Below are 57,671 nucleotides of genomic sequence, written 5' to 3' on the forward strand. Positions count from 1 at the left end.
ATGCACAGGCACGAGTACGAGTACGTCGTCGTGCCGATGGTCACGGACACGATGCTCGTGCGCAATTCGGACGGCACAGAGATACGCGCCGAACTCGAGGCCGGAGACTCCTATACGCGCCCGGCAGGATCGGAACACGAGGTCTCGAACCCCGGAGGCAACGCCGACGTCGTCTTCGTCGAGGTCGAACGCCTCTGAACCAAGTAGTTCATAAAGCACGTTCCCTGTGGGTGGATCCACCTCGATTTCTGCCGCGATATCGGTGTGGATCCACCCACAGGAGACATTTCAGCTCGCGTCACATCACTCGAGCGCCCTAGAGGCGACGAGAAGTCAGCTTCAGCGGGTGGGGATCTCCCAGGTGTGGACGGGCTTCCCTGTCGCCTGGTTCGCGAGGTAGGCATCCATCATCGCCGTGATGCCCTCGGCGCGTTCGGGTGAGTCCTGGCGGCTGCCGGGCGCGAGGCTCTCGAGGGCCTTCAGCTGCCAGGTCGCACCGTTGACGCGGCTTTCGGCACGGCCTTCGATGATCGACATGTATTCGTCGATGACGTCCTTGTCGATGTTCAGTCGTGAGAGTCCGCGCCTGGCCTGCGGTGCGAGCACATCGGTGACGAGGTCGGCCACGCCGATGCGTCCGATCTTCGGCCAGGTCACCCGGGCCTCGATCCCATCTTTGGCGCAGGCGTTGAAGTTCTCCTCCGCCTCGGCGAACGACATCCGCGACCACACGGGACGGTTCTCCCCGACGAGGAACTCGGCCAGACCGTAGTAGAAAGCGGCGTCGGCAACCATGTCCACCGGGGTCGGACCGGCCGGGAGCAGTCGGTTCTCGACACGGATGTGCGCGCCGCCGTCACCGGAGTTGTAGATGGGACGGTTCCAACGCCACACCGTGCCGTTGTGCAGATTGAGTTCGAAGAGCTTCGGAGCGTCGGCGGCACGGAATTCGACGAAGTCCTTGATCTCGGGCAGCAGCGGCGGGAAGTAGCGGACGTTCTCCTCGAAGAGGTCGAAGACGCTGGTGATCCACCGTTCGCCGAACCATACGCGGGGACGCACGCCCTGGTTGACGAGTTCGGGTGTGCGGGTGTCGATGGACTGCGCGAAGATCGGGATCCGGGATTCGTGCCACAGCTTGCGGCCGACGAACAGCGGTGAGTTCGCTGCCATCGCCACCTGCGCCCCGGCGATCGCCTGCGAGGCGTTCCACGCGTCGGCGAACCGGTTCGGTGCCACCTGCAGGTGCAGCTGCATCGAGGTGCAGGAGGATTCCGGAGCGATATCGGCGAACTCCGCCTTGTACCGCTCTTCACGGCCGAGTTCGATGCGGACGTATTCGCCGCGAGCGTCGATGACCGAGTTGCTCAGCGCCTCGTAGCGGTTCTCCTCGGTCATCCACTTCTCGTCGGTGAGGAATTCGGTGGTCAGGGTCGGCAGGGTGCCGATCGACACGACCTTGAGTCCGTCCTCCTCGGCGGCTTTCTGCGCTTTCTCCAAACGGTGGGCGACACCGGCTTCGAGGGTCTTCAGCCCCCGCCCGGCCACTTGGAGCACGGGATGGTTGAGTTCGAGGTTGAAGCCTCCGATCTCGGACTGGTATTCGTCATCGAGGCGATCGAGCACCTCCTTGTTGCGCAGGCTCGGCTGATTGCCCTCGCCGACGAGGTTGAGCTCGAGTTCGAGCCCGATCGTGCCCGCCGATTTGAAATCCGCATGACGAAGGTAGGTATCGAAGAGCTCGAGGTTCTCCGCGAGCTTCTCCCGATACAGTGTGCGTTCCTCTGGCGTGTACCGCTTGGAGCTGACTGCCTCACCCATAGGACTAGCAAACCACAGACGGCAGGGTTTGTGCTCAGTGATTTCCGTCCCGCATCCGGGCGCACATCTGGTGCCGCAGCTGGTCGTCCGTCGATCACACCATCCGGACACCTGCAATGCCGGCAACCGGCCTTCCGTAGACTCGCCCTATGACTTCGACCACATCATCTGCACCCCTGTCCGCTGACTTCGTCGAACAGGCGAAGCGACGTCTGCCCGACATGCTCGCCGACATCGAACGGGTCATCTCCATCGAAACCCCATCACACGACAAGGAGGCCGTGGCCGCAGGAGCACGGGACTTCGCCGCGCTCCTGGGGGACCGCCTCGGCGCCGAGGCGGAACTGCTCGAGGTCGACGGCACCGCCCACCTGCGTCTGCGCTTCGGCACCGGGCCGGCCCGTGTCGTCCTGCTCAACCACCAGGACACGGTGTGGCCGCACGGCACCCTCGAACGTATCCCGTTCTCCACCGAGGACAGCATCCTCCGCGGTCCCGGCAGCTTCGACATGCTCACCGGGGCGATCATGAGCGTGCACGCGACCGCGATGGTGGCCGACCACCTCGGCGAAGGAGGGCTGAACGGTCTGTCGATCCTCGTGACCGGTGATGAGGAGATCGGATCCGTGTCCTCGTCGGACCTCATCCGCGCCGAGGCGGCCGATGCCAAGGCCGTGTTCGTCATGGAGGCGAGCGCCGGCGGGGCACTCAAACTCGAGCGCAAAGGCACGAGCAACTACGTGCTGAAGTTCACCGGCAAGGCCTCGCACGCCGGCCTCGAACCGGAGAAGGGCATCAACGCAGGCATGGCCCTGGCCCTGACTCTGCCGTTGGTGGCGGGTCTCGCCGACGCCGAGGCCGGGACGACGGTCGTGCCGACCGTGATCAGCGCGGGGACCACGTCGAACACCGTACCGGCCGAAGCCCGGGTGGACATCGATGTGCGGGCGCGGACTGCGGCTGAGCTTGAACGAGTGGATGCGCAGATCCGTGAGTTGGCTGCGAAGCCGCAGGTGGAGGGCTCGACGACGGAGGTGCTCGGCGGGATCAACCGGCCTCCGTTCGAACCTGAGCAGTCGGCTGTGCTCTTCGAGCGGGCGACGGTCCTCGCCGGCGAACTCGGGCTGCCCGCGCCGCAGGGAGTGTCCGTGGGCGGCGCCTCGGACGGGAACTTCACCGCCGGTGACGGCATCGCCACTCTCGACGGTCTCGGCGCCGTCGGCGATGGGGCGCACGCCGAACACGAACACGCCGTCGTCGACGAGATCGCTCCGCGCACCGCGCTGCTGGCCGCTCTCATCGCCGATCAGCTGCAGGGCTGAAGCGGAGCGGCGAGCTGCTGCCTTTCGCTGCTGCCGTAGTTCCCAGACACCGACAGTGCGCCGGGGCCTTCCCTCCGTAGTTAAGTGTGCGCAGATTGCCAGTTTCGAGCCGAAAATGTGCAATCTGCGCACAGTTGACTGTCGGCAGCAGGACTTCAGTCGACCGGGTAACCCGCCGCGCGCATCTGATCCGGTGATTTCAGCGTGAACAGCCAGTCGCGCAGGTGAGGATCCGGCCGAATCGTCGTCCGCGCGATTAGTCGATCTTCGCCGACGAGGTAGTAGTGGTAGCCGTGCTCGCCGAGGTGGCCCATGAGCTCCCTCGGTTTCGCGCGGTCATCGAGGACTTCGCAGAGGATGTCCGGGTGCAGCGCGGCGAGGAAGTCCTGCCCGTGAGCGAAGACGTCGTTCTCACCGCCTTCGACGTCGATCTTCACCGTCACGCGCGGTGCCTCGCCCCGACCTGAAACGTCGGGAACACGTTCCCCGGCGTGGGACTGCGCATCGCGTCCCGACGCCTCGGCCAGCACCTCGGGCAGGAGCGCGTCGAGAGAAGTGAAGCGCACCTCGGCGTCGGAATCGAAGTGCATATCGGAGGAGTAGAACGACGGCAGCGCCGATCCCCCGTCCCCGATGGGCACCTTCATCCAGGTGTCGGGGCTGCCGACCCCGGTCGGGTGGACGGTCACGCGGCTGTTGAAGCCATTGCGTTCGACGTTGTTCTCCACACCTGCGACGACGGCGGGGATGATCTCGAAGACGTGAGCGCGCACATTTTCGTTCGCGGCGAGGACGGCCATGGTGAAGACCCCGGTGTAGGCGCCGATGTCGAGGAAGACGTCGGCATCGGCGCTGAGCGCGACCATGAGGTCGAGGGCGAACGCGTCTTCGGGTTCGGTGCGTCTGCCCCTTCCCCAGTAGAACTCCTTGGCGATTTCGCAGCGGAAGGGCTCGACAAGGATGAAGTCCGCTCCGCCCGCTCTTCCGCGGATTTCGGTGAGTTCGATGGGGGCGGGAAGGCGACCGATTTTGAGCCCTCTGATCCGGGGCGCGATCGTTCGCAGCAGAGGGTGGAGCGCAGGTTGTGCGAGGGCGGTCTTGACCGGCAGCTTGAGGCCGAACCAGGACTGTCTGCGCGCGGTGAAAGTGCGCAGGTGATCGTTCACGACGGTGGCCCCCTTGCTGACAGGAAGACTTCTGTTCACACTATCAATCGCCGGCCCGCCGCTCCAGGGTTCTTCCGGACCTGATTCGCGATACTCGCCGCCTCTTTGCGGAACACTGGCATAAGGTGGAGGCGAAGACCCATCCGCCCCGTCGCGAAGCAGGAGCCCGGCATATGAAGCTCAAGTCAGTCACCCTCCACCAAGTCTCGATCCCGCTGGTCACTCCGTTCGAGACCTCGTTCATGAGGGAGACGGAGAAGGACTGCTACCTCGTCGAGGCTGTCTTCGACACCCCGCAGGGTGAGGTCACCGGGTGGGGCGAGTCGGTGGCGATGATCTCTCCGCTCTACTCTTCCGAGTATGTGGCCGCCGGCATCGATGTCACTCGCCGCTGGCTGGCACCGCTGCTCTTCGAAGTCGAGAATCTCACCGCGGAGACCGTCGGCTGGCACCTGCGTCATGTCATCGGCCACCCGATGGCTAAGTCGGCTCTGGAGATGGCCGTCATCGAGGCTCAGCTCAAGCTCAACAAGCAGTCGTTCAAGGACTACCTCGGCGGAGTGGTCGACTCCGTGCCTTCAGGAGTGTCCGTCGGCATCCAGGATTCCGTCGAGGAGACCGTCAAGGTCATCGGCGGCTACCTTGAAGAGGGGTATGCCCGGATCAAGCTGAAGATCAAACCCGGCAAGGACATCGCCCCGGTGGCCGCGGTGCGCAAGGCTTTCGGCGACGATTTCGGCTTCCAGGTCGACGCGAACGCCGCCTACACACTCGTCGACGCCGCACACCTGCGCCGCCTCGACGACTACGGTCTCCTGCTCATCGAACAGCCCCTCGGCGAAGCCGATATCCGCCAGCACGCCGAGCTCGCCAAGCTCATGGACACCCCGATGTGCCTCGACGAGTCGATCGTCTCCGCCGAGGCTGCCGCGGACGCGATCATGCTCGGCGCCACCTCGGTGATCAACATCAAGCCCGGACGGGTCGGCGGGTTCATCGAGGCGAAGAAGATCCACGATCTCGCCGCCGCCCACGGCGTCGCCGTCTGGCACGGCGGAATGGTCGAAACCGGTCTGGGGCGGGCGGCGAATGCGGCGCTGGCCTCGCTGCCGGGCTTCACCCTGCCCGGCGATATCTCCGGTTCGAATCGGTTCTTCCACGAGGACATCACTGAGGAGATCGTCATGTACGACGGCAAGGTCGACGTGCCCACCGGCGTCGGCTTCGGCGTCTCCATCGATCCGGAGAAGCTCGAGCGCTTCCGCACGGATTCAGTGGAGATCCTGCCCGGACAGTAGGACAAGACCCGCCGAGGCGGCCCTCCCGTCACCAGTCACCGACCGGCAGGGTGGGCCGCCTCAGTCGTGGGTGTGAGTCTCCTCGGCGGCGTCCTTCGCCCGATCGAACTGGAACGTCGAGTGTTCGATCGCGATCTTGTGGTGCTCCGTCAGGCATTCCTGCAGAGCCTTGAGGATGCGCGGTGCATGCCCGTCATAGAAGCATTCGTCGGCGAGAACGACATGAGCGGTGAGCACTGGCAGGTTCGAGTCGATGCGGGTGATGTGGAGGTCGTGGACTTCCTGCACATGCTCGACTACCTCGAGATGCTCGCGGACCTTGTCGAGGTCGAGCTCCTTCGGCGCCTCTTCGAGCAGGATCGATCCAGTCTCGCGCAGGATGGCGAACGCTCTGGGAACGATTAGCGCCGCAATGATCAGGGCGGCCACGGCGTCGGCTCGGTCCCAACCGAAGAGCCAGATCGCCAGAGCTGCGAAGATCACGGCCACCGAGCCGAGCGCATCGGCGATGACCTCGAGGAACGCCGCTTTGAGGTTGAGGGAGTCTTCCTTCGATGAGCTGAGGATGACGATGGAGACGAGGTTGCCGACTAGGCCGATGGCGCCGAAGAGCAGCAGGCCCGGTCCGGGCACCTCCGGCGGGACGAAGAATCGCCGGATGCCTTCGATGAGGCTGTAGACGCCGAGCCCCAGCAGCAGGGTCGCCTGGGCACCGGCCGCGAGCACTTCCGCCCGACGGAACCCCCAGGTCTTCTGCCCACCCGTCGGCTTGCTGACCAAGCTCGCCGCGAAGAGTGCGATGCCGATGCCGATGAGATCGACGGCGTTGTGGCCGGTGTCGATGAGCAGCGCGAGACTGCCCGTGACCACCGAGCCGATGAGCTGAAACACGAAGATCGTCGCGACGATGCCGAAGACGATCCGCAGCTGCCGCCGCGAACCCGAACCATGCGCATGATCGTGAGCCATAGATACCTCCTCGACTCAACATATTAACATATGCACATTTATTTATGCATCTGCTCGACCTCAACGCAGAATCGGAGCAGATCAGACCCCGACTGCGTCCCCTGCGGGTGGATCCACCTGGAATCGTTCGGGAAATCGAGGTGGATCACCCGCAGAGCACACCAGACCCCTGCCGGTCGGCCCCATGGCGCGCTCCACGAAAGAAGCGGCCGCCGAGGATGTCCTCGGCGGCCGCTGCCTGCGTGAGCTGGGCGCCCTTCGCCTGGGGCGGCGGTCAGCCCTGAGCGCCCTTGCCGTCGTCGTCCTGTTCGTCGCCGGGCTCATCGCTGTCGGAGATGTCTGCCGCATCTGCTCCGGCCGCGCCTGCACCGCTCTCGTCGAGGCGGCGCTTCGCCTCATCGATGTAGGCCTGCACGTCGAAGCCGGTGGCCTTCTTCACCTCGTCTCCGATCCGGTCGAGGTCGACGCCGCTGTCATCGAGGAAGGCCTTCGGGTCGAATCCCGTGCCTGTCGATCGCTGTCCGGCCGACGCATCGTCCGCGACGACCCCGTCGACGATCTCGTCCGAGGAGCGGCCCGCCCCTGACGAACCACCGGAAGCGGGCCCCCCGGAACCGCCGGCCCCGCCAGAAGCACCGGGCCCCCCGGAACCGCCGGTCCCGCCAGAAGCACCGGTCCCGCCAGAACCGCCGGGCTCGCCCGAACCATCATCACTCGAGCCAGCTCCGCCGGAGCGCTTCGCCTTGGCCACGAGGTCTGTGAGGTCGACACCGGTCGTTCCGCGCACGACCTCGAGGACCTGTGAGAGGTTGTTCGACACGGAGTTCGCGAGCTTCGACTCGCCGTCGGTGGACACAATGGAGAGATCCTTGATGTTCGCATACGGCGCCACCAGCTCCGCGGCGACCGAGGGCAGCACCTCGAGCACCTTCGACAGCACGGCCGCGTCATTGAACTGCTTGTAGGCCTCGGCCTGTGCACGCAGCGCCTCGGCTTCGGCTTCACCACGGGCACGAATCGCATCGGCTTCGGCTTCACCTTCGAGGCGGATGGCCTCGGCGTCCTTCGACCGACGGTGGAGCTCGGCGGCGGCCTCGGCTCGACCCTGTGCCTCGATCTCATAGGCGCGGGCATCGGCCGCGGCCTGCTGCCGGTAGCGTTCGGCGTCGGCCGGGCGGCGCACTTCGGCGTCGAGCTGTTCGGCGCGCAGCTCCGCGGCCTCCTTGGCCACGATCCGGTCTTTCTCCAGCAGCTTCTGCTTCTCGGCCGCCGCGGCCAGCGGGCCGGCGTTGTCTGCCGTGGCCTGCCGCTGATCGGCCTCTTCCTTCAGCGCGGCCCTGCGCAGCGCCAGCTGCTGCTGCTGTTCGGCGATCGCCTGGTCGGTGAGCGCCTGCTGCTTCTGAGTCTCTTCGTTCTGCTGCGCCTGCTCGACGGCCGAAGCACGGCCAGCGTTCGCCTCGGCGATGGCGGCGTTCTTCGCCACCTCGGCGGCCTGCGGGCGACCCCAGTCGCGCAGGTAGCTGCCTTCGTCCTCGACGGCCGAGATCTGGAACGTGTCGATGATGAGGCCCTGATTGTTCATCGAGTGCGCGGACTCTTCCTGCACCTGCGCGGCGAAGGAAGCGCGGTCCTGAATGATCTGCTCGACGGTGAGCGTGCCGACCACGGCGCGCAGGGTGCCGGAGAGGATCTCCTTCGAGTAGTGGTCGATCTGGTCCTGCTGATCGAGGAAACGCTGCGCGGCCTTGCGCACATCATCCTCGGTGCCGCCGACCTTGACCTGGGCGACACCGCGCAGACGCAGGGCGATGCCGTTGATGGAGATGCCGTCGATCTCGACGGAGATCTGCCGCGAGGACAGCGAAAGGATGAACGCCTTCTGCACGATCGGATAGACGACCGAGCGACCCCCGATGACGATGCGACCGGTTCCCGAAGCGCCCGAGGCGTTCCGACCGGTGATGATGAGCGCCTCGGACGGTGAGGCGATCTTGTAGGAGCGCAGGATCACGAACAGCGCGATCAGGATGATGATCACGAGGACGCCGATTCCTCCGGCGCCTAAGAGCAGGTCCATCAGTGGGCCTTTCATCGCAGTGGGATGTGCCGACCGATCGCCGGCCGGCCCCTTTCATCCTAGGCCAGCCCACTGGCACGCAACAGGGTGGAAACCCTCGCGTTGAAGGGCAGAATCTCGCCGAGGCGGCCCGCCCTGAATGTCAACCGCGCGGTGGAAACCTTCCCTCACACCACTAATGCAGTGATCACGTTCACTTGCCCCATTCCCATGGCGGTCCGGCGATGAGCAGACCCGAGAAGACGAGGACGACGAAGATGACGCCAATGCCGATGGCCGCCCATGGGAAGCGGATGCACCACGAGGTGAGCTTCTCGAACCAGGTCTGCGGGGTGCGGCCGTTGCGACCCAGACCCCAATCGCCTCGAGGGACCCGGTCTTCTCCACCGAACGTTCGAAGGGAATCGTGGCATACGGAATGATCGCCGATCCCAGTCCCGTGGCGATGCGGCGCTTGCTCCACTGCTGCGAAGTGCCGACGCCGATGACGGCGATGACGAAGCAGATGAAGATGAAGCCGTGGATGCCGCCGCCGATCCGCACCCCCACCTCGGTGGTGTGGGTGACGTACTTGAGGAACATGCCGATCAGCAGCAGAGTCCAGGTCACGGTCTCGGCGATGGCGAAGAAGGTGAAGAAACGTTTGGGAGTCACAGAAGACCATTGTGCCCGGACAAGGTGAACGCCCCCTGAGGGGCGCCGCCAGGTGAGTCGCTCGATCTCAGATCTGGTTCAGGGCAGGCTCAGCCTCGTCATCCGTCCGCCGTCGTATCCGCACCGCAGCCATCGTCATCTTCGCAGACGGCAACGGCCCGATGCGGGCCGGTGACCGCGTCCAGTCACCGACCCGCATCGGGCCGCTCGTGCCGATCAGGGCACGTCGTCTCGGCTGCCGCTCAGTTGCGGCGGCGGCGTGAACCCAGCGTCATCGCCACACCGAGCACGATGAGCGCTCCGGCCGACAGAATCAGCGGCAGGGCTTCGTTACCGGTGCGCGGCAGGTCTCCTCCGCCGCCACCGTTGCCTCCGTCACCGGCTCCCGGTCCGTCACCTTCGGCGACGACCTCGAAGGATCCGGTCAGCGGATCTCCGCCTTCGCAGTCGACGGCGACGTCGTAGGTTCCGATGTAGCTGTCGACCATCGATGCATCGAGTCCGCGGACTCCGAATCGGGCAGTACCGTCGGCGCGACCTCGGCAGTCTGTTCGAACTTCTCGATCTTCCCGTTGTTCGGGGTCACCGTCATCGTCGCCGTGGTGTCGGCGGTGCAGCCGGTGGCCGCGACCTGGACTCCCTTCTCACTGACGAAGTCCGGTGCCTCGATCGTCTTCGGATCGATGCTAAGAGCTCGCTCTTCAGGAGCCTCGGTCGGCGTCTCCGTGGGCGGATCAGTGGGATCGGTGGGCGGAGTCGTCGGATCGGTCGGAGGATCCGTCGGCGCGTCGGTGAGGTCATAGGCCAGCGTGTGGACGGCGAAGCCGATGGCGGGAGCGAAGATGTCGATGGACTCCTTGCTCACGTTCTCGATCGTGTCCGTGGCCTGGTGATAGTTCGTGTCGTGCTTCGCACCGACGGTGCCGCCGAACATCTCGGCTTCCTCGGCGGTCTTCGTGCCGTCGGCGCCGGAGAACAGACCGCTGGCCGGAATGCCGTTGTCGATGAACGCCTGGTAGTCCGAGCGTCCGGAGAAGTCGGTACCGACATTGGGCTGGTCGATATCGGCGAAGTAGTCGGTGAAGACCTTCTCGAGTTCGGCCGAGCCTTCGGGGACGTTGACGCCGTCGGGGATCGGCACATCGGAGCCGTCCGAGTCGAGCGTGCCGACGATGTAGTTGTCGGAGCCGATCATGTCGAAGTTCATGTACGACTTGATCTTGCCCAACTCGGCATCGCCGAGGCTCGCGACATACTCGGTCGAACCGACGAGTCCGACCTCTTCTGCGCCCCACCAGCCGAAGCGGATGGCGTTGTCGACCTCGGTCGGCTGCTCGGCGAGCGCTTCGGCCGAAGCGAGGAGTGCGGCAGATCCCGAGCCGTTGTCGTTGACTCCGGGACCTTCTTCGACGCCGTCGAGGTGGGCACCGAACATCTGGACGTTGTCGTGGTCGCCGGCCTTGGTTTCGGCGATGACATTCCAGGTCGTCTCGGTGACGAACTCAGTCTCGAGCGTGAAGTCGGCAGTCAGGGCCGCGGCTTCCTGTGCCTCTGCCTGACCTCCTTCGGCCTCATCGGCCTCATCGGCTTCGTCGGCACCCTGCCCGAGTCCTGCCTCGGCGTCGGTCTGGCTGCCGGATTCGGTGCCGGCCTCGGCGCCTGCGGCTTCGACCTTCTCAAGGAGCTCGGTGCCGACGTTGTAGGTGACCGTCACCGTCGGGGCGCTGCCCTCCATACGTTCGCCGAGGGTGGCGTTGAGCTCCTCGTCGGGATTGGCTTTGTCGTTGTTGTAGATGATGACCGCCGCAGCACCGGCCTCGGTGGCGGCCTTGGTCTTGTCACCGAAGGCGCATTCGCCGCGGGACACGAGCACGAGGGCGCCCTCGGCGCTGTCATCGAAGTCGCTCGCCTGGCAGCCGAGCTGTCCGCCGGCAAGATCGCTGTTGTCGTCATCGACCGGCAGCACCACCGGCAGATCGGTCAGCGGCGCGGTCGTTCCCTCTGTATATGAGGCGGTCGCCACCTTGACTGTCTCTCCGTCGACCTTGACGTCGACGGTGCCGAAATCCTGGCTCTCGACGTCGAATGCGTGACGCTTCACATCGAATGCGCCGGTCGCCTCGAGGGTGGATTCGACGTATTCCACGGCTTCTTCGTAGCCGGGCGTACCCAGCGCACGGAACCCTTCATCCGCGTGCGAGGTGGAGATATCGGAGATCTTCTGCAGATGCTCCATCACGGCGTCGCCGTTGACGCCCATATCGGTGTGTTCAGTTGGTCCCGCGGTGCCCGTCGCCAGTGCCGGGCTCACTCCGCCGAGGACCAGTCCGGCCGTGGCGGTGACCGCCAGCCAGCTCTTCGTGCGCAACTTCATGGAGTTCCTTTCGCTCCTTTGTCTGTGTCCAGAGGAATCGCACATGACGGCGCACCGGAAGCGACCGCCACGGTATGACTCCTCGGCCATACCGGTGTCGGCCCATCTTCGGCTGCACTTACGGGGAAGCTCGATTCTGACGCTTCGCCATGATTCGCCATTGGTAACGAATCACATGCTTCTATAACGAAACGGTGACACAACTCACATTGGTCATTAATCTAACGCACCTCAGCAGCCTTTCATGTTACGAATTGATAACAACCGGTCACTGATTGGTTTCGTAAGCGCGGACAACCTGCGGTTCACATGCGGATTCTCTGCGGCAGCTGCGGCCGTACCACCGGTCATTCCCGCGGTATCCCGGCCCCGCCCGGGGCCCGCCCCGCACACCCCACCGCTCACCCCCAACCACCGTCTCTGTCGCGCACCTCAAACCGTCGTCTCCCTCGCAGACCGCCGCCCACCCCTGCCGCAATCAGACCACACGACTAGACTCTGACCAGTGACGACCAACGACTCTCCGGGAGCGACTCCGCCCGCCGCGCCCGACCGGCGGACCATTCGCCGCTGGCAACGCTACCTCGCCAACGAACGGCTCGAGGAACGGGTGTATCGCAACCTCGCCGAACGCCGTAAGGGCGAGGACCGTGAGATCCTGCTCAGCCTCGCCGCAGCGGAATCCCGGCATCAGGAACATTGGATCTCCCTCCTCGGCGAACACGCGCAGAAGCGCCGCTCCGCCGATCTCGTCACCCGCTGCCTGGCGTTCCTCGGCCGCATGTTCGGCTCCGTGTTCGTCCTCGCCCTTGCTCAGCAGTCCGAGACGAGCTCGCCGTACGACGAAGACGAAGCCGCCTCGGCCGAGATGGCTGCCGACGAACGTATCCACGCCGAGGTGGTCCGTGCCCTGGCCGCCCGTTCCCGTGCCCGCCTGTCGGGGAACTTCCGTGCCGCCGTCTTCGGTGCCAACGACGGCTTGGTGTCGAACCTCGCCCTCGTCCTCGGTGTCGGCGCGGCTGGAGTCTCGAACACCGTCATCCTGCTCACCGGCGTGTCCGGACTGCTCGCCGGAGCCCTGTCGATGGGAGCCGGCGAGTACATCTCGGTGCGCTCCCAGCGCGAACTCCTCGACGCCTCCACTCCGGATCCCGAGTCCCGGCACGCTCTGGCCGACCTCAACATCGACGCCAACGAGCTCGCTCTCGTCTTCCGCGCCCGCGGAATGGAAGCCGGCGAAGCCGAGGCCCGCGCCAACCGCACGATCGCGGCGGCGAAGAACAAACAGGCACCGAGGCTGCCGAACCTCGACTCCGAAGTCGACCGCGACGAACTGGGCACCGGCCTCGGCGCCGCCCTTTCAAGCTTCTGCTTCTTCTCCTCCGGCGCGCTCATCCCGATCCTGCCGTACATCTTCGGCATGTCCGGACTGCCCGCCGTGTTCGTGTCCGCCGGCCTCGTCGGCATCGCGCTGCTGTTCACCGGCGGCATCGTCGGCCTGCTCTCCGGCAAATCGCCCGGCCCCCGCGCTCTGCGCCAACTCGGCATCGGCTTCGGTGCCGCCGCCGTGACCTACGCCCTCGGCCTGCTCTTCGGAGGTACCGCATGACCGATCCGCTCATCCTCGTCGACCCCGCCACCGGCACGTTCGAACTCACCGACCTGCCTTCCGCCCAACTGCCCGTCACGGACCTCTCCGCTCATCGCGGAGATGGGATCTTCGAAACCGTACTGGTGAGCGTGGGTGCGCACGGTGCCACCGTGGTGTCACGAGAACGGCACTTCACCCGGTTCCGCGCGTCCGCCTCGGCGCTGAATCTGCCCGATCCTGACCAAGGCCTGTGGGATCGGGTCATCGATTCCCTCATCGCCGAGGTGGCCGCCGCCGATCCCGAGAATGTCGAGTTCGGGATCCGCTACGCCCTCTCCCGCGGGGAGCAGGACGCGAACGGCGCGTTCCGGAGCCGCGGATGGGCCTTTCCCGTGCCCGTGGACGACCACATCCGTACAGCTCGGGAGCACGGTGTCACCGCCGTCAGCCTCGACCGCGGATTCGACGCCTATATCGGCAGCAAGGCACCGTGGCTGCTCATCGGCGCGAAGACTCTGTCCTATGCGGTCAATCAGGCCGCCGGCCGCTATGCCGCGGCCAATGACGCCGATGAGGCGCTTTTCGTCTCCCATGACGGAATCGTGCTCGAAGGACCGACCGCGAATCTCATCATCCGCCGAGGCGACCACCTGCTCACTCCGAATCCGGAGGCGGGCCTGCTGTCGGGAACGACGCAGCGCCTCATCTTCGATCATGCGGAGGAACTGGGCCTGAGCGCCGAATATGCCGACCTGAGCCTCGACGACGTCAAGGCGGCGGATGGGGCTTGGTACGTCTCGTCGATGCGCACGGCGGTCGCGCTGAGCGAACTCGACGGGAACGCGATCTCAGTTGATCAGACTCTGACTGACCGGTTCCAGGAGATCATCCGCGGACGGTGAGGCCGCGGGAGCCGCCGGCTCCGAGCGGCGGCAGGCGCCTTCGGGATGCGCTGCCCCGGGGTAGCCGGACTCTGGGCGCCTTCGGGGATGCGCTGCCCCGAGCCCTCAGGCTCGGGGCAGAGCGTCGGCGGGTTTCGCCGAGGGGAGAGTGAAGGCGAGAACGAGCCCGAGGATGCAGGCGGCGCAGCTGATCAGCCACACCGGCCAGAAGACGCCGGACATTCCCGGCAGCAGCGCAAGCAGGAATCCGAGGGCGCCACAGACGAACAGTCCGGTGACGACGCGCGTCTTCCACTTCCTCAGCATCGTGTGCCTTTCTCTTCACGTTTCGACCCAGACCTTCCCTTGCCCGATCGAAGCGTGCTCTCACGCTATCTCCCCCGGTCTGCCGGGCACATCCCCCAAAAGTATGAAATGAGCGAACTTTCTCGACCTCGTTCAATCTCGGGTGGCCTCGCGCGCATCGTCCTGCGTTAGTGTTGACTTCGACGGAATACGTTCCCGCGTCTCGTGAGAGTCGTGGGACTCAATGTTCAAAGGAAAGGACACGAGCATGGGAAAGCTCGCTTGGCAGATCATCGGCGTGGGAGCGCCTATCGCAGCTGCATTCGTCGCTCGCAAGACCCTGACCTTCGCGTGGGAGAAGTCGACGAAGCGCCCGGCGCCGTCGAACCCCGTCGATGACGAGATCTCGATGTCCGAGGCCCTGGCCTGGACGATCGTCTCCGGTGTCGGTGTGGCCGTGGCTCAGCTCGTAGTTCAGCGCATCGCCGCGAACACCGTGCGCAACAACTTCGGCGATGAGGCCCTGCCGAAGAAGTTCCGCAAGCAGATCGAAGAGGCCACCGACTGATCTTCCGCTGACCTTCTGCTGCTTCTGCAGCAGCGAAGCGGCCCGCGAAGCGCATGCTTCGCGGGCCGCTTCTTCTCTTGCGGTCAGCCGGTGACGCGGTCGAGGATCTCGGCGAGGACTGCTGCCTCGATCTGCCCCGGCGCCGAAGCCAGACGGATCTGCGCGAAAGTGGCACAGCTGCCGAAGTCGGCGCCCATGATCCTGCTCGTCCGGCCCAATGGACCCATCGAGATTCCGAGCACGGGAACCGGCAGCGAGGCATCTGCCGCGGCCGTCGCCTCCAGGAGACGCAGAACATCGGCCGGCGCCTGCGGCATCATCGCAACCTTGGCCACATCAGCACCGGCCTCGCTCATCTCTGCGAACGTCTTCAGCAGGCGTTCGACAGAATCCGTGGACTCGAAATTGTGGTGTGAGGCGACGACGGGCACGCCCGCTTCCCGCGCCGAGGCGATGAGGGAGCCCGACTCGGCCCGATCGATCTCAACGTCGATGGCCACGGGAACGCCCGAGGCGGCGGTGCCGGTGGGACCGGTGCCGGCAGCAGTTCCGGCGTCCGCCTCGACGTCGGCGACCCCGGCGATGAGTTCCCGCACCACCTCGGCGTAGTCATCCTCGATGATCTCCACCTGCCCTCCCTCGAAACCGGTGCGGACGGTCAGGAGGATCGGCAGCCCCGCTGTGAGTGCACGCGGAAGCAGACGAAGGGCCGCCCCGGCGAGGCTGTGCACACTCCTGTGCACCCCACCCTGCGCGAAACCGGAGGCGACGACGAGCAAAGGATCGATGCGCCATTCGACGGCGTCGACGATTCCGGTCGCAGCGGCTGCGGCGCATTCGGCAGTGAGCTCATCTGCATCGATCGCCTGTGTCGGCACGATGACGGCAGGTCGCCCAGGATTGCGCACCGCGGGCGATCCTGCGGCAGGATTGAGGAACGGCAATGATTTCATTTCTCAAGCGTAGGCGGTGACCAGGCGCGCGCAGGTAGGAGGACACGGGTGGAGACGACGCGGGTGGACAGGATCAGCGCACGCGATGGCTTCCCCCTTGAAATCCAGGTCAGCGGGCCGGAGGACGCTCCCGCCCTGCTCCTCCTGCAGGGCCAATCGAATTCGCACGCGTGGTGGGACGATCTGCGCGGGGACTTCGAATCGGACTTCCGCACGATCACGTTCGACTATCGCGGAACGGGCGGCAGCCGGGGTGAGCTCGGGGAACTGTCGACAGCGAGCTTCGCCGATGACGCCGCGGACGTGCTCGACCACCTCGGTGTGGACCGGGCCGCGGTCTACGGCACGTCCATGGGTGGGCGCATCACGCAGATGCTGGCACTCAACCATCCGAAGCGGGTGAGCGCTCTCGTCCTCGGGTGCACCTCTCCCGGCGGGACGCATGCCGTCAAGCGTCCCCGTGAGGTCGGCCAGGCACTGGCGAGGCTGCGTGGTGATGAGCATACCCAGTACCTCTTCGACCTCTTCTACACCCCCGAATGGACGGTATCGGCGGAGTACAGCAAGATGCTCGGCGACGACACGATGACGGCCGCCGAATCATCCGCCCATCTGCGTGTGAGCGCCAATCACAATGCCTGGGACCGGCTGCCCGAGATCTCCGCCCCGACGCTGATCATGCACGGCGATGCCGATCGGATGAACCCGGTGGAGAATGCCCGAATCCTCCACGAGCGCATCCCCGGATCTCAGCTGCGCATTCTGCCGGAAGGCCGACACGGATTCTTCGAAGAATTCGCCGAGGTGGTCACTCCGGCTGTCATCCGCTTCCTCACGGAATCGCTGCAGAAATCCTGAAGGCAGAAATCGTGAAAGCAAGGCCGCCTACTGCATCAAAATCCCATATCCGGTAGCAAATCCATTAACGACACACCTACATGCTCCAATCGATGATTATAACAATCAAGTAACGCACCATCATCTGTTTGCCCAGGTCAGACGGTCAGTCAAGGGTGACGCGCCGCATAATCCCGACAAGATCTCTACCGAAAACCCTGAACAAAACTACAATGGTGGATCAGACATCCGTGTGCGGTGAGGCGCGTGCGCAATTGAGCTCTTCGGATCTGATCTGCGAGCACCGAACCGTGTAAACGGGGGTGAAGCCTCTCGTTCTTGCGGACTGCCAAGAATGCAAGGAGGAAGCACGTGAGCGTTGTCAAAGCGTCACACGTCTACAAAGTTTTCGGAAAGCGTGAAAACGAGGTCGTCAAACGACTCGAAGAGGGCGCCGACCGTGATGATCTGACGAAACTCGGAACGGCCGCCGTCATCGACGCGAGCTTCGAAGTCGAGGCCGGCGAGATCTTCGTCGTCATGGGCCTGTCAGGCTCGGGCAAGTCGACCCTGATCCGCACTCTCAACGGACTCTGGGCACCCACCGCCGGATCCGTCGAGGTGCTGGGCACCGACATCGCGAAGATCGACTCGGCCGCACTGCGCAAGGTCCGCAGCGAACACATCTCGATGGTGTTCCAGCACTTCGCGCTGCTCCCGCACCGCACCGTCCGCGACAACGCCGCCTATGCGCTCGAGATCCGCGGTGTCGCGAAGGCGGAGCGGGACAAGGCTGCCGACCGCTGGCTCAAGGCTGTCGGCCTCGAAGGCTGGGGCGACAAGTTCCCCGAGCAGCTCTCCGGCGGTATGCAGCAGCGCGTCGGCCTGGCCCGCGCGCTGGCGGCAGAGACCGACATCCTCCTCATGGACGAAGCCTTCTCCGCCCTCGACCCGCTGATCCGGCGCGAGATGCAGGAACAGCTCGTCGAACTGCAGCGGGAGCTGAAGAAGACCATCATCTTCATCACCCACGACCTCAACGAGGCGATGTTCCTCGGTGACCGGATCGCGGTGATGCGAAACGGTCGCATCGTCCAGGTCGGCACCCCGGAGGACATCCTCACCGACCCCGCCAACGACTACGTGGCACAGTTCGTCCACGACGTCGACCGGGCACGCGTGCTGACTGCCAACAACGTCATGGAGAAGGCGCGGCAGACCGTGAGCAATCAGAACGGCCCCCGAGTCGCACTGCGCACCATGCGCGAGAACAGCGTCTCGGGCGTGTACGTCACGGACAGGGACCGGAAGTTCCTCGGCCTCGTCAGCGACCGCGACTGCATCGAACACATCCGCACCGGTGCCACGACTCTCGACGAGATCATCAAGCCGGTCGCCCACCCCGCTTCACCGGACGACCTGCTCATCGATCTCTTCCTCCCGACCGCGGAGATGCCTCTGCCGGTGCCCGTCACCGACGCAGACGGCGAACTCGTCGGCGTCGTCCCCCGAGCCACCCTGCTCGCTGCGCTCGGCACGCAGAACGGCAACGACGAGGCCTCGACGGAAGCCGCTGTCGAAGACTGGCCCGAGCCGGTCGACACCGGAATCATCGACCAGGTACTCGCCGAAGGTGATGATGCCGTCGCACCGCGGGCCACCGGTGAAAGGAGTGAGCGCTGATGGAGAACATCAGAATTCCGATCGGAGCCTGGGTCGACACCGTCTTCGACTGGCTCAAGGACAACGTCGCGTGGTTCTTCGACGCCGTCACCTGGCTGTTCAACTTCCTCATCGAGGTCCTCACCGACGTGCTCGTCGACCTCCACCCGCTCGTCATCATCATTCTGCTGGCGCTCATCGGCTGGATCTTCCGCTCGTGGCAGATGGCCGTGGGCACGCTCATCACCCTGTTCTTCATCATGACGATGGACCAATGGGTGGCCGCGATGCAGACCCTGGCGCTGATCATCATCGCCGCGGTCATCGCCATCATCATCGCCGTCCCGGTCGGCATTCTGGCCGCGCGCAGCAACAGAGCCTCGGCGGTCATCAAACCGATCCTCGACTTCATGCAGACGATGCCGGCATTCGTCTACCTCATCCCGGCGGTCACCTTCTTCGGCATCGGCGTCGTTCCCGGCCTGGTGGCAACGGTGATCTTCGCTCTGCCCCCGGGCGTGCGGTTCACTGAGCTCGGCATCCGCGGGGTCGACTCGGAGACGGTCGAAGCCGGACAGTCCTTCGGTGCGACTCCCGGCCAGATCCTCCGCGGAGTCCAGCTGCCCTTGGCCACGCCGACGATCATGGCCGGCATCAACCAGGTCATCATGCTCGCACTGGCGATGGCCGTCATCGCCGGCATGGTCGGCGCCGACGGACTCGGAAAGAACGTCGTCGAAGCGATCGCCACCCAGAACCTGCCGCTCGGTGTCGAAGCCGGACTCGGCGTGGTGATCATCGCGGTCTACCTCGATCGCGTCACCGCCGCTCTGGGCAACGCGAAGGACTACCCACACTCGCTCGTCGCGGGGATGCGTCGTCGCGGCGCGAAGAAGAAGACGGCTGCGACAGCGGCCTGAGTCTATGAACCACACAGTCTTAAATAGTCGATCACTAGAGAAAAGGAACACACAATGAAGAGAAGATTCCTCACCCCGATCGTCGCTGCAGTCGCAGCCCTCGGCCTTGCCCTGACCGGTTGCTCGCAGGAAGCGTCGAAGGGCGGTGACGAAGGCGGCGACAAGGGCGACATCAAACTCGGCTACGTCACCGGCTGGACCGACGGTCAGAGCATTTCGCTCCTGCTCGAAGACCAGCTGGGCAAGATGGGCTACAACGTCGAAACCGAGACCTTCAACGACGCCGCAGTCCTCTACGCCGGTGTCGCCAACGGCGATATCGACATGTACCCGTCCTCGTGGCCCGAGGTCACGCACAAGCAGTACATCGACGAATACGGTGACGACCTCGAAGACCTCGGCGCGTACTACGACAACGCCGTCCTCACGATCGCCGTCCCGAAGTACATGAAGGACATCAACTCGATCGAGGACCTCAAGGGCAAGGGCAAGGACTTCGGCGGAGAGATCATCGGAATCGAGCCCGGTGCCGGTCTGACCAAGGCCACCAAGGAGATGATTCCGGAATACGGTCTCGACGGCGAATACGAACTCGTCACCTCGTCGACTGCTGCCATGCTCACCGAGCTCGGCAATGCGACCGAAGCGGAGAAGGACATCGTCGTCACCCTGTGGCGTCCGTTCTGGGCCAACAACGAGTACCCGGTCAAGGACCTCGAGGACCCGAAGGGTGCGATGGGTGATCCCGAGAAGCTCCACTTCACAGCCACCAAGGGCTTCGGTGAAGAGTTCTCCGATGCCGCCGACTACATCGGCAAGATCAAGCTCGATGACAAGCAGTACGGAGACCTCGAGGACCTGGTCGTCAACAAGCACAAGGATGATGGCAAGAAGGCCATCGCCGAGTGGCTGAAGGCCAACCCCGATGCCTACGAAGGTGAACTGCCCGACGAGGAGTGATTCTGTCGCCGCGGCAGCAGCCGCACTGAGGACGACATCGTCGCCTCAGCTGCGGGCTTCCCCACTGCCCGGCGTGCGGTCATGAAATGCTGTGCCCTCCCGACTCGGACGAGTCGGGAGGGCACAGCTGTATGAGTAGACTCGGCTGAGAATCGCCGTTGACACCGTGCTCGGTGCGCGGGCCCGAACGGAGGACATCCCATGGCAACCGATTCGGCAACCGTCGACACCTTCGTCGGACCCCTCACTGTGACAAGCGACGGCCGGTCGATCGTGCGGCTCGAATGGCACAGATCCGCCGATGCGAGCGACGCCGCCGATCCGATCCCCGCCGAGGCGGCCGCCGCCTCGGATCCGATCCTCGCTGAGGCGGTCGCCCAGGTGCGTGCGTACTTCGACGGCCGCCTCGGCGATTTCGACCTGCCCGTGGACTTCGGTCAGGTCTCGGACGTCGCGAGGACCGTTTTGACGACCTTGGCCGAAGAAGTCCCGCGGGGACCACAGTCACCTACGGACAGCTCGCCGAGGCGAGCGGAACCGGGATCCCGGCCCGTGCCGTCGGCGGGATCATGGGACTCAATCCGATCCCGATCATCGTCCCCTGCCATCGTGTTGTCGCAGGTAGCGGACTCGGCGGGTATTCGGGCGGGCTGCCCGGGCACGAGCTCGAGACCAAGCGGCGCCTCCTCGAGTTCGAAGACGCCCTGCCCCAGCCGCTGTTCTGACATTCTGCAGGCCGCGCCGGCATTCCGCAGTTCGCGCGTGCATTCTGCCGGTCGCGCCGGCCTGCAATCGTGCGGATTCGGGACACAGTCCGCTCGGATACGTTCGTTGAACCGGTGGAAGTTGAGTGAATACTGTGATTACATAGCCATACCAGATTTTGTGATCACAAAAGATCCTGCGTTCACAAGTTCCTGCTCGGACGACAGAGGCTGCCAGTGTCGGCAGCACCTCCTCGTTCGGGCAGCCACTACGAAGAGGAAACTGATGAAGTCACACACAATCACCACCGTCGTCGCCGCCTGCGCGGCCCTGGGCCTCGCCCTGACCGGGTGTTCCCAGGAAGCCGGCAAGGACTCGGGCTCGGACGGCGAAAAGGGCACGATCAAGATCGGCTACATCTCTACGTGATCCGACAGCCGCAGCACCGCGTTCCTGCTCGAGGACCAGCTCGAGAAGCTCGGTTACGAGCCAGAGCTGGAGACGATCTCCGAGGCCGCGATCCTCTATGCGGGAGTGGCGAACGGCGACATCGACATCTACCCCTCCGCCTGGCCGGAGAAGACCCACAAGCAGTACATGGATGAGTACGGCGACAAGATCGAGGACATCAGCACCTACTACGACAAGGCGCAGAACACGATCGTCGTGCCCGACCATGTCGACATCGATTCGATGGATGAGCTCAAGGACAATGCCGACGAGTTCGACGGCAAGATCGTCGGCAACGAGCCCGGGGCCGGTCTCACCAAGGTGACGAAGGATTCGATGATGCCTGCCTACGACCTCGAGAAGGACTTCGAACTCGTCACCTCCTCGACCCCGGCCATGCTCGCAGAGCTGGGCAATGCCATCGATGCGCAGGACGACATCGTGGTCACCCTGTGGCGTCCGTTCTGGGCGAACAACGCCTATGACGTCAAGGAGCTCAAGGATCCGAAGAATGCCATGGGCGATCCGGAGAAGATGCACTTCCTCGGCACCGAGGGCTTCAGCGACGAGTTCCCTGAGGCGTCGGAGCTCATCAAGGGGATCAAGCTCGACGACAAGACGTACGGAGAGCTCGAGGACCTCATCGTCAACGAATACGAAGAGGGCCAGGAAGGCGACGCCGTCGACCAGTGGGTCAAGGACCATCCGAAGGCCTTCGACTCCGAGATCACCGACTGAGCCGCTGCGCTCATCGGGCAGAACCGAGTCCCGACGCACCGCAGTGAGCACGGACATTGCGCGGCCGCCGTTCCCGCTTCTGCGGGTCCGGCGGCCGCTCGTTTCAGTGAGGACGCAGCCATGCCTGCGGCGGCCGCGCCGCTTTCTCAGCCGTCGAACAGTTCCTGCCCGACGTACCCGTCCTCGGTCGCTCCGGGCGGGATCGCCCAGACGGTCGACCCGATCGGGGTCGTCCATTCGTTGAGCAGGTCCACCTCGGCGAGGCGGCGCTGGATCGGCAGGAACTGCCGTTCGATATCGGCCTGGAAGGATGCGAACAGGAGCCCCGAATCCCCGCCCGCGCCGGTCTCGTAGTTGAACGTGCGCCGGTGGATCTGCACCTCCGGGCCCAGTCCGTCGCGGGCCCGGGCGATATGCGCGACCTGTGAGATCTTCGTCAGTCCGCGCTGATCGACGGCGGTGAAGTCCGGAACGTCGAACTCGCCCTCACCCGACAGCGGTGCCCCGGAGCCCATGGTCCGCCCGACCGCGAACTCCCGTGCGGGTCGATCGGCCTGATCCCAGGTGTCGAGGTTCATCGCGATATCGCGCAGCACCAACGTCGTTCCCCCACGCATCCACACCGGCAGATGCGCACCGAGATCGGCCGGCGGCTCCCCGCGAGCGGAGAACACCGGGTTCGCGGTCTCGGTGCCCCGCCCCCAGATGATCCGCGCGAAGTCCTCGGATCCGGGTCCCGGATTCGCCGTGCCGTCGAGCTGACCGAAGAGATTCCTCTGGGTCTTCCCCTCCCCCGAACTGCCGTAGGCACGTCGGAAACCGTCGCGCTGCCAGGCCATCTCAGCGAACGATCGGGAGTCCTTGAACAGCATGCGCCTGGCATGCGCCAAGGTCAGCGGATCGTCGCCGCAGATCTGCAGGAGCAGGTCGCCCTTGCAGCGGTCCTGATCGAGGCGATCGATCGAGAACGATTCCAGAGGTTTCAGCCAATCCGGGACGTGCTTCTTTCCGGCAAGGGCAACCATCTCGGCTCCGAATCCGAAGGTCACAGTCAGCCTGGCAGGGTCGACGGCGAGCTCGGATTCGGAATCGGCCAACGGCGCCCGCCCCTGAGTCAGTGCGGCCGCATCCGCGGTGAGCAGCCGCAGCCAGCGCACCGCCTCGGCGGCCTTGATCCCGGGCTTGAGCGTGAACGCGATGAAGTGCGCATAGGCCTGCGGCGGGGTTTCGACCCCGGATTGATGAGTGCCGTAGAACGGCTCGGTCTGCGGCCCGTTCGCGCCATCCAGATCTCGCCGAGGCGGCCCACCGTCGCCGCCGCTCCCACCCGGAGACCCGGGACCGCGGCCGAGCGCAAATCCGGCCGTGGCACCGACGACACCTGCACCGCCGGCCGCAGCCGCCGAGGTCAGGAGACCTCGGCGGCTGAAGCCGGTGCGACCGGGCTCAGTGGTCACCGTGGTCTCCGTGGTCGGAGTCCTCGTGCTCTTCGCTGTCGGCGCCGATGTGTTTACCCTCGTCGCCGTGCTCACCGTGGTCTCCGTGGTCGTCGCTGGAGCCTTCGGCCTCACCGGGCGCGTAGTCTTCCTGGGCTCCGGAGTACTCCTTGGCCACGGCCGTGACCTCGACGGTCTCGTCGTCGGCGGTGACGAGGTCGAGCTTGATCTGCTCGCCCGGCTTGATCGCCTTCTTCAGCCCCATGATCATGATGTGATCGCCTCCGGGCTCGAAGCGGAGGCTCTCCCGGCCGGGATGGTGAAGCCGCCCTTCTTCTCCTGCATGGACATTCCGCCCGAGCCGTCGCCTTCGGTTTCGTGGAGTTGGACCATCTCCGCGTCCGCGTATTTCGCCTCGACGAGGTTGATGTCGGCGTCGGTGTTGTTCTTCAGCTCCCCGAAGACTCCGGTCATTCCGTCGTCGGCGGCTTTGACCCAAGCGCCGTCGAAGCTGAGCGCTTCGGCGTCGACCGCGCTTTTCGAGGATTCCGCCGAGGTGGAGCTGCCGCCGTCGGTCTGTGTCGAACCGGCGGCCTTGCTGTCGTCTTGGCCGCAGCCTGCCAGGCCGATGGCGACGGCGATGGGCAGGGCAAGGGCCAGGGTGATGTTCTTTTGCATGATGTCTGCACTTTCGTCATTCAGGTGCAATCGAGCACATGTCGGCGCGCGCCGCGGTCGCCTGTTGGCGCAGGCAGTCCCGCGTCTTCCCCGTCGTCAGACGACGAAGATCTTCGGTCGCAGAGTCTCTGCTGCCCGAATCTGCGGGCGCTGAGCCGCATCGCGTTCGTCCGCCTGTGTGCAGGGAACGCGGCTGACCGGCAGCGCTTTCGTGAGCCTTTGCGCCGGTCACGGTTGCCTGCGCGCAGCTCGTGCGAGTGCGCAGGACACGTGCTGGCTAGGGTGCGGGGCACGTGTCGTCTGTGCGCAGCGGTGTGCGCCGACGTGTTCGACTGTCACTGAGGGGCGGCCCGCCGCTGTCTGGGCGGTCGCCCGAAGATGGATGGTCACCCGGGAAACCAGGTGTGGGTCGGCGCTGCAAACGCCGATTGGGATGTCAGCCGAACGGGGGCGGGCCGCGGCGGTAGTTCGGGCCGACCACCGCCGATGTGACCGGCTGCGGCACCCGGAACGAAGCGCAGAGCTTGCGGAACGGTTCGTCGGCCAGGACTCCGGCCGCCTCGGCGAGGGCTCGCAGTGCGCCGATCACCGGCCCCAGGGCCAGCTGCAGAATGCTGAGGACGATGTCCTCACCGCGTTTGAGGATCACGGCGGTGACGAGGACGGCGACGGCGTGGGCGATGATCATCCCCGCCGAGGTGGCCCCGTGGCTCGCATGTTCGAGCGCGGATGCGGCAGGACCGAGGTCAAGGGAGCCGGAGGCTGGGACGATGTGTCCGGCATGGGTGTGGAGGGCCGCCTCGGCGGAAGTGGATCCGGCACCTGCAGCTCCGGCCTGACCGCTTCCGGATTGAACGGTTCCCGCGTGGGCCCCCGCATGGGCGAAGGTGTGTGCGGACCAGCCCATCGTCAGGTGCATGAGCACCTGTCCGAGGCCGAGCAGGCCCGCCAGAGTCAGGTAGCCCAGGCGCCTGCCGGCGACGATCATCGCCGACCAGAGGACGAGAACGAAGACGACCACAGTGCCCGGAATCGAGACGCCGCCACCGGCACCGAGGTGCATGAGCAGAGCCAGGAGAGTCGTGAAGAGGGCAGCGAAGAGCGCACGTACGGATTTCGTCCATCCGGTCATGGGCCCTCCTCTCAGCTCGCTCCCACATTCTACTCAATGTAGAACAATTTCGGGAAGGCGGCAGAGCCTACATCCGCAGCCAGGTATCGGCGGTCTTCTTGACCATGGCACCGGCATCAGCGGCAGCATCGCCCCAGACGACGAGGTTGCCATCGGGGTCAGTGGTGGAGTCGGAGAGGACGACAACGTCGAAGTTGCACACAAGACCCGCCATCGCCGAGGCGTAGACGGCTCCGGGGGTGCCCGCCGAGGAGACGTCGGCGTCAGCATCGCCTCCCGCCTGGGCGGCGGGGTCAGCGGTGACTTGGCCTGCTCCGGCCCCGGGCACGCCCGTGGTGGCGTCGACGCCGGGCACGCCCGTGGTGGCGTCGGCGCCGGCGATGATGATCCGGTCGACTGAGAGGTCATGCAGACCTGCGGCCAGATCGTCGACGCCTTCGAACACATCCGGGCTCTCGGACCGGAGCACAAGATCCTCTTCATCAGGGACGAAGATGCTCAGCTCCCCGTCGGGAGTGTCGGCGAGGTCAGCCTTCGTCGACGCGAAGATGAGCACACCACCCACGGCGCGGGTGCGGGTGACGATATCGCCGAGGGTCTCCATGGCGTCATCGCTGGGGTAGCTGGCGTCGTCGGTGTCAATGAGGAGCAGGGCATCCATACTCCAATCGTGCCACGACCGACCGACACATTCGAAGCCGGTTCGCCTCGGCCGCAGCCGACAACACCCTTGACCTGCATGGACTCAACGAGGCTTGTCAGCTTCCTCGAACTATGGCGAACACCGTATTTGTGTTCGAAACTTTTTTAGATCACCTATGGACTTTCACACATTATGAGCGTACAATGGATTCCAACAACAACGATGTTGGTGAACGGAATTCATCCCCATGACCCTCACTCCCGAACGCAGCTCCGATCATGCCGATCGGAACGCCGACCACTCCCCGCAGACCAGCGGTCACCCGCTGCTGGCCGACGAGGAGTGGGCAGATCTCAGCCGCTTCGCGCCCGAAGTCACCTCGTCGATCACTCAGCTGATGAGCCTCAAAGACGAGCTGCGCTCGTTCGATCGCCCCATGGGACCGGATCAGGCCATCATGCTCGCCGATGGGGTCGAGGCGATCACACGCATCAACGATGCATTGTCGACGCTCGCACTCTCCGTCTGCGAACGCGTCGGAACACCCAGCGATTTCGGCGCCAAGTCGACGAAGTCGCTCATCGAGAACCGATTCAACCTCACCGGCGCGGAGGCGAATCGCCGCACCGATATGGCCAAGAACCTCGGCGGACGCGTCGACATGGCCGGACAGGCTCTGCCGCCTCTCTACCCTGTCGTCGCAGAGGCCCTCCATGCCGGCACGATCTCCGCCGCCCAGGCGTCTGTCATCGAAGACTGCATGCGCAAACTGCCCACGTGGGTCAGTCAGACGGTCCGCACCGACGTCGAGACGCGCTTGGTCGACAACGCGCCCAAGGTCCGTCTCAAGGATCTGCGCGAGATCTTCGGCAAGCTCATGGGCTATATCGACCCGGACGGCGCAGAGCCGAACGACTCGGCCGACCGCTCTGCGTACAACATGTCCATGCGTGCCAAGACCAACGGCGACTGGGAGCTGCGTGGACTGCTCGACCCCGTCACCGGCGGCACTCTCAACGGACTGCTGACCTCACGAATCCAGTCTGCGGGAGAAGACGACAAGGCCGGTGCCGACAATACCGGTGCCGACTCGGCGACCGGCGCCTCTGGGATCGCGGCCGCGGGCAATCCCGCCACCGTCACCGCTGCTTCTGAGGGAACGAGCTCGCCGCTTCCTGACACGGAGCTGCTTGAGATCGTCGATGCTGTGCTCTCCGGTGACCGATATGACGCGAAGCGAGTTCCGGAACCCGATCTCGACGCAGCTCGCACGAGCGGAAATTCGGCGCCCGTCCCCGGCGTCGGTGTTCGGGAGGACGGCGGTTTCGTCGACGTCAGCGCTGAACAGCCCTCGGCGCGCGAATGGATCTACGAGCGATTCGCCGGCCTCGTCACGACGATCGACAAGCAGCGGACGGCTGCGGGAGCGCCTTATGCTCTCGTCATCAACGCCACCGCCGAAGATCTGGCCAAAGGAACAGGACACGGCACCACGGGCGCCGACAATCCCATTCCCATCAAGGAACTGATGAGAAACGGCCTCAACGGCTCGCTGTTCTTCCACCTCATGAGCGACAGGGCCAAGACGATGCAGGTGGCCACAGAGCAGCGCTTCGCCAATCGCAAACAGTTGGCAGTGATCACCGCCCGTGACCGAGGTTGCACCTTCCCCGGCTGTGACGCCCCTCCCGGTTGGTGCGATGCCAACCATGTGTTTCCATGGTCGCTCGGCGGCAAGACGGAGATCAACAATCTCGCGCTGCTCTGCAGCTATCATCACCACCTGCTCGACCGCACCGACTGGGACACGGTGATGCTCTTCGACGGGCGACCAGCCTACATTCCGCCCGCCGCAAAGGACCCGGCTCGTAAGCCGGTCCTCCACGCCCGGTTCATCGCGGACGACATCGTCGACTCCCTGTTCGACAAATAGCCGCCCCAACTTTCAGGGGACAGCTGTGCCCACTTTCCAAGTTCAGCCGGACTCAATTCGGTTCTGCCATGTTCGGCTGGGTTCAGTCCCCCAACGAAGAGGCCCGGATGCTCACGTCCTCATCGAGCAGCAGGAGGTCAGCCGACATTCCGGGAGCCAACAGGCTGCCGCCACCGGCGGCACCGGCGGCACCACCCGCCGCATGCAGAGAATCGCCCGACTCCGGCACTCCGCCCACGGCACGCAATGGAACGAGGCTCGCGGACTGCACAGCGTCGAACGGGCTGAGTCCCACCTCGGCGACTGCCCGCTTCACAGCCTCGTCCATCGTCAACGTGGACCCCGCGATGGCGCCCTGAGTGCCATCCGCGGTAACCAGGCGCGCTACCGAATCCTTGACCTCGACCGGGAGCGAACCAAGGTGATAGCTCCCATCATGCAGGCCGGTCGCCGCCATGGCGTCAGTGATGAGAGCAAGGCGCCCGGGCGCGAGTTCGTGGAGCATACGCGCGACCGGGGCGACGACATGGACGCCGTCATTGATGAGTTCGATGGTGACATGCTCGGCCTCGGCCGCGGCGAGGACCGGCCCCGGAGCACGGTGATGGACTCCGGGCATCGCATTGAACGCGTGGGTGAGGATGCTCGCCCCCGCTTCGAAGGCCTGCGCGGCCAGCGCATAATCGGCAGCCGTGTGACCGACGGCCACACGCACCCCTGCCGCAGAGAACCGACCGATCGCATCGAGAGCACCGGGAAGTTCGGGCGCGATCGTGATCTGCACAAGAGTTCCATCGGCCGCCTCGAGGATCGCCTCGACCGCCTCCGGAGTCGGCGATGTGAGCACTTCGGGCGCATGCGCACCTTTGAAATCCGGGGACAGGAACGGACCTTCGGCGTGCAGGCCCATGACCATGGCCCGCTCACGGACGAGTCCGGCGCCCGCGCGCAGGGACTCACACAGCCCCTCGATCGTGTCGGAGACGTAGGACAGAGCGAGTCTGCCGGTGCCGTGGGCCCGATGCACGTCGAGGATCGCATCGATCCCCTCGTTCCCGTCCTCGGCGCTCGCACCGCCCGCACCGTGACAGTGGATATCGACGAACATGGGAGCCACGTATCCGCCGGCGCCGTCGATGATCTCACCTCTCGCCGAGGCGGCCCTGTCCTTCCAGCCGTCCCCGCGGCCCCGTGCAGTGACCGTTCCTTCGGCGATCGCGATCCACGTGTCAGCGGTCTCCTCGGAGAACGTCGCCCGACCGCCGTCGAGGATGCACGCATTGTGGATGACCGCCTCGGCGGGGATCCGTTCGGTCTGTGTCATCAGGGTCCTTCCATCGCTCTGAACAACCCTCACCCCAGTGTGCGGACTCGGTTCGCGTCGATGCCGAGCACGTGAGAGTCGAGGAACGCGAGCACGGTTCGGTACCAGACCTCGGCGTTCCCACGGCCGAGGATCCAATGCCCCTCGTCGGGGAAATAGAGGAACCGGTGCTGAGTGTCGCCATCGGCGTCGAGCGGAGTCTTCGCCCGGGTGAGCAGGTCCAGCCACAGTTCCTGGCCCTGCCCGATCGGCACCCGGTAGTCCTTGTCGCCGTGGATGACGAGCATCGGCACCTCGATGTCATCGGCGAACAGGTGCGGCGAATACTGCGCCGACTGCTCCCGCATCGCCTGATCCCACGACGAATTGTCCGTCGTCCGCCCCATCGACGTGGTGTTCCACAGAGAGGCATGGGTGACGATGCACTTGAACGCGCTGCCGGTGTGCCCTGCCACCCAGTTGGCCATGTATCCGCCGTAGGACCCGCCGGCCAGTGCGACACGTTCGGAATCGATGTCCGCTCTCTCCCCTGCGGCCTCGGTCAGCGCCATGATGTCGGTGAAGGGAGTGCCGCCGAGCTGCTGCTGACCGCGGTCGATCATTGCCTGCCCGTAGCCGGTGGAGATCGCCGGGTCCGGCAGCAGCACCGCATAGCCGGCAGCAGCGAAGGGACCCGGATTCCACCGGTAGGTCCACGCATTCCACGATCCCCACGGTCCGCCATGGGCGAATACGACGAGCGGATGCGGCCCCTCCCCCTCCGGGAGCACCAGCCACGCGCGGATCTGCGTGCCGTCCTCGGCACGAACCTCCACCTCGGTGAGGGTGCCTTCTTCCTCGAGCACCGTCGCCGGGTTCGCGAGCTCGCTGATGACCCCGGTTCCGAGGTCGACGGAGATCGGCAGCGGTGCGACATCGATCGCCGAGGCGGTCGCCACGACCGTGTCCTCGCGCAGAGCCAGCCCCGAGAACGAATACTTCTGATCGGCGCCCCCGACCAGCCGCCGAGGCTGAGCATCGTTGATGCCACCGATGAAGATGCTGCCGCGACCATGATCATCCGCGGTGGCCACGATGGTCGAATCGTCCGCCCAGATCGGAGAGAACCAGAAATCGGCATCCGGCCACACAGGATTCAGTTCCGCGGTCTCGAGATCGAGAACCATGAGTTCGGCCGCGAGGTTGGTCTGCGGAGTCCAATTCTGTACGCGAGTGACCAGTGCTTTCGTCCCGTCCGGGCTGATGGCCTCGATGTCGAAGCTGTGATCGGCAGCCGGTTTCGTCAGACGGTGCAGTTCGGGTTCCCCGTCGAGGTCCACGCGCCAGATCTCACTGGCCTCGAGCTGACCGGGGATCGGCTTCTCGAGCTGGACGAGGGCGAAGCGGGCCCCATCGTCGACGGCCCAATCGACCAGTCGGCCAGACGGCAGGGACAGGTACCGGAAATCCAAGCCCGCCGGGGGGCTCAGCTCGTCACTGACTTCCGGAAAGTCGGCGTCCGCCTCGTTGAGCGTGGCCACGGCCAGGGTCTGTCGGCCCGGCCCCAGATCATGATCCCAGCGGCGGATCGGGAACCCGGTATGGAGGATCCCGCTGACCTTCGCATCGCTGCGTTCGGTGCTGAATTCCTGATGGTCGTTCTCGTCGGCGGCCCACGTATGGACGGGGAACTCGACGACGATGGTCTCGCCCTTGACCTCGATTCGGGAGAAGCCGCCCTCATGGTCGGCAAGCTTGCGGGCCTCACCGTTGTCCGGCAGAGCCCACAAGCTCGGGGATTCGGTATCTTTGCCGTCCTCGCCTTTGCGTTTGGAGGCGAAGACGATCGTGCCGTTCTCGCTCAGTGCGGCCGGTCCCACGGACTGACCGCCCCGAGTGATGCGTCGGGGCGTCTCCCCGCTGATATCGGCGAGGTGGCTGAGGGAGGAATTCCCCTCGGAATTGAGAAACGAGTACTGGGCGATGACGCGGCCGCTCTGATTCGTCAAGAGGCCTTGCAGGCGGCGGGCGTCGAGGAGTCGGGTCACTGCGTCGTGGGTCGTCATCTTCCCATCCTAGATCCCAGCGCGGATTCCGGGGTGAAATCCAGAGAAACCCCAGATCGCCGAGGCGGTCGACAGTCCCCGAAGAGTCAGTGGAAACTCGGTGACGGGACTTTCTCACCGTCAATCGTCACCGTCGGCAGCATCTTCTTGAAGTCCTCCGCCACTTCGGTGTTCGTCTTCGGTGTGCGCATCTCGATTGACAGATTCACCAGGCGCCCGTTGATCTTGTAGCCCGTCTGCACCCCGAAGGCATAAGTCGGTTCGTTGTTGATAGCGAGGATCTCGGTCGGGCCGAGTTCACCCTGATAGCTCCAGAACTCGCCCGCGGCCAGCGACCCCGTCTGCTCGGCCAACACCTGTGAGTCCTGTTCGGAGAAGTTGTACCGCCTCTTCTGATCGACGACTTCCTGAGCACTGTCGCCGTATTCGTCGGTGCAGTTGACGAGGATGGTATCGCCGCGAGTCGTGTCGTCACCGTGGTTGAAGACATGGAACTGCTCGGTGCTCCCGGTGCTGTCTCTCCAGTCATCACCGATCGCGAAGGTGACTTCAACCGGGCAGCTGCTGCCGAACGTCACTGACGTCTTCGTCATCCCCTCGGGGATGCCGGCTTCGGTGGGCTTGCCCGTGGGCTCGGGTCCGGCGGTCTCCTGCACGCCGATGCGCACCGGCCCGGCGGACTTGTCTTCCGTGCGGACCTGGAATACCGAGCATCCGCTGAGGAGGACCGTCAGTGCGAGAGTGCCGGCAGCAGCGGCTCGTCGCACCGAGGCAGGTCTGCCCGAGGCGGGGTTTCCCGACGCCGGTCCGCCCGAGGCAGAACTCCCCGAAGCGGGTCTCTTCGCAGCGAAGATCCCCACTGAGGACATATCCGCTGCCGTGCGCCCAGTCACTGGTCTCACTGCTGGTCACCTTGCCGGCGACGTTTTGGGTACCCCGCTTCCGGGCCGTTCTGATTCGGCTGAGCCTGTCGGTACCCGTGCTGGGGCGTCTGCGGACCGGAATTGGGCTGACTCCCCACAGGTGGCTGGCCGAAGTTCTGCTGACCCGAATGCGGCTGACTTCCCACCGGAGGCTGGCCGGGATGCTGAGGGCCGGAATTCTGTGGACCGGACTTCTGGGGACCCGAGTGCGGCTGGCTGCCGACCTGCGGCTGCCCATAGCCCGGTTTCTGTCCTCCGCCGTTCGGGTCCTGACGCGGCGGTTTGAACTGCGAATGCTGCCCGGAATCCGGCGGGAACCCGCCGGAGACGGATTCGCCCGTCCGACGATTGACCAGGTTCCCGTCGACCCGCTCGAGACGACGCTTCGACGTCCGCCGCGGAGTGCCGAGGATCCGTCCCTGCAGTTCGGCGTCATTGGGCTGACGCGGAGGCAGGAATCCGGGCGCCTGCCGCGAATCCGCCTGCTGCACCGGCTGCACCGCATGCGAACCGGCAGCGACCCGATCCATATGATCCGACATCTGCGGAACGGTCACGGGTGCGGCATCGGCAAGGACCGGGAGGACCATGCGCACCGAGGTGCCCACGCCCTCCTGGCTGAAGAGCTGCACGGATCCGCCGTGCCGAGTGACGATGGCACGCACGAGCGAGAGGCCCATGCCCGAACCGGCGACCGCGCGTACACGTGAACCGCGAGAGAGCTCGTCCCAGACGTTCTCCTGTTCGGCCAGCGGGATGCCGCTGCCCGTATCCGCAACCTCGACGACGACCCAGCGGTGGCCGTCGATGATCTGCTCATTGGCGCGCAGCTCGACGACTTCGGCCTGAGACGAGTATTTGAGGGCATTGCCCAGCAGGTTGAGAATCGCGGTGAGCAGCAGATCCTCCTCGCCGGCGACATCGGGCAGCCGCCACGGAGCACGGGCGACAGTCGCCACAATCATCCGATCTTCGGCGCCCGGCGCGGTGGAGGCATCTTCGACGGCCTGATGGATGAGCGCGTCGAGATCGACGCGGGCGTATTCGATGATGCGCGTCTCGACATCGGCGAGCTTGCGCAGATCGGCCAGCAGTCGAGCGACCCGGCGTGAGGACACGTCGACCTGCTTCGCTGCCGGCTCCACCTCGCTCAGAGTACCGCCGTCACGGACGACCTCGCGGATGCTCGCCGCCGAGGTGCGCAGCGCCGTCAGCGGATTCTTCAGCTCGTGGTCGAGTCGGATGAGCATCCGATTGCGCTTCGTCATCGAATCCTCGGCCGCGGCGTCTCGATGGATTCCCGCAGTGAGGCCTCACGCTTCTTCAGATGCCGCCAGCCGAACCAGGCACCGACGGCCAGACCGCCGAGCACGATGACGAGCAGAAGCAGGAACAGCCAGACCTGGATCTCGAAGACAAGGAAGTTCGTCATAGACGGCTCTGTCCGTCCTCCCCGCGAACCTCACCGACGAACCGGTAGCCGCGCCCCTGCACAGTGGCGATCCACCTGGGCTCTGCGGCATCTTCGCCGAGCACGCGACGCAGTTCGGCGACACGGGAGTCCACGGCACGGGTGCCCACAGCCTCTTCGAATCCCCACAGCACTTCGAGCAGGCGGGAGCGTTCGATGAGTTCGTCCTTGTGCACCATGAGGTACTCGAGCAGGGTGAAGCCCTTAGGCGTGATGACGAGTTCACGCTGCCCCAACCAGGCCCGGCGTCCGACTCGGTCGACGCGCAGGCCGAAGCTGGACACGAGCACCGGTGCTGTGGCCAAGGGCGGCCCGTCATTGCGGGTGCGACGCAGCACGGCACGGATGCGCGCGACGAGCTCGTGCGGGTCGAAGGGCTTGTTGAGGTAGTCGTCGGCGCCCTCTTCGAGTGCCATCGCCCGCTCGACGCCTTCGCCGACCTGAGTCAGCAGCAGCACCGGAACCCAGTTCTCCTCCTGGCGCAGTCGGCGCAGCACCTGCCGTCCGTCGGCTCCGGGCATGAGCACGTCGAGGACGCACACATCGGGTCGGTGGCGGTGGATCTCATCGAGGGCGAGCAGTCCGTCGCTGGCGGGCAGAACCCGGAATCCGGAGCGTTCGAGGAACGGCACGACCGCTCCGAGGACGTCCGGCTCATCATCGGCGACCAAGACGAGTGGTTGGGGCTCGGTGTGATTGTCAGCCGTCATGGTGGTCAGTTCCGGTTCCTCTCTGGCGTTCCCAGGCGATCTCTCTCGCCTCGGCACGATCGACCGCCTCGGCGAGTTCATCTCGGTACAGCATAGATCGACGCAGGTGCTTGGTGCGATATCCGGCGCGGCCGACCATATGGGTGGCGACGGGGATCGTCACCAGTTGGAAGGAGATGATGATCGCCAACGTCGTCACCGTCGCCCAGGTCGGGAACTGGATCGCGATCGCCACAGCGACAAGCACCAGGCCCAACACCTGGGGTTTCGCACTCGCATGCATCCGCGAGAGAAGGTCGGCGAAGCGGACGAGACCGACCGCTGCGGCCAGGGACAGGACCGCGCCGAGGACGATGAGCACGGCCGAGATGATGTCAAGAACCACGACTGTTCCCCTCTCCGTCTCGGTCCGATCCGTCGCCACCCGATCCGTCGCCGTCCGACATGTGCTCGGCGTCTTCAGGTCCCGGGTCGGGCCCGGTGCCCTCGCCCTCTCCATCGCTGTCGGCGTGGGCGTCGTAGGTGGGATCCGTGATCTCGGTGACCTCCGGCTCCCCGAGCTCCGTCGCTTCGGCGCTCTGCTCCCCCGCACCACGCGGCATATGCCAATCCGTGCTGGTGAAGTCCGACAGTGCCCCCGCCTCGGCGCCCAGGGTCATCGAATCGGACTTCGACACGTACCTCGACACGCTCACCGAACCGACGAAGCCGAGCATCGCGAGCACGATGAGCACGGGCAGCAGATCCGTGCGGTCGGACAGAGCCATATACCCGCCGAGGCCGCACATGATCGACGCGAGCACGACGTCGGTGCCGATCATGCGATCGAGGATCGACGGACCCCGGACGATCCGGAAGAGCGCGATGACCACCGAGGCGGCCAGCAGCACCGAACCGGCGATGACGAGGGTGTGGAGGACGATCTCACCCATCAGCGACCTCCCTCGGTCTCGCCCAGCGGATCCGGCCTGGCCCGCAGAGAGGCGAGGTCACGGTGCGAACCGAGGGTGCGGATGAGCAGCTCTTCGATGAAGTAGACCTGCGCCTTGGCCTTGCGCAGCTTCTCCTCGGAATCGCAGTCCAGGAAGTGCAGATAGAGGATGCCCATGGCCCGGTCGCTGTCGATGATGATCGACCCGGGGATGAGGCTGGCAGTATCGGCGATGAGGGTGAGCACGAGGTCCGAGCTCGTGCGCAGATCGCAGGCGATGACGGACCCGGCTCCGACCGCCTTGCGGCGGAACGCATACCAGGCGACTTCGACGGAGGCGTGGAGGACCGAGTAGAGGAACCACAGGCCGAACACCGTGGCATGCCAGACGTTGAACCGTCCGGACAGCACGACGGGCGGCAGGTAGAACACGCGGGTGACGATGAACGCCAGCACGATTCCGGTGACCACGGTGACCACCGTGATGGCGTCCCACAGCATCAGCCACAGCAGAACCAGCGAGATCAGCAGCACGAGCTGCTGGATGACTCCGCGGCCCCGGCTCATCCGCGCCCGGTTGGGAACCGGTGCACGATTCTGTCCTTGGTCGCTGGCCCGGCCCTGGTCGCGGACCTGTCGCTGAGCTCGGGCCCGGCCCTGCGCATCGTCCCGGCCCTGAGCTCGCGGCCGTCCGTGCTCGTGATCGGGGCTCATCAGTCATCACCTCCGAGCACGTTCGTGACGTAGTCGATCGGAGTCGAGAGGTTCTCCGCCGCCCGGTTCGACATGTCCCACAGGGGTTCGGCGGCGATCGTGAGCACGATGGAGGCGATCACCACCACCGAGGTGGCCGCCACCATGGCAGGGGGCACTCCGATCTGAGATTTCCACGTCTTCCCCGCCAGCAGCGTCTTCTTCCGCTCCGTGAACTCCTCGACGAGGTCCTCGTTCGGCTCTTCCACGTCGACCGGATCTCGCCAGAACGCGAGGTTGAAGGTACGGCCGATGACGTAGAGGGTGAGCAGGCTCGTCACGGTGCCGGCGACGATGAGGACCGTGGGCAGCCACGCATGATCGTCGAAGCCGGCGAGGAAGAGCGCGACCTTGCCGATGAACCCGGAGAACGGCGGAATGCCGGAGAGATTGAGCGCCGGGATGAAGAAGATGATCGTGATCACCGGAGACAGCACCATGAGACCGCCCAGCGACCTCGTCGAGGTGGACCCGCCGCGCATTTCGACGAGTCCGATGGCCAGGAACAGCGCGGTCTGGACGATGATGTGGTGAACCGTGTAGTAGATCGCCGCGGACAGGCCCACACTCGTCCCCAAGGCGACGCCGAAGAGCATGTAGCCGATGTGGGAGACCAGGGTGAAGGACACGATCCGCTTGATCTCCGACTGCGCGATGGCGCCGAAGATGCCCACGAGCATCGTCAGTCCCGCCGCGATGAGCAGCGGCACCCGCAGGGACGATTCGGAGAACAGCAGAGTTTCGGTGCGGATGATCGCATAGATGCCGACCTTCGTCAGCAGTCCCGCGAAGACCGCAGTCACCGGGGCCGGTGCCGTCGGGTACGAGTCGGGAAGCCAGAAGGACAGCGGGAAGATCGCGGCCTTGATGCCGAAGCCCAGCAGCAGGAGGACGTGGAGGATCATCTGCACATCGGCCGGCAGGTCCGAGATCCTCCCCGCCAGCTGCGCCATGTTCACGGTGCCGCACGCGGCGTAGATGATGCCGATGGCGGCGAGGAAGATCACCGAGGACACCAGCGAGATGATCACATAGGTGACTCCCGCCCGAATCCGCTCCGCTGTGGCACCGAGCGTGAGCAGCACATACGAGGCGACGAGGAACATCTCGAAGCCGACGTAGAGGTTGAACAGGTCTCCGGCGAGGAACGAATTCGCAATGCCCGCGCACAGCACCAGGTAGCTGGGGTTGAACACGGAGATCGGGGTCTCGTTCGAGTCGTCGTTGGCGTCCTGACTCAGTGCGTAGACGAGCACGCACAGGGTGACCAGCGCGGACACGATGAGCATAAGCGAGGACAGCCTGTCGGCGACGAGCACGATGCCGGCCGGTGGCTGCCAGCCCCCGATCGCCACAACCTGCGGTCCGTGCGCATCGACCCCGAAGAGGATCAGCGTGGCGATGACCATGACCGCGACCAGGATCGCGATCGACACGAGGTTCTGCGCCCGCGTGTGCTTGGACAGGATCAGCGCGATGCCGGCGCCGATGAGCGGCAGCAGAACCGGCAGGGGAACGAGTACGGGCAGAAGATCGATCATGCGTCGTCTCCCTGCGGTTTCGCGTCCTTGGCCTCTTCGGCGACTTCGGCCTCCTCGGCGCTGTGGGCCTCCGTCTGCGAGTCCGCGGCCGCCTCGGCGATGGCATCGGCCTCGGCCGGAGTCGACGCATCCTCGATATCGTCGACGAGTTCCTCCCGCTCCGCAGGAGTCCCGTCGTCGTCGAGGTCGATGGCGCCGGTGATCGGGGACTCCGCCTCGTCGCCGAACTCGGTGTCGTCGTAGTCGGTGCTCGCCTCCGCCTCGGAGTCGATGAGCTTCGTGATCGCCACCTGGAGGTCGGTGTCGTCGTCCTGCAGCGAATCGGCGCGCATGAGCCTCCAGGAACGGTAGATCATAGCCAGCAGGAATGCCGTCACGGAGAAGGTGATGACGATGGCCGTGAGGACGAGGGCATGCGGCAGCGGATCGGACATGCCCTCGGTCGACAGGTTCTCTCCGTCGGTCAGGGGCGGGGAACCGCGCCCGGCGGTGAGGATGATGAGCAGGTTCACTCCGTTGCCGAGCAGGATGAAGCCGAGCAGAACGCGCGTCAGGGAGCGTTCGAGCATGAGGTAGATGCCGGCGGCGAAGAGGACGCCCATGGCCAGGACCATGACGAAGGAGACGCTCACAGTCGGCCCCCTTCCGCACCGTTGTCGACGTCGAGTTCGTTGACCCGGTCGATGATCTCGGACACGGCTCGATGTTCGGCGGTCGCGCCCAGGTTCTCGGAGAAGTTCACATTGTCGTGGATGCGGTCGGTCAGCATCGCCTCGTCGCGCTCCTGGTGCAGGTCGACCTCGGCCCCCAGCGAGCGGAGGATGTCGAGCATGAGGCCGACGACGATGAGGTAGACGCCGATGTCGAAGAACGTCGACGTGCCGAAGGACACGTGGCCCAGCAGCGGCAGATCGCCCTCGAGGTAGACGGAGTCGAAGACCGTCTCACCCCAGATCCACCCTCCGATGACGGTGAGGATCGCGGTGACCAGGCCGGTGCCCAGCATTCCTGAGGGGGTGAAGGGGGCCGCCTCGGCGAGTTCGTACTTGCCTCCGGCGAGGTAGCGCACGACGAGGGCGAGGCCGGCGACGAGGCCGCCGGCGAATCCGCCGCCCGGGGCGTTGTGGCCGGCGAAGAGCAGATAGACGGAGAAGATGATGACGGCGTGGAAGATGAGGCGTGCGGTGACCTCGAGGATGATCGACCGGTTGCGCGGGGCCAGGGTGCGTCCGGCGATGAGCCAAGACGCTCGCTTCTGCGACAGCCCCTCGCTGCGGCCGGTGTGGTGGAGATCGACGACGTCCTCGGCCACGGGCTGGAAGCGGATGCGGCCGGCCGCCTCGGTGCCGTCCTTCTTCCTCTCGAACCGGTGCAGGTGACCTTCGCGACCGCGGACGAAGATGAGGCCGGCGATACCGGTTCCGGCGGCCACGAGCACCGAGATCTCGCCCATCGTGTCCCACGCACGGATGTCGACGAGGGTGACGTTGACGATGTTCCTGCCGTGGCCGAGTTCGTAGGCGAGCTGCCCGAAGTCGGTGGAGATCGGATCGGCCACGCGCACACCGGTGGCGATGAGGACCACGAGCATGACGGTGATGCCGACGGCGCCGCCGATGATCGCCCGCCACGCGGGGGTGAGGCGACCGGTGGACTCACCGATGCGCGCCGGCAGCCGGCGGAGGACGAGGACGAAGACGACGATCGTGATGGTCTCGACGAGCACCTGGGTCAGGGCCAGGTCGGGAGCGCCGACGAAGGCGAAGTAGGCGACCATCGCATAGCCGGAGATGCCGGTGACGACGACGGCGGTGAAGCGCTTCTTCGCGCGGGTGGCCCCGATCGCGACGATGACGAGCACGGCCGCGACGATGAGATCCAGCGGAGTGTCCCAGAGCCGGAAGGTGATGTTCCACGTGTCATTGGCGATGATCGCCAGACCCAATCCGGCGACGAGGACGAAGTAGACCACGCCCTGGTAGAACGGCAGCGAGCCGCGCTGAGTGCGGGCGGTGACCCACAGCGCCAGGGCTTCCATCCGGCCGATGAGCATCCGGTAGAGCTCGTGGAAGTCCAGTCCCGACGGCAGTGTCGCCTGGACCTTCGCGAAGGGACGGCGGACGATGAACAGGGCCAGGCCCGCGGCGACGGTCACAGCGGTGAAGGCGAGCGCGGGTTCGAATCCGTGCCACAGCGCGAGGTGGTAGTGCCCGTCGCCCTCGGCCACAGCCGGCAGTCCGGTGGTCCAGGCGGAGAAGTAGCCGTCGAGCAGTCCGACTCCCGGGCCGAGCGCCAGGGTCAGCGCGGTGAGGATGAGCGGGGAGACGACGAGGGTGAGCTTTTCGTCGCGGCGGGCGATGTCATCGACGCCCGGCTTCGACGAGAACGCACCCCAGATGAAGCGAGCCGAGTAGGCGACGGTGAGGATCGAGCCGATCATGATCCCGATGAAGGCGATGACCGAGGTCTTGTCCGGCGAGGACAGCAGCGTCGAGTATGCGGCTTCCTTCGCAGCGAAGCCGAGCAGCGGCGGCAGCCCCGCCATTGAGGCGGCTGCGATCGTCGCGCACACGGCGACGACAGGGAAGGCCCTCCACCCGCCGGAGAGCTTCGTCAGGTCACGGGTGCCGGCACGGTGGTCGATGATGCCGACGCACAGGAACAGACAGGACTTGAACAGGGCGTGGGCGATGAGCAGACCCAGGGCCGCCTTCGTGATGTCCGGAGTCCCGAACGAGGCCATGGTCGTGAGGAAGCCGAGCTGCGAGACCGTACCGAAGGCCAGAAGCAGTTTGAGGTCGGTCTGCTTCAGCGCCTGCCACCCGCCGATGAACATCGTCAGCAGCCCCAGGGTGAGCAGCACCTCGGACCAGCCGGGGATGTTGTGGTAGCCCGGTGCCAGGCGCAGGACGAGGTAGATTCCCGCCTTGACCATCGCAGCGGCGTGAAGATAGGCACTCACCGGAGTGGGTGCGGCCATGGCGCCGGGCAGCCAGAAGTGGAAGGGCATGAGCGCGGACTTCGAGATCGCGCCGACGAGGATGAGGATGACGGCGGAGACGATGACTCCGCCCGTGTCCATTCCGGACTGGGCACGGTCGATCAGGGTCGAGATCTGCCCGGTGCCGGTGGCGGTGATGAGCAGGATCATGCCCACGAGCATGGCCAGGCCGCCGGCCGTGGTGACGATGAGCGCCTGCAGGGCAGCCTGCCGCGAGCGACGGCGGGACTGGCTGTGCCCGATGAGCAGGTACGAGAAGACTGTGGTGCCTTCCCAGAACAGGTAGAGCATGAGCAGTTCGTCGGCGACGACGAGCCCATACATCGTTCCGGCGAAGGCCATGAAGATTCCCGCGAACCGAGCCAAGCCCGGCTCGTCCCGCGGGAAGTAGCGCGTGCAGTAGACGAAGACGAGAGCTCCGACCCCGGTGACCAGCAGCGTCATGATCCAGGAGAGCACGTCGAGGCGGAAGACTCCGGAGAGGCCGAGTTCGGGCAGCCAGTCGAGATCCTCGACGATCGGCTGGGCCGCGGGGCCGAACAGATCGGAGATCGCCGACAGGCTCCACAGGAGTCCCGCGAAGGGAACGAGGGCGAGGAGGAAGAAAGCGTTGCGGCCGAGCAGGCGAACCAGAGGGTAGGCGATGACAGATGCCCCGAAGAAGGCCCCTGTCATGATCATCACCGGCGGCCACCTCCGTCATATGCCTGTTTGTGAGAAAAGTTCGTCAGGTCATTTTCGCACGGACAGGTGTCGTTTCCCCAATTGCTGGATGTGAGCTGAGACAGGCTCTGCCCCGGCACGACACCGATCACGCGCGTTTCCGACGACTGGTCACGCACGCAGCTGTCGGCTGGTCACGAGGAAGCCGTTCTCGTCGAGTCCGATGCCGTCCGAGCCGACGAGCAGCTCGGCTCCGATCGCGTCTGTCAGCTCGGCCACCCGACCGCGCATCCGTCGGAAGCGGCGTCCCGGGTTCGGCTGATAGCGCTTCGACTCGGTGTCCATCCAGTGCACGTGGTATTCGATCTGCGGGGCGTCGGTGTGGGCGGCGACGATCGGCGGAACCCACTCGGCTTCCATCACGCGGATCTCGAGGCTGCCGGCGGATTCATCGATCTCGCCGAGCGGGACGAGCAGGGCATAGCCGTCGAGGATGACCGGGGCGGAAGGATCGAAGAGCGGATCGTCGATGCTCGCTTGGGCCAGCACATCCTCGTCGGGGGTGGGCAGGGCCTGCTGGAAGGCGTGCGGTGCATGGCGGCGCACGAAGTCGAGCGCGACCGCCGGCTCCATCCAGTACGAGGAGTAGATGTAGAGGTCGACCTTCGCTTCCGGGTCGGGGATGATCACCCGCGTCGGCAGTCCGGGTTCGTCGGCCAGGCGCACGCCGGTGTGGAGGCGGGAGGCGACGGAGAGCATGAGGCTGAGCATCCGCTCCTCCTCCCGGTCCGGCATTCCGTTGGGGAAGGCCTCGTGGAGTCCGTCGGCGTCGGCGAACCAGTCCGGCGGCGGGGTCGGCTGCCGGTCTCTGGGGCAGTCGATGACGATGGCGTGCCGAGCCCAGTCAGGGACTTCGAGCGCGGCGGCATCGGCTGTGTCGAGGGCAGCCCCGGAGCTGAGTCGGGAGTGCCGGCTCAGTCGCAACTGCCCGTGCTCGTCGAGCACCGGGCGAAGGTCGGGCAGCTTGTTGTGGATGAGCGCGAGGACGTCGGAGACCTCGACCGCGCCATCGAGGAGGATGAGGTGGAAACCGCGCAGATCCGCCGAGGTGGCCGTGTCCTCGGGTACGGACGTGTCGCCGCCGTATCCGGGCCGTCCCGTCGACGGCATTCCGGTCCGCCGCCGGCTCGCGGCCTGAGCGTCGGAGGCAGGGGGCACGGAGCCACCGGCGTCAGGGCCCACCTGGTCTCCGGTCGCATTCGGGACGCTCGAAACCTCGGCGTCGGGGGCCTGGTAGCGCGCGGCGTCGGCCTGTTCCCGGGCGGCGCGTTCAGCGGCTTCGCGTTGCAGCCGCAGTTCGCGGCGGGTGATCACATGTCCCTCCGATAGAAATTGAGGTGCGAACGGGAAGCGGTCGGACCGCGCTGGCCCTGGTAGCGGTTGCCCGTGGCCTGCGAACCGTAGGGATTCTCCGCCGCCGAGCTGAGGCGGAAGAAGCAGAGCTGACCGATCTTCATTCCCGGCCACAGCGTGATCGGCAGCGTCGCGACGTTCGACAGCTCCAGTGTGACGTGGCCGCTGAAGCCGGGATCGATGAATCCGGCGGTCGAGTGGGTCAGGAGGCCGAGACGTCCGAGCGAGGACTTGCCCTCGAGCCGGGCTGCGACGTCGACGGGCAGGGTCACGAGCTCATGAGTGGAGGCGAGGACGAACTCCCCCGGGTGGAGGACGAAGGGCTCCCCCGGAGCGGCTTCGACGAAACGCGTGAGCTCGGGCTGTTCGAGGCTCGGGTCGATGACCGCGTACTTGTGGTTGTCGAAGAGCCGGAAGTAGCGGTCGAGACACACGTCGACGCTGGCCGGCTGGATCAGCGACGGGTCGTAGGGGTCGAGGGCGATGCGCCCGGAGTCGAGCTCGGCGCGGATGTCGCGGTCGGAAAGGAGAGTCACGCTTCCGATGGTAGTCGTTGCGCGCCCCGCACGCTCAAGCTTTCTCTCCTCCTCCCTCCGCCGAACCATGGGTCGAGCATGCAGAATCGGCCGGCGAAATCCACCGACACGCCGCAACTATGTCACAACACGGTAACGATTCTCGGGATTTCTCCTGATTTTTACCCGTGTGTCTCCCCATAGCGGCGGATGAATGCTTTAGGGTAATGAGCTGTACGGACCCGCGCACGATGGTGCCTTCCCCTTCTTAAGCCAAGGAATGCCGGGAGTCCATCGTCTTTCGTGGGTAGACAACAATCGAAAGGCATTACTGTGAAGACCTCGCGTCTTGTGCTTGCCCCCGCAGTAGCCGTTGCATTGACAGGTCTTGCTGGCGCCCCGGCGTTCGCAGCGACAGAGTCCACCGCTTCGGTCCCTCAGCAACCGCTGTGCGCCCAGGGTGATCAGCAGTCATCGAGCAGCTCCGAAGCGGATTCTTCGGTTCCCGACGAGTCGGATCCGCAGGCGACCCTTGCGCAGGCGCAGGTGACCCGCGCCGATATCGCTGACGACAAAAAGGGAATCGGCTTCTCCGGCACCGGATTCAGCCCGGACCAGAAGGCCACGGTGACCGTCGTCGGCACCGATGGCACCGAATATTCGCCGGACAAGAAGCTCACGGTCGACGAAGACGGAAAGGTCTCCGGCACCTACTTCTTCACCGTCACCGACGGTGCCAAAGTGCCTGTCGGCGAATACTCGCTCTACCTCACCGATCTCAAGTCCGAGAAGAAGTCCTCGAAGGTGACTTTCGACGTCGTCTCCAAGGCCTCCGAGGTCGACGAACCGGGCAAGGGCGACGACGACAAGTGCGAGTCGGCCACCGGTCCCATCAAGACTCCGGACGAGACTCCCAGCGAGACGAAGTCCCCGGAGCCCTCTGAGACGAAGACCGAAGAGCCCACCACCGAGGCGCCGAAGCCGAGCCCGTCGGAAACCGACAAGGCCGAGGACAAGGCTCCTGCCGACGGTGTGAAGCCGGGACCCGCCGAGGGTCCGAAGGACGACGAGCCCAAGGCCGACGAGCCCAAGGTCGATGAGACCGACGGTGCCGAAGGCGACGAGAAGGCCGAGGACGAGGCTCCCGAGTCCACCGGTCCGGCCAGCCCCGGCACCGAGGACAAGAAGCCTGCCGCAGCCGCGCAGGCCTCCATGTTCATCAACCCGACCGAGGTCAGCTCCGAGGACTTCCTGAACGACGGCATCAAGATCGGTGTCAGCGGTGCTCAGCCCGGCGAGAAGGTCTCGATCACGGTCGAGCATGCCCAGGGCAAGGTCGACCGCTACACGATGACCAAGGAAGCCGATTCCGAAGGCAAGGTCACGTTCGGTGTCCAGGCCAAGGTCAAGGCCGTGCTCGGCACCTACAACGTCCGCGCCCAGGCCGAGAGCTTCGATGAGCCCCAGGGCGGAAGCTTCACCGTGCTCACCAACGGCACCGCCGTCGATGAGGGCGGCAACGGGGCCGGGAACGGCAGCGGCTCGAATGATTCGGGCAGCGACCTGCCGCGCACTGGTGCCGAGATGACCGGTCTGGCACTCGGTGTCGGTCTGCTCGCAGTCGGTGCAGCAGCAGTCATCATCACCCGTCGGCGGATGAACGCCTCCGACGATCCCGCGGAGTTCTAAACCGCATTGAACGATGAATTGTCCCTAGCGGGGCTGCAGCTCGACGGACGCGAGATCGACCTCGGACGTCTGCGAGCAGGGACAATGCTCGGACTCATGGGCAGCCCGGACAGTACCACCTCGGTGGTGCTGTCCGCGGCGGCCCTGCCCCACGTCGCACCACCACCACGCTTCCCGACCGGTCGCCGGTCGGGTCGCTTGCGTGTGCGCAGCTGGATGAAGGGCTATCTTCGCAAAGCCGATGCCGGATCTGGGGAGGCGGCATCGGCAGCGGATCCATCGGCTGCCTTGACATCATTCGGACTGCGTCCCGACGTTCTGCGCCGTCGCCTCGATGATCTCGACGCGACCGATCGTGCCCGCCTCGCCCTGGCCGCGGCCTGGGCGAGCGGCGCGAAGTGGCTGACCCTCATCGACCCGTTCGGTTCGGTCCCCGGCCATCTGCGCACCGGGCTGCGGGGGCGCTTCGCCGAACTCGTCGCCCAAGAGGGCCGCGGTGTCGTCTTCAGCTCGAATTCGCTGACCGACCACACCATCGCCGAGGCGGGGGTGGCCGATATCGAAAAGGACCAACTCGTCGCGCTCGGTTCCTTGGAGCAGATCGTCACCGAACCGCGCGGTTCGCTGCCGGCCGAGCTCAGCGGCGTCAATGTCTATTCCGGGCTGGCTCGGAAGGGATGGCTGTCCATCGGCCATTCGGCCGTGCGCGCCCGCACCGAGCTCGACGGAAAGGTTTACGTCACCCTCGGGTGGCGTGCCGCCCTCCTGTCACTGGACGAACACGACCCGGCGTTCACCTCGGCGACGGTGTTCGAAGCCATCGTCACGGGACTGCGCGATCGCGGCTCCTGTCTGCAGGCGAAGCTCTCACCGGTCGACACGGAGATGGGACTCGCCCTCGACGTCGACCTGGCCGACCTCGCCGGAGTGGCGAGCAGGCAGACGGATCCGGCGGATTCGACGAAGTCCGACGCATCCGCCGAATCGGCTGAGGATTCCGCGGCGACCGCCGAATCAGACGCGGGCGAAAAGCCGACCGTCGGATTCGGTGTACTGCATCCGGGACTCGGCGCGACGATCTCCGAACTGCGAGCCAACGTCAAGGTCGGCACGCATGTCTTCGTCGAGGTCGACACCTCTGCCCTGCATGCCTACCCGGTCGAGTGATCCGCGGCAGATAGACTGAGAACTGCCCGGTCCCCTCAGTCCCCAACCGAATCAGGAGCGCCATGCGAACGTCGCGCAGACTTCTGATCTCAGCGCTGACGGTCGTCGTCCTCACAGTGGCAGCGGTCCCCCTCCTCAACTTCGCCGTCTACACGCCCGCCCGCGCCGCCGAAGCCTACATCTCGGCGATCGAACGCGGCGATGCGCAGAGTGCTTTCTCCTACCTGTCCACGCCGACTCCGTCGTCTACCTTGGCGCTCAGTGACGAGGTGCTCTCGGCGGCTCCCGACCTTCCGCGCGCGCCCGAGGCCGAGACCGTCTCCGTCGACGACGATCATGCGCAGGTCCGCCTCAGCTACAACCTGTCCTCGCAGGAGCAGACCGTCGATCTCAACATGGTCCGTCTGCCTGCCAGCGCGGGACTCTTCAACCGCTGGGCCATCGAACAGGAAGAATGGCCGACCCTGACCCTGGACGTCTCCGGTTCGTCGACGGCGACGGTCAACGGATACGGGGTCAGCACGGGAAGTGTGCCCGTGCTGTTCCCGGCGAGCTACCTCGTCGGTTTCGATGCGACGTATCTGAAGTCGCGATCCCAACGCACCGAGGTGACCGCCCCCGGCGACTCCCCCACCGTGAAGCTCTCGCCCGAGCCCACGACCAAGCTCGAACAGACCGTGGAGGAGCAGGTCACCGACCATCTGCAGGACTGCATGAAGTCGAAGACGCTCATGCCGGCCGGCTGCGTCTTCGGCTACGACACGGACAACGAGATCATCGGCGATGTCTCCTGGTCGCTCGAGCGCAGTCCGCAGATCGGGCTGACCTCGTCCGGAAACGATCTCGAACTCACTCCTTCGACTGTCGAGGTGCGGGTCAAAGGACGCTACCGGGACATCGTCACCGCTGCCGAACACGACTTCGACGAGAAGCTCTCCTTCGTCCTCGGCGGCTCGGTGGTCGTCAAGTCCTCACAGGTGAGCTTCGAACCGCGCCGCCTCGGCGACGTCACCATCGCCTGACCAGCTGCGGGCGACAGTTCTCGAGGGCCTGCGGGCGCGACAGTTCTCGAGGGCCTACGGGCGGGCGCCGGTGGGGCCTAGCAGCTGCGGATGCCGCGCGCGGCGTCAGGCCCGTGCCTGGCAGCCGGCTCATCCCGCGGAGGTCCGGCTCCGCCGCCACGGGCCTGAGTCCGTTCCTCCGGCGGCTTCGCCTCTCGCTATTCTCCACACCAAAGTGATTGTTGGGTCGATCCACGGCGTTCAGGGCGCTGAAACCGCCGTGGATCGCCCCAACAATCGCACTGCGCGGGGCTTCAAACGTGACTCAAGAAGCCCCACTCACACGTTCTTTCCTGTGGATGGACTACTCGCCCTGTTACAGCGGACTGCGACCGGACCGTGTATAAACCGCCGTTGGCCAGGGTTGAGGCTGTCTCTGCACTCCCACACCGGTTCCTGAGGACCAGCAGAAAGTGTCCACAGGCGTATCCTGCCACGTTCACTATTGACTGCGTGTGCAGGATCCTGACTTTCATGCACACAACGATTCGGTCGCCTGCCGATTTCCAGACGGCACCCGTCCCATTTATGCACCGCGATCTCGAAGCGCGGGGGCTCACGGAATTCGCGCTGAAAGACCGGTCTCGATTCATACAGGTCTTCCGCGGTGTGTGGGTTGAAGCCGCTCCAAGCTCTCGTGTTCTCTGCCCTCCGTGGGCGGGTCACCAGTGGTTGCAGCAACAAGTGAGACTTTCAGCGCTTCTGCTCTTGCACCCGAATGTCGTCGGCTGTTCCCTCACGGCCGCTGTACTCTACGGGTTGCCACTGCCTCACCAGCTCACGGACTTCGACACGCACGTCATCACCAGCGACCGAGGTCTGAGGATTCGGCGAAGAGCCGTGCAGCTCCACCGAGGATCCGGCTTCGACATCACTGAGTTCTACAACCTGCCGTTGATTTCAGCCACAGATCTGTTCTTCGAGCTTGCCCCGCTGCTCGGCGCAGATGACCTGGTCGCAGTGGGCGACGCGGCGATCAGCAGACAGAACAGTGGTCCGCTCACCAGCCTCGATCAGCTTCGGGCGAGGGCCGAGGCAAGCCACTATCTCAAGGCTCGAAAATCGGTACGGCGGGCGTTGTCACTGATCCGCGAGACAGTCGATTCTCCGCGTGAAACGTGGTTGAGACTGTGGATCATCGAGAACGGATTTCCAGAGCCGGTCGTCCACCCGGAGGTGAGGTGTTCGACGGTCTCAGCGGCTCTCCGTCCTGACCTCGGGTACCCCGATATCAAGCTCGCCATCGAATACGAAGGTGACCATCACAGGACTTCGTCCTACCAATTCGGCGTGGACATCGAGCGTCGGCAGCTGCTGGAGGCCGAAGGATGGGTGGTCCTTCGGGTCTCGAAGCGAACAGATATGGACACGTTCAAGCATATTCTGGCGACGTACCTCAGTTGAGCGAGCGTTCATTCGAAGCGTCCCTGCTGACGTTCTTCAGCTGGGGTACGGCTCGCCACAGAGCCAATCAGCCGATTGTTGGGTCGATCCACGGTGGTTTCGGCCCTCTGCACGCCGTGGATCGACCCAACAATCGCCACGCATGGTCGTCTCGGCAATTATGGCATTTATCGTCCCCTGATCGACAGCGGCCCTCGCTTCGGTGGCCGAGCGCTCAGGCGCCGCGGAGGTCGAGGGTGAGTGCGTTCGGAGCCGAATCCACGAGCTCGACGGGGATGCCCCAGTCCTGCTGGTAGAGGTGGCAGGCCGCGTGCAGCGGGATCTCTCCCCCGGGCTCACCGTCGCAGGCTGCAGCACGCGCTGTCACGTGCAGCACTCCCTCGGTGAACTCGGGATTGATGACGATATCTCTGCTGAGCCCCTCGGCTCCGCCTTCTCCGGAGGAGATGAGTTCCGGCGGCGTCGCAGACACCTGCAGGAACGTGGGATCACCCCATCGGTCGTCGAGCTTCTGACCAGCCGGGACAGTGAAGCTCACGGTCAGCGACACCGGACCCGAGGCGATCTCGGTCGAAGGGCGCTTCGTCGTCAATGCGCCTTCGTCGACCTTCTGGGCGTCCTTGGGCAGCTTCACCCGGGTGAGTGCGTGCGCAGCGGACTCGACAACGATGAGTTCGGCGTCATCGGGGGTGTCCTCATTGTCGATGAGGACGATGTCCGAGGGCTCGCGCAGGCCGCGCGCCAGGGTCGTGACTTCCTCGGTCTTCGGGTCGAAGCGGCGGATCGCACCGTTGTAGGTGTCGGCGATCGCGACCGACCCGTCAGGCAGGCTGCGCACTCCCAGCGGGTGCTGCAAGCGGGCTTCGGCGGCCGGTCCGTCGCGGAAGCCGAAGTCGAAGAGTCCGACGCCCACCAGCGAGGACACCTCACCGGTGGCGGGGTCGAGGCGGCGGATCGCCGAGGTCTCGGAGTCGGCGACGAACACCTCGCCCGCGGGCCCGAGGTCGAGACCGGAGGACTGGGCGAACCACGCCGACTCGCCGTCGCCGTCGACCAGGCCCTCATTCATCGTGCCCGAGAGGATGCGGATCGTGCCGTCCTTCGGATCGAAAGACCAGATGGTGTGGTTGCCTGCCATCGCCACGACCACCTCGGCGGTGGAGGGGACGAAGAGGACATCCCACGGCGAGGACAGCTTCACGTCACGCGCGGGTCCGTCGTATCGTCCCAGTTCACCGGGCTTGCCACGGACGTTGTCGATGGCGCCGACCATGTGCTGCTCACCGGTGCCGGCGATGGTCGTGACCGTCTCGTTCTCCAGGTCGATTCCGCGCAGGGTGTGGTTGACGGTGTCGGCGACGACGAGCTGGTAGCCGACCTCGGCAGCCAGGTCGGCAGGCAGCACGGTGATGCCGCCGGGTTCGCTGAAGCTCGCCGAGGCGAAGTCGCCGTCGTTTGCCCCGCGCTCACCGGTGCCGATGCGGCGGATGATCGTGGCCGCGTCGTTGTCGTATTCGACGAGGCTGTGGTGTCCGGAATCGGCGACGATGAGGTGGCCCGAGGACAGCCGCGTGGCCTTTCCCGGGTAGAACAGGTCCGTCTCCGGGGCCGGCGGCGGAACGTAAGGGCCGTCACCCGAGTGGAGGGTGCCCTTGGCCGAGTGCTCCTCGATGAGGCCCTCGATGATCTCGGTGAGACCGGCCGCGTGGCCTTCACCGGACATGGTCGCCACGAGGTAGCCCTCAGGGTCGATGACCGCCAGGGTCGGCCAGGCGCGGGCGGTGTAGGCCTGCCAGGTGACGAGGTCGGGATCGTCGAGTACAAGGTGCTCGACCTGGTACCGTTCCACGGCCTGGTCGACTGCTTCGACGGTGCGTTCGAACTCGAATTTCGGCGAGTGCACGCCGATGATGACGAGTTCTTTGGCGTACTTCTCCTCCAACGGGCGCAGTTCGTCGAGGACGTGGAGGCAGTTGATGCAGCAGAAGGTCCAGAAGTCGAGGAGGACGACCTTTCCGCGCAGGTCGGCCAGTGTCAGATCCTTGCCGCCGGAGTTCATCCATCGGCGGCCGACGAGTTCGGGCGCACGGACCTTGACGTCCCGTGCCGACGAGGTGGCTGACGAAGAAGTATCTGGACTGCTGTTCATGATTCTATGATCGCAGATCCCCCACCGAGGCGGCCTCCCCGGTGTCATTGTGTGACAGTGCCGCTCGCGCCCGGTCCGGTGTTGGCTCCGTCCGCGGGCAGGCCGGTGCCGGATCCGAGTGCAACCAGTCCGGCGTTGGTTCCGGCCGCTGCCGATCAGCGGCGGGAAGGACTGCCGGTCAGGAGTAGTCGCGGGCGCCGAAGATGCTCGAACCGACTCGGACGATCGTGGCGCCTTCGGCGATGGCGAGTTCGAAGTCGTTGCTCATGCCCATCGACAGCTCGGTCGCCTCGGGGGGCATGACCCCGGCTCCGCGCAGCTTCTCGCTGAGTTCGCGCAGGTCGGAGTAGCTGGGGCGGATCTCTTCGGGACTGCTGCCGGGCAGGCCGATCGTCATGAGTCCGCGCAGCCGCATCCGACCAAGGTCCCGGGTCGCGCTGATGAGCTCCTCGGCGTCTTCGGGTGCGACACCGAACTTCGAGTCCTCGCGGGAGGTGTTGACCTGGATGAAGTAGTCGACGGTCTCATCGAGGACGTCGAGGCGGTTGTTGATCTTCTCGGCCAGCGAGAGGTTGTCGACGGACTGGACGCACTGAGCATGCCGCAGGGTGTGATTGACCTTGTTGCGCTGCAGCGGTCCGATGAGGTGGGTCTCGGGATCGAGGTCGGCGAGAGCCTCGGCCTTGCCGGTGATCTCCTGCACCTTGTTCTCGCCGATGAGGGTGAACCCGTGCTCGAGGGCGACGCGGATCTTCTCTGCCGGCTGCGTCTTCGTGGCCAGCAGCACGCGCACATCGTCACCGCTGCGACCGCTCGACTCGGCGGCGGCGCGGGCACGGTCAGCCACCTCGTCGAGGTTGCCGATGATGGCTGCGATGTCGTAGGCGGACAGTGAGGGGGAATCAGGCGTACTCATGTCTCCAGTCTTGCATGAGCCGCGCGAAGTTTCAGGTCGCCGAGGATGCCGGCCGAGAAACGAATTGCGGACGATCCGGGTCGAAATCATCGTGATTCCTCGACCTGGATCGTCCGCAGCTCGGTGCCGCCGTTGTGAGCGGCCTGTGCTTGTTCCAACCGCCTCGGCGTCGGTTGTTCCAACCGCCTCGGCGTCGGTTGAGTGCTTACTTCGGCAGGCCCTCGGCGTTCGGGTCGATGTTCTTGATCAGCGCGGAGGTGTCGAGTCCGCCGAGGTCTTCGTCAATGAGCTTCTGCAGCTGTGCATGAACGAGGGTGGCCGCCGGGAGGTCGACTCCCTGGGTCTCGGCGCCGGCGAGGGCCAGGCCGACGTCCTTGTGCATGAGTGCGGTGGCGAAACCGGGCTTGAACTCGTTGTTCGCCGCGGCCGTGGTGGTCACGCCGGGCACCGGATACCAGGTCCGCAGCGGCCAGGAGTCGCCGGAGGACACCTTGGCAATATCGTGGAAGACCTTCGGATCGAGGCCGAAGCGATCGGCCAGCACAGCGCCTTCGACGACACCCTGAAGGCTGATCGAGAGCATCATGTTGTTGACGATCTTCGCGGCCTGACCTGCGGCGTCACCGCCGGCGTGGAAGATGTTCCCGGCCATTGCCTCGATGACGGGTCGGGCCTCTTCGATGTCGGCGTCGTCGCCGCCGAGCATGAACGTCAAGGTGCCGGCCTCGGCACCGGTGACGCCGCCGGAGACGGGACCGTCGATGAGGCGGAAGCCTGCCTTCTTCGCCTCGGAGTGGAGGAGGCGGGCCGAATCGAAGTCGATCGTCGAGGAATCGATGAGGAGGGTCTTCCGGTCTGCGTTGGCCAGGACTCCGTCGGGCTCGAGGTATGCGGTGCGCGCGTGCTCGCCCTTGGGCAGCATCGTGAAGACGATATCGGCACCGGCGACCGCCTCGGCGATGGAACTCACGGGGTTCACCCCGCTCTTCGCGGCTGCGTCCACGGCCTCGGGGACGAGATCGAAACCATTGACGGTGTGACCGGCCTTGACCAGGTTCGCAGTCATCGGGCGGCCCATATTTCCCAGGCCGACCCATCCAATCGTCGACATAATATGCCTCCTCGCATCATGTTCAGCAACTCTTACGTGTTCCCTCTCACAGTACGCCAGTGAACGTGCGGAAGCCCGGCGGGGAGCCTCACCTCTTCCGCACCGGTTATGTGCGCGGACGCAGATAGAATGGGGCCACTATGGCTTCCTATGCACCTGGCAGTTCCGGTCCGCAGATCGCCCCCGAGGATCTGCTGACTCTGCTCGCCGTCGCCCGGCTGGGGAAGTTCACGGCCGCGGCACACAGCCTCGGTCTCAACCACACGACAGTCTCCAGGCGCATCGCCGCACTTGAGAAGGCATACGGCGATCGCGTGCTCGTGGCCTCGCCCGACGGGTGGGAGCTCAGCGCTGCCGGGCGTCAGCTGCTGCCGATCGCCGAGGACATCGAGGCCGCTCTGGGGCGCATCGATGCGCACTCGAACTCCGCTCTGTCCGGGACGATCCGGCTGGCCTGCCCGCAGGCTTTCGCTCTTGAGTACGCCGTTCCGGCTCTCACCGCACTGCAGGGGCAGCATCCGGGACTGCAGATCGAACTGATCACCGCCACGCAGCGGGCCCGGCAATATCGGTCGGGCGTCGATATCGAGATCGTCGTCGGGCGTCCGGATGCCCCACGCTCGATCGCCAAGCACATCCGCGACTACCGGCTCCAGCTCTACGCTTCGCAGGATTACATCGCCTCGCATCCGATGCCGCAGACGCTGGATGATCTGGCCGACCACCGGATGGTCTACTACATCGAGAATTCGCTGCGGGTCGATGATCTCGACGAAGCAGCCGACGAACTTCCGCGCGGGAGGGGATTCTTCCGGTCCACCTCGGTGCATGCGCATGTGCTCGCGACCTCGCACGGGGCCGGGATCGGCATCCTGCCGGACTTCCTCGCCCACGGAAACTCCCGCTTGGTGCAGGTTCTGCCCGAGCTGTTCTCCAAGCAGGTGTCCTATTGGGCCTCGGTCCGCCACGAGTCCCTGCGCAACGCCGGAGTCCGCAAAGTCTTAGAATCCCTCTAATTGCTACCTGACGGCGGCCCAGCAACTCGCGCGAGGTTGCTGGGCCGCCGTCAGGTAGTTCTGGGAGGGGGAGCGAGATGCGGGGCAGTTCAGGCTGCCACCCAACCGCCGTCGATGCTGTGAGCGCTGCCGTTGATGACCGCGGCATGCTCCCCGGCCAGGAAGAGCGCAATGGCCGCGACATCCTCGGGCTCGGCGAGCTTGGGCACCGCGGAATGGCCGAGGAAGACCTGCTCGAGGACCTCGTCCTCGCTGATGCCGTGCGTCTTCGCCTGGTCGGCGATCTGCCCCTTGACCAGGGGCGTGAGCACATAGCCGGGGTTGATCGCATTGCACGTCACTCCGTGCGGTCCGGCTTCGAGTGCGGTCGTCTTCGTCAGCCCCATGAGTCCGTGTTTGGCCGCTACGTAGGCGGACTTGTTCGCCGAGGCGCGCAGCCCGTGGACGGACGAGAGGTTGATGATGCGCCCCCAGCCGCGTTCGCACATCTTCGGCAGCACCGCTTTCGTAAGCACGAACGGTGCTTCGAGCATGAGCGTGTTGATCAGCCGCCAGTCTTCGAGCGGAAATTCCGTGATCGGGTGAATCCGTTGGATGCCGGCGTTGTTGACGAGGATGTCGACGTCGAGATCGGTGCCGTCCAGCGCCGAGGTGTCCGCCAGGTTGACTGCCCACGCTTCGCCGCCGATCTCGTCGGCAACGGCCTGTGCCGAGTCGGCGTCGACATCGGCGACTATGACAGAGGCTCCGGCTCGTTCGAATGACTGAGCGATCGCTTTGCCGAGCCCGGATGCTCCGCCGGTGACGAGGGCGCGTTTGCCGGTGAGGTCTCCCATGAGATGTGCCTTTCGTGGTTCGAATCTGTCGTGCGTATCCAACTTCAACCCTGCGGAGGCCGAGGAATCATCAAGGTGGGCGCCGAGGCGGCTGCCGAGCGTAGGTCGCAGTCCGACAGGTGAGGTCGGCGCCAGGCAAAGGGGCGGTGCCGATATTCACCGACACCGCCCCTCACCGGGTCACCATCCGGCCTCAGCTGGCCGTGGCGACTCCGCGGCGCACCTTGTCTGCATGGTCGAGCGAGCGCAGGTCGATCCCCTTGGTCTCGCGGGTGAACATGAGTGCGATGAACGAGATGATCGCAGCGGCCAGCAGGTAAAGCGCGATCGGCACCGAGGAGTCGAAGGCGTCGAGCAGTGCGGTGGCGATGATCGGCGCGAAGGATCCAGCGACGATGGCCGTCACCTGGTAGCCGGTGGAGACGCCCGAGTTGCGCATGCGGGTCGGGAACATCTCGGACATGATCGCCGGCTGGCCCGCGTACATCAGTGCGTGGAAGACGAGACCGATGAGGAGGGCGAGGAAGATCATGCCGGCACTACCGGTGTCATACATCGGGAAGGCGAAGAAGCCCCACGTTGCAGTCAGGATGATGCCCACGGCGTAGGGCATCTTGCGTCCGATCCGGTCGGTGGCAGCCCCGACGAGCGGAACGAGGACTGCGTGGATCGCGTGGGCGCCGAGGAGGAGACCGAGGATCTCGGCGGATTCGATCTTCACCTGCGTGGCGAGGTAGGTGATCGAGAAGGTCACCACGAGGTAGTAGTGGATGTTCTCGACGAAACGCAGGCCCATCGCGGCGAAGACCTCACGCGGGTAGCGCTTGAACACGGCCTTGACGCCGTAGTCCACGCCTTCGTCGATCTCCTCAGCCTGAACCTCGTCGAAGATCGGCGCATCGGAGACGCGGGTGCGGATGTAGTAGCCGATGAGAACGATGACAGCCGAGAGCCAGAATGATACACGCCAACCCCACGACAGGAAGTGCTCTTCGGTCAGCGTTGCGGTGAGGACGAAGAGAACCGCGGTGGCCAGCAGGTTGCCCAAGGGCACGCCGGACTGCGGGAATGACGCCCAGAAGCCGCGCTCCTTGTTCGGAGCGTGCTCAGCCACGAGAAGGACAGCTCCGCCCCATTCGCCGCCGACCGCGAAGCCCTGGACCACACGCAGCAGCACGAGCAGGATCGGAGCGAGGTAGCCGATCTGGTCGAAGGTCGGCAGACAGCCCATGAGGAACGTGGCCACACCGACGAGGACGATCGAGAGCTGCAGCAGCTTCTTGCGTCCGTACTTGTCGCCGAAGTGACCGAAGACGATGCCACCGACGGGGCGGGCGATGAATCCGACTGCGTAGGTGGCGAAGCCTGCCAGGATCGGCGTCAGCGGATTGTCGGACGGCGGGAACAGAATGTGGTTGAACACCAGCGTGGCGGCCGAACCGTAGAGGAAGAACTCGTACCATTCGACGACTGTTCCGGCCATCGAGGCAGCAACGACCTTGCGCAGCTGAGCGCGGATCGACTTCCTCTCAGCATTGTTCTGAGAACTCATGGGACTCCTTCGTTTCCACAATCCGCATCACCGTTGAATGCGCGAATAGGCTTGCTCCGGCGCCGACCGGCTGACAACCCGGGGCACTCAGACCGCATCGGCGCGGCCGGTGTACCCCTGCTTCAGCGCAGTGTTTCGGGCGGTTGGATATTTCTCATCTAAGGATCAGTGTGCGCCACGTTACGGAGTTTTTGGTAACGACCTGGCCATAATCCGAGAATTTCCGGTGCACATTCGTGCACAGCGGTTGTGCAGCAGTCAGCTGTACCTGCTTGGTGACCGCAAGGCTGATTGCAGTGCGGATGGTCATCCGCGGAGGTTCGCCGCGCGCCCGCGCAGCAACACCCGATCAACGCCGAGGCAGTCCCACCCTATCCTGGCGACGCGGCCACCCGCAGGACGTGGTCCGACCCCACCGAGTCGGCCTCCACCTCACCGGCGGCGCGGAGGCGCCTTCGCATCGCGTTCGGCCATCGAGGCGAGCATCGCATTGTAGGCGCGGAGCTCGGCGTCGTCGGTGCGGTCTTCGCTGCGGTCGATGCGCTTGGCCTCCCGGTCCGAGGACTTCGCCCATTGGACGCAGACCATGATCGCGATGAACAGGGTCGGGAATTCGCCGATGCCCCACGCGATGGAACCGCCGAGCTGCTGGTCGTCGATCGCCGTGTAGCCCCATCCTGCGCCGACGTTGCCGAACCAGTCTCCGGCGATGAGCACGTTCGAACTCATGATCGAAATGCCGAAGAAGGCGTGGAAGGCCATCGTCACCAGCAGCATCACGAGCCGCATCGGGAAGACGGGGCGCTTGACGCCCGGATCGATGCCGATGAGGGCTTGGGCGAACAGGTACCCGGCGCCGAGGAAGTGCGCGATCATCAGTTCGTGCCCGATATGAGTATCGAGCGCGTAGTACATGATTCCCGAGTAGTAGAAGACGACCAGGGAACCCGCGAAGTTCACACTCGCCACGATCGGGTGCGCGAAGAAGCGCAGGTACGGAGTATGGACGAGCCAGAGCACCCATTCGCGCAGGCCGGCGGACCCGTCCGTACGCGCCTTCGTTCCGCGCATGAGCATGGTGATCGGTGCGCCGAGCACGAGCGGCAGGGGCACGACCATGACCAGGAGCATGTGCTCGATCATGTGCGCGGAGAACTGCACCTCGCCGTAGACCCGGGGTCCTCCCGAGGTGACGTAGACGAGGAAGACCATGCCCACCAGCCAGCTGATGAGGCGCAGCACCGGCCATCTGTCGCCTCGGCGGCGGAGGTTGATGAACGCCACGACATAGGCGATCGAGGCACCCGCTGCGATCGCGATCCACAGCGGATCCATCGACCATTCGCTGAAGTAGCGGGACAGGTTCGGCTTCGGCGGCAGCGGATCACCGGTGAGGATCTCGGCCG

The 57,671-nt window shown here is 65.2% G+C and carries 51 protein-coding genes and 3 pseudogenes (2 of these 54 cut by a window edge); 21 read left to right on the forward strand and 33 right to left on the reverse strand.

Annotated features, from left to right (window positions below):
- Positions 1–198 carry the 3' portion of a cupin domain-containing protein gene (locus LJ362_RS15625; RefSeq protein ID WP_264799943.1) on the forward strand. 108 nt of this gene lie to the left of the window's left edge, so 198 of the gene's 306 nt are visible here — the last part of the coding sequence; the start codon falls outside the window, past its left edge; it ends in the stop codon at positions 196–198.
- A gap of 141 nt (positions 199–339) precedes the next feature.
- Here LJ362_RS15625 and LJ362_RS15630 read toward each other — a convergent pair whose 3' ends face one another.
- On the reverse strand, positions 340–1,821 hold the full coding sequence (locus LJ362_RS15630) for a glutamate-cysteine ligase family protein (protein WP_139469012.1): 1,482 nt from the start codon (positions 1,819–1,821) through the stop codon (positions 340–342).
- A gap of 149 nt (positions 1,822–1,970) precedes the next feature.
- Here LJ362_RS15630 and LJ362_RS15635 point away from each other — a divergent pair, with 149 nt between their 5' ends.
- Positions 1,971–3,143: a M20 family metallopeptidase gene (locus LJ362_RS15635; protein ID WP_264799944.1), complete on the forward strand. Its 1,173-nt coding sequence runs from the start codon at positions 1,971–1,973 to the stop codon at positions 3,141–3,143.
- A gap of 155 nt (positions 3,144–3,298) precedes the next feature.
- Here LJ362_RS15635 and LJ362_RS15640 read toward each other — a convergent pair whose 3' ends face one another.
- Positions 3,299–4,309 carry an FkbM family methyltransferase gene (locus LJ362_RS15640; protein ID WP_264799945.1) on the reverse strand — a complete coding sequence of 337 codons (1,011 nt, stop codon included), beginning with the start codon at positions 4,307–4,309 and terminating at the stop codon, positions 3,299–3,301.
- 173 nt (positions 4,310–4,482) lie between these two features.
- Between LJ362_RS15640 and menC the strand changes: the two genes are divergently transcribed.
- Positions 4,483–5,607 carry an o-succinylbenzoate synthase gene (gene menC / locus LJ362_RS15645; RefSeq protein WP_264799946.1) on the forward strand — a complete coding sequence of 375 codons (1,125 nt, stop codon included), beginning with the start codon at positions 4,483–4,485 and terminating at the stop codon, positions 5,605–5,607.
- Positions 5,608–5,667: 60 nt separating this feature from the next.
- Here menC and LJ362_RS15650 read toward each other — a convergent pair whose 3' ends face one another.
- The 3 genes from LJ362_RS15650 to LJ362_RS15660 form a co-directional block, all read right to left on the reverse strand.
- Entirely contained in the window at positions 5,668–6,576 is a 909-nt protein-coding gene (locus tag LJ362_RS15650) for a cation diffusion facilitator family transporter (RefSeq protein WP_264799947.1), read from the reverse strand.
- Positions 6,577–6,850: 274 nt separating this feature from the next.
- Positions 6,851–8,653, reverse strand: coding sequence for a flotillin family protein (locus tag LJ362_RS15655; protein WP_264799948.1), 1,803 nt, complete (start codon positions 8,651–8,653; stop codon positions 6,851–6,853).
- Between the two features lie 54 nt (positions 8,654–8,707).
- Positions 8,708–9,235, reverse strand: coding sequence for a DUF3817 domain-containing protein (locus LJ362_RS15660; protein ID WP_320109178.1), 528 nt, complete (start codon positions 9,233–9,235; stop codon positions 8,708–8,710).
- On the opposite strand from LJ362_RS15660, the gene LJ362_RS17005 reads away from it, so the two are divergent.
- Entirely contained in the window at positions 9,147–9,335 is a 189-nt protein-coding gene (locus LJ362_RS17005) for a hypothetical protein (protein ID WP_320109181.1), read from the forward strand. The two genes, LJ362_RS15660 and LJ362_RS17005, sit on opposite strands and share 89 nt — an antisense overlap.
- A 214-nt stretch (positions 9,336–9,549) precedes the next feature.
- On the opposite strand, the gene LJ362_RS15665 is transcribed toward LJ362_RS17005, so the two are convergent.
- Positions 9,550–9,795, reverse strand: coding sequence for an LPXTG cell wall anchor domain-containing protein (locus tag LJ362_RS15665; RefSeq protein WP_264799949.1), 246 nt, complete (start codon positions 9,793–9,795; stop codon positions 9,550–9,552).
- Positions 9,732–11,681 (reverse strand): M28 family peptidase, encoded by a 1,950-nt coding sequence (locus LJ362_RS15670; protein WP_264799950.1) that lies wholly within the window; start codon positions 11,679–11,681, stop codon positions 9,732–9,734. Before LJ362_RS15670 ends, LJ362_RS15665 begins: the two co-directional genes overlap by 64 nt.
- A 505-nt stretch (positions 11,682–12,186) precedes the next feature.
- Here LJ362_RS15670 and LJ362_RS15675 point away from each other — a divergent pair.
- Both LJ362_RS15675 and LJ362_RS15680 read left to right on the forward strand, forming a co-directional pair.
- On the forward strand, positions 12,187–13,290 hold the full coding sequence (locus LJ362_RS15675; RefSeq protein ID WP_264799952.1) for a VIT1/CCC1 transporter family protein: 1,104 nt from the start codon (positions 12,187–12,189) through the stop codon (positions 13,288–13,290).
- Positions 13,287–14,174: an aminotransferase class IV gene (locus tag LJ362_RS15680; protein WP_264799953.1), complete on the forward strand. Its 888-nt coding sequence runs from the start codon at positions 13,287–13,289 to the stop codon at positions 14,172–14,174. Before LJ362_RS15675 ends, LJ362_RS15680 begins: the two co-directional genes overlap by 4 nt.
- 105 nt (positions 14,175–14,279) lie before the next feature.
- Here LJ362_RS15680 and LJ362_RS15685 read toward each other — a convergent pair whose 3' ends face one another.
- Positions 14,280–14,480 carry a hypothetical protein gene (locus LJ362_RS15685; protein ID WP_139468999.1) on the reverse strand — a complete coding sequence of 67 codons (201 nt, stop codon included), beginning with the start codon at positions 14,478–14,480 and terminating at the stop codon, positions 14,280–14,282.
- 247 nt (positions 14,481–14,727) lie between these two features.
- Between LJ362_RS15685 and LJ362_RS15690 the strand changes: the two genes are divergently transcribed.
- Positions 14,728–15,027 (forward strand): DUF4235 domain-containing protein, encoded by a 300-nt coding sequence (locus LJ362_RS15690; RefSeq protein WP_264799954.1) that lies wholly within the window; start codon positions 14,728–14,730, stop codon positions 15,025–15,027.
- 83 nt (positions 15,028–15,110) lie between these two features.
- Here the strand turns inward: LJ362_RS15690 and LJ362_RS15695 are convergent, their stop codons facing one another.
- Positions 15,111–15,980 (reverse strand): type I 3-dehydroquinate dehydratase, encoded by an 870-nt coding sequence (locus LJ362_RS15695; RefSeq protein ID WP_264799955.1) that lies wholly within the window; start codon positions 15,978–15,980, stop codon positions 15,111–15,113.
- A 48-nt stretch (positions 15,981–16,028) separates the two neighbouring features.
- Between LJ362_RS15695 and LJ362_RS15700 the strand changes: the two genes are divergently transcribed.
- The 8 genes and pseudogenes from LJ362_RS15700 to LJ362_RS15730 form a co-directional block, all read left to right on the forward strand.
- The gene (locus tag LJ362_RS15700; protein WP_264799956.1) at positions 16,029–16,838 is read left to right on the forward strand and encodes an alpha/beta fold hydrolase; all 810 of its coding nucleotides are present in this window, start codon (positions 16,029–16,031) and stop codon (positions 16,836–16,838) included.
- A 351-nt stretch (positions 16,839–17,189) separates the two neighbouring features.
- Complete coding sequence (locus tag LJ362_RS15705; RefSeq protein WP_264799957.1) at positions 17,190–18,500, forward strand: quaternary amine ABC transporter ATP-binding protein; 1,311 nt, start codon at positions 17,190–17,192, stop codon at positions 18,498–18,500.
- Entirely contained in the window at positions 18,500–19,399 is a 900-nt protein-coding gene (locus tag LJ362_RS15710; protein ID WP_264799958.1) for an ABC transporter permease, read from the forward strand. The genes LJ362_RS15705 and LJ362_RS15710 overlap by 1 nt, the downstream gene beginning before the upstream one ends.
- 54 nt (positions 19,400–19,453) lie before the next feature.
- Positions 19,454–20,359, forward strand: a complete 906-nt coding sequence (locus LJ362_RS15715; RefSeq protein ID WP_264799959.1) for a glycine betaine ABC transporter substrate-binding protein — start codon at positions 19,454–19,456, stop codon at positions 20,357–20,359.
- Between the two features lie 201 nt (positions 20,360–20,560).
- Positions 20,561–20,734 (forward strand): annotated as a pseudogene (locus LJ362_RS15720) (hypothetical protein); the annotation flags it as partial.
- A 167-nt stretch (positions 20,735–20,901) separates the two neighbouring features.
- On the forward strand, positions 20,902–21,084 hold the full coding sequence (locus LJ362_RS15725; protein ID WP_413774260.1) for a methylated-DNA--[protein]-cysteine S-methyltransferase: 183 nt from the start codon (positions 20,902–20,904) through the stop codon (positions 21,082–21,084).
- Positions 21,085–21,349: 265 nt separating this feature from the next.
- Entirely contained in the window at positions 21,350–21,493 is a 144-nt protein-coding gene (locus LJ362_RS17010) for a hypothetical protein (protein WP_320109182.1), read from the forward strand.
- Positions 21,494–21,511: 18 nt separating this feature from the next.
- Positions 21,512–22,252: pseudogene (locus tag LJ362_RS15730) on the forward strand (glycine betaine ABC transporter substrate-binding protein); the annotation flags it as partial.
- A 146-nt stretch (positions 22,253–22,398) separates the two neighbouring features.
- Here the strand turns inward: LJ362_RS15730 and LJ362_RS15735 are convergent.
- From LJ362_RS15735 to LJ362_RS15755, 4 genes and pseudogenes are all read right to left on the reverse strand, one after another.
- Complete coding sequence (locus LJ362_RS15735; RefSeq protein ID WP_264799960.1) at positions 22,399–23,709, reverse strand: Dyp-type peroxidase; 1,311 nt, start codon at positions 23,707–23,709, stop codon at positions 22,399–22,401.
- Positions 23,699–24,366, reverse strand: a pseudogene (locus tag LJ362_RS17140) (copper chaperone PCu(A)C). Before LJ362_RS17140 ends, LJ362_RS15735 begins: the two are co-directional and overlap by 11 nt.
- Before the next feature lie 436 nt (positions 24,367–24,802).
- The gene (locus LJ362_RS15750) at positions 24,803–25,498 is read right to left on the reverse strand and encodes a hypothetical protein (RefSeq protein WP_264799963.1); all 696 of its coding nucleotides are present in this window, start codon (positions 25,496–25,498) and stop codon (positions 24,803–24,805) included.
- 67 nt (positions 25,499–25,565) lie between these two features.
- Positions 25,566–26,159 (reverse strand): hypothetical protein, encoded by a 594-nt coding sequence (locus tag LJ362_RS15755; protein ID WP_264799964.1) that lies wholly within the window; start codon positions 26,157–26,159, stop codon positions 25,566–25,568.
- Positions 26,160–26,388: 229 nt separating this feature from the next.
- Between LJ362_RS15755 and LJ362_RS15760 the strand changes: the two genes are divergently transcribed.
- On the forward strand, positions 26,389–28,074 hold the full coding sequence (locus LJ362_RS15760; protein ID WP_264799965.1) for an HNH endonuclease signature motif containing protein: 1,686 nt from the start codon (positions 26,389–26,391) through the stop codon (positions 28,072–28,074).
- A gap of 82 nt (positions 28,075–28,156) precedes the next feature.
- Here LJ362_RS15760 and LJ362_RS15765 read toward each other — a convergent pair whose 3' ends face one another.
- From LJ362_RS15765 to dcd, 14 genes are all read right to left on the reverse strand, one after another.
- Positions 28,157–29,398: an N-acetylglucosamine-6-phosphate deacetylase gene (locus LJ362_RS15765; protein WP_264799966.1), complete on the reverse strand. Its 1,242-nt coding sequence runs from the start codon at positions 29,396–29,398 to the stop codon at positions 28,157–28,159.
- 29 nt (positions 29,399–29,427) lie between these two features.
- Entirely contained in the window at positions 29,428–31,443 is a 2,016-nt protein-coding gene (locus tag LJ362_RS15770) for a S9 family peptidase (protein ID WP_264799967.1), read from the reverse strand.
- Positions 31,444–31,529: 86 nt separating this feature from the next.
- A complete protein-coding gene (locus tag LJ362_RS15775; RefSeq protein WP_264799968.1) occupies positions 31,530–32,345 on the reverse strand; it encodes a hypothetical protein in 816 nt (271 codons plus the stop codon).
- Positions 32,342–33,634, reverse strand: a complete 1,293-nt coding sequence (locus tag LJ362_RS15780) for a sensor histidine kinase (RefSeq protein WP_264799969.1) — start codon at positions 33,632–33,634, stop codon at positions 32,342–32,344. Before LJ362_RS15780 ends, LJ362_RS15775 begins: the two co-directional genes overlap by 4 nt.
- On the reverse strand, positions 33,631–33,798 hold the full coding sequence (locus LJ362_RS15785; protein WP_264799970.1) for a hypothetical protein: 168 nt from the start codon (positions 33,796–33,798) through the stop codon (positions 33,631–33,633). Before LJ362_RS15785 ends, LJ362_RS15780 begins: the two co-directional genes overlap by 4 nt.
- A complete protein-coding gene (locus LJ362_RS15790; protein WP_039211949.1) occupies positions 33,795–34,547 on the reverse strand; it encodes a response regulator transcription factor in 753 nt (250 codons plus the stop codon). The genes LJ362_RS15785 and LJ362_RS15790 overlap by 4 nt, the downstream gene beginning before the upstream one ends.
- The gene (gene mnhG, locus LJ362_RS15795; RefSeq protein ID WP_264799971.1) at positions 34,537–34,932 is read right to left on the reverse strand and encodes a monovalent cation/H(+) antiporter subunit G; all 396 of its coding nucleotides are present in this window, start codon (positions 34,930–34,932) and stop codon (positions 34,537–34,539) included. The genes LJ362_RS15790 and mnhG overlap by 11 nt, the downstream gene beginning before the upstream one ends.
- Positions 34,922–35,479, reverse strand: coding sequence for a monovalent cation/H+ antiporter complex subunit F (locus tag LJ362_RS15800; RefSeq protein ID WP_264799972.1), 558 nt, complete (start codon positions 35,477–35,479; stop codon positions 34,922–34,924). The genes mnhG and LJ362_RS15800 overlap by 11 nt, the downstream gene beginning before the upstream one ends.
- A complete protein-coding gene (locus tag LJ362_RS15805; RefSeq protein WP_264799973.1) occupies positions 35,479–36,192 on the reverse strand; it encodes a Na+/H+ antiporter subunit E in 714 nt (237 codons plus the stop codon). The genes LJ362_RS15800 and LJ362_RS15805 overlap by 1 nt, the downstream gene beginning before the upstream one ends.
- Complete coding sequence (locus tag LJ362_RS15810) at positions 36,192–37,772, reverse strand: Na+/H+ antiporter subunit D (protein ID WP_264799974.1); 1,581 nt, start codon at positions 37,770–37,772, stop codon at positions 36,192–36,194. Before LJ362_RS15810 ends, LJ362_RS15805 begins: the two co-directional genes overlap by 1 nt.
- Positions 37,769–38,404, reverse strand: coding sequence for a Na(+)/H(+) antiporter subunit C (locus LJ362_RS15815; RefSeq protein ID WP_169253543.1), 636 nt, complete (start codon positions 38,402–38,404; stop codon positions 37,769–37,771). The genes LJ362_RS15810 and LJ362_RS15815 overlap by 4 nt, the downstream gene beginning before the upstream one ends.
- On the reverse strand, positions 38,401–41,454 hold the full coding sequence (locus LJ362_RS15820; protein ID WP_264801866.1) for a Na+/H+ antiporter subunit A: 3,054 nt from the start codon (positions 41,452–41,454) through the stop codon (positions 38,401–38,403). Before LJ362_RS15820 ends, LJ362_RS15815 begins: the two co-directional genes overlap by 4 nt.
- Before the next feature lie 153 nt (positions 41,455–41,607).
- Positions 41,608–42,810: a hypothetical protein gene (locus tag LJ362_RS15825; RefSeq protein WP_264799975.1), complete on the reverse strand. Its 1,203-nt coding sequence runs from the start codon at positions 42,808–42,810 to the stop codon at positions 41,608–41,610.
- The gene (gene dcd / locus LJ362_RS15830) at positions 42,807–43,385 is read right to left on the reverse strand and encodes a dCTP deaminase (RefSeq protein ID WP_139468980.1); all 579 of its coding nucleotides are present in this window, start codon (positions 43,383–43,385) and stop codon (positions 42,807–42,809) included. Before dcd ends, LJ362_RS15825 begins: the two co-directional genes overlap by 4 nt.
- Before the next feature lie 312 nt (positions 43,386–43,697).
- Here dcd and LJ362_RS15835 point away from each other — a divergent pair, with 312 nt between their 5' ends.
- The 4 genes from LJ362_RS15835 (at position 43,698) to LJ362_RS15850 (ending at position 48,685) form a co-directional block, all read left to right on the forward strand.
- A complete protein-coding gene (locus LJ362_RS15835) occupies positions 43,698–45,053 on the forward strand; it encodes an LPXTG cell wall anchor domain-containing protein (protein ID WP_264799976.1) in 1,356 nt (451 codons plus the stop codon).
- Positions 45,054–45,059: 6 nt separating this feature from the next.
- Positions 45,060–46,220, forward strand: coding sequence for an ABC transporter (locus LJ362_RS15840; RefSeq protein WP_264799977.1), 1,161 nt, complete (start codon positions 45,060–45,062; stop codon positions 46,218–46,220).
- A 62-nt stretch (positions 46,221–46,282) separates the two neighbouring features.
- The gene (locus LJ362_RS15845; protein ID WP_264799978.1) at positions 46,283–47,242 is read left to right on the forward strand and encodes a hypothetical protein; all 960 of its coding nucleotides are present in this window, start codon (positions 46,283–46,285) and stop codon (positions 47,240–47,242) included.
- 393 nt (positions 47,243–47,635) lie between these two features.
- Entirely contained in the window at positions 47,636–48,685 is a 1,050-nt protein-coding gene (locus tag LJ362_RS15850; RefSeq protein WP_264799979.1) for a hypothetical protein, read from the forward strand.
- A gap of 214 nt (positions 48,686–48,899) precedes the next feature.
- Here LJ362_RS15850 and LJ362_RS15855 read toward each other — a convergent pair whose 3' ends face one another.
- From LJ362_RS15855 to mmsB, 3 genes are all read right to left on the reverse strand, one after another.
- Positions 48,900–50,834, reverse strand: coding sequence for an NHL domain-containing thioredoxin family protein (locus tag LJ362_RS15855; protein ID WP_264799980.1), 1,935 nt, complete (start codon positions 50,832–50,834; stop codon positions 48,900–48,902).
- 178 nt (positions 50,835–51,012) lie between these two features.
- Positions 51,013–51,750, reverse strand: a complete 738-nt coding sequence (locus LJ362_RS15860; protein WP_264799981.1) for a YggS family pyridoxal phosphate-dependent enzyme — start codon at positions 51,748–51,750, stop codon at positions 51,013–51,015.
- 205 nt (positions 51,751–51,955) lie between these two features.
- A complete protein-coding gene (mmsB, locus tag LJ362_RS15865) occupies positions 51,956–52,861 on the reverse strand; it encodes a 3-hydroxyisobutyrate dehydrogenase (RefSeq protein ID WP_139468974.1) in 906 nt (301 codons plus the stop codon).
- Positions 52,862–53,001: 140 nt separating this feature from the next.
- Between mmsB and LJ362_RS15870 the strand changes: the two genes are divergently transcribed.
- Positions 53,002–53,877, forward strand: a complete 876-nt coding sequence (locus LJ362_RS15870; RefSeq protein WP_264799983.1) for a LysR family transcriptional regulator — start codon at positions 53,002–53,004, stop codon at positions 53,875–53,877.
- An 89-nt stretch (positions 53,878–53,966) separates the two neighbouring features.
- Here the strand turns inward: LJ362_RS15870 and LJ362_RS15875 are convergent, their stop codons facing one another.
- From LJ362_RS15875 to LJ362_RS15885, 3 genes are all read right to left on the reverse strand, one after another.
- Positions 53,967–54,713 (reverse strand): 3-hydroxybutyrate dehydrogenase, encoded by a 747-nt coding sequence (locus LJ362_RS15875; RefSeq protein WP_264799984.1) that lies wholly within the window; start codon positions 54,711–54,713, stop codon positions 53,967–53,969.
- Positions 54,714–54,906: 193 nt separating this feature from the next.
- Positions 54,907–56,265, reverse strand: coding sequence for an MFS transporter (locus LJ362_RS15880; RefSeq protein ID WP_320109134.1), 1,359 nt, complete (start codon positions 56,263–56,265; stop codon positions 54,907–54,909).
- Between the two features lie 432 nt (positions 56,266–56,697).
- A protein-coding gene (locus LJ362_RS15885; protein ID WP_264799985.1) for a bifunctional copper resistance protein CopD/cytochrome c oxidase assembly protein crosses the window boundary here: on the reverse strand, positions 56,698–57,671 show its final stretch. 1,084 nt of this gene lie beyond the right edge of the window; the window shows 974 of its 2,058 coding nt (coding positions 1,085–2,058); its start codon lies off the right edge, out of view; the stop codon is at positions 56,698–56,700.

Origin of the sequence: Brevibacterium sp. JSBI002 (assembly GCF_026013965.1) — a bacterium.
In the GTDB taxonomy this organism is placed as follows: Bacteria; Actinomycetota; Actinomycetes; order Actinomycetales; family Brevibacteriaceae; genus Brevibacterium.

What these genes read in the sequence shown, in the direction of transcription:
- LJ362_RS15800 (WP_264799972.1), bottom strand. Translation starts at nt 35,479, where the DNA reads ATGGGTGAGATCGTCCTCCACACCCTCGTCATCGCCGGTTCGGTGCTG.
- LJ362_RS15780 (WP_264799969.1), bottom strand. Translation starts at nt 33,634, where the DNA reads ATGACGAAGCGCAATCGGATGCTCATCCGACTCGACCACGAGCTGAAG.
- LJ362_RS15880 (WP_320109134.1), bottom strand. Translation starts at nt 56,265, where the DNA reads ATGAGTTCTCAGAACAATGCTGAGAGGAAGTCGATCCGCGCTCAGCTG.
- LJ362_RS15855 (WP_264799980.1), bottom strand. Translation starts at nt 50,834, where the DNA reads ATGAACAGCAGTCCAGATACTTCTTCGTCAGCCACCTCGTCGGCACGG.
- LJ362_RS15750 (WP_264799963.1), bottom strand. Translation starts at nt 25,498, where the DNA reads ATGACCGGATGGACGAAATCCGTACGTGCGCTCTTCGCTGCCCTCTTC.
- LJ362_RS17005 (WP_320109181.1), top strand. Translation starts at nt 9,147, where the DNA reads ATGACGAAGCAGATGAAGATGAAGCCGTGGATGCCGCCGCCGATCCGC.
- LJ362_RS15695 (WP_264799955.1), bottom strand. Translation starts at nt 15,980, where the DNA reads ATGAAATCATTGCCGTTCCTCAATCCTGCCGCAGGATCGCCCGCGGTG.
- menC (WP_264799946.1), top strand. Translation starts at nt 4,483, where the DNA reads ATGAAGCTCAAGTCAGTCACCCTCCACCAAGTCTCGATCCCGCTGGTC.
- LJ362_RS15710 (WP_264799958.1), top strand. Translation starts at nt 18,500, where the DNA reads ATGGAGAACATCAGAATTCCGATCGGAGCCTGGGTCGACACCGTCTTC.
- LJ362_RS15665 (WP_264799949.1), bottom strand. Translation starts at nt 9,795, where the DNA reads ATGGTCGACAGCTACATCGGAACCTACGACGTCGCCGTCGACTGCGAA.
- LJ362_RS15870 (WP_264799983.1), top strand. Translation starts at nt 53,002, where the DNA reads ATGGCTTCCTATGCACCTGGCAGTTCCGGTCCGCAGATCGCCCCCGAG.
- LJ362_RS15680 (WP_264799953.1), top strand. Translation starts at nt 13,287, where the DNA reads ATGACCGATCCGCTCATCCTCGTCGACCCCGCCACCGGCACGTTCGAA.
- LJ362_RS15715 (WP_264799959.1), top strand. Translation starts at nt 19,454, where the DNA reads ATGAAGAGAAGATTCCTCACCCCGATCGTCGCTGCAGTCGCAGCCCTC.
- LJ362_RS17010 (WP_320109182.1), top strand. Translation starts at nt 21,350, where the DNA reads ATGAAGTCACACACAATCACCACCGTCGTCGCCGCCTGCGCGGCCCTG.
- LJ362_RS15765 (WP_264799966.1), bottom strand. Translation starts at nt 29,398, where the DNA reads ATGACACAGACCGAACGGATCCCCGCCGAGGCGGTCATCCACAATGCG.
- LJ362_RS15875 (WP_264799984.1), bottom strand. Translation starts at nt 54,713, where the DNA reads ATGGGAGACCTCACCGGCAAACGCGCCCTCGTCACCGGCGGAGCATCC.
- mmsB (WP_139468974.1), bottom strand. Translation starts at nt 52,861, where the DNA reads ATGTCGACGATTGGATGGGTCGGCCTGGGAAATATGGGCCGCCCGATG.
- LJ362_RS15785 (WP_264799970.1), bottom strand. Translation starts at nt 33,798, where the DNA reads ATGACGAACTTCCTTGTCTTCGAGATCCAGGTCTGGCTGTTCCTGCTT.
- LJ362_RS15810 (WP_264799974.1), bottom strand. Translation starts at nt 37,772, where the DNA reads ATGATCGATCTTCTGCCCGTACTCGTTCCCCTGCCGGTTCTGCTGCCG.
- LJ362_RS15790 (WP_039211949.1), bottom strand. Translation starts at nt 34,547, where the DNA reads ATGACGGCTGACAATCACACCGAGCCCCAACCACTCGTCTTGGTCGCC.
- LJ362_RS15660 (WP_320109178.1), bottom strand. Translation starts at nt 9,235, where the DNA reads ATGTTCCTCAAGTACGTCACCCACACCACCGAGGTGGGGGTGCGGATC.
- LJ362_RS15635 (WP_264799944.1), top strand. Translation starts at nt 1,971, where the DNA reads ATGACTTCGACCACATCATCTGCACCCCTGTCCGCTGACTTCGTCGAA.
- LJ362_RS15760 (WP_264799965.1), top strand. Translation starts at nt 26,389, where the DNA reads ATGACCCTCACTCCCGAACGCAGCTCCGATCATGCCGATCGGAACGCC.
- LJ362_RS15655 (WP_264799948.1), bottom strand. Translation starts at nt 8,653, where the DNA reads ATGGACCTGCTCTTAGGCGCCGGAGGAATCGGCGTCCTCGTGATCATC.
- LJ362_RS15630 (WP_139469012.1), bottom strand. Translation starts at nt 1,821, where the DNA reads ATGGGTGAGGCAGTCAGCTCCAAGCGGTACACGCCAGAGGAACGCACA.
- LJ362_RS15860 (WP_264799981.1), bottom strand. Translation starts at nt 51,750, where the DNA reads ATGAGTACGCCTGATTCCCCCTCACTGTCCGCCTACGACATCGCAGCC.
- LJ362_RS15820 (WP_264801866.1), bottom strand. Translation starts at nt 41,454, where the DNA reads ATGATCATGACAGGGGCCTTCTTCGGGGCATCTGTCATCGCCTACCCT.
- LJ362_RS15650 (WP_264799947.1), bottom strand. Translation starts at nt 6,576, where the DNA reads ATGGCTCACGATCATGCGCATGGTTCGGGTTCGCGGCGGCAGCTGCGG.
- LJ362_RS15685 (WP_139468999.1), bottom strand. Translation starts at nt 14,480, where the DNA reads ATGCTGAGGAAGTGGAAGACGCGCGTCGTCACCGGACTGTTCGTCTGT.
- LJ362_RS15690 (WP_264799954.1), top strand. Translation starts at nt 14,728, where the DNA reads ATGGGAAAGCTCGCTTGGCAGATCATCGGCGTGGGAGCGCCTATCGCA.
- LJ362_RS15670 (WP_264799950.1), bottom strand. Translation starts at nt 11,681, where the DNA reads ATGAAGTTGCGCACGAAGAGCTGGCTGGCGGTCACCGCCACGGCCGGA.
- LJ362_RS15845 (WP_264799978.1), top strand. Translation starts at nt 46,283, where the DNA reads ATGCGAACGTCGCGCAGACTTCTGATCTCAGCGCTGACGGTCGTCGTC.
- LJ362_RS15770 (WP_264799967.1), bottom strand. Translation starts at nt 31,443, where the DNA reads ATGACGACCCACGACGCAGTGACCCGACTCCTCGACGCCCGCCGCCTG.
- LJ362_RS15805 (WP_264799973.1), bottom strand. Translation starts at nt 36,192, where the DNA reads ATGAGCCCCGATCACGAGCACGGACGGCCGCGAGCTCAGGGCCGGGAC.
- LJ362_RS15755 (WP_264799964.1), bottom strand. Translation starts at nt 26,159, where the DNA reads ATGGATGCCCTGCTCCTCATTGACACCGACGACGCCAGCTACCCCAGC.